The organism is Streptomyces amritsarensis (assembly GCF_001953875.1).
Taxonomy (GTDB): domain Bacteria; phylum Actinomycetota; class Actinomycetes; order Streptomycetales; family Streptomycetaceae; genus Streptomyces; species Streptomyces amritsarensis.
Window position 1 is genome coordinate 1 of sequence record NZ_MQUR01000048.1, and the last position, 55648, is coordinate 55648.

Here is a 55648-nt window from a genome sequence, read left to right on the forward strand (position 1 = left end):
TCGCAAGGCGGAGGGGCGTCCTCATACTGGGCGTATTCGGGCGTTCCGACAACGCAGCGAGGTGCCGTGGCTGTCGTCGTGCGCCCGCCGGGGATTACGGGACAGCCCTTAGGCCGAGGGCGTGCCTTCCGGGCCGGGTCCGAGCGGCTCGGCGGAGCGGTTGAACCAGTCGCCCCCGGGTATCTCCCTCCCCCTCTTCCGCAGGTCGCGGGCGATCAGCGGGGACGCCAGGTAGACCCAGGCGCGCACCGTGGTGCCGTCGGGGCGCAGGGCCTCGCGGGCGAAGCGGTCGTAGACGTTTCCGGGCCGACCCGGGCCTTCGTACTCCTCCAGGCGGTCCAGCTCGGCCAGCAGCTGCCGGTATGCGGCGGGCTCCGCGGTGATCAGCTCCCCCACGACGGTGGCACCCGGCCGGTGGACCGCGAACGGATAGCCCGGGCCGTCGTAGAGGACCGCGTCGGGCAGGGTGGCGGGCTCCTCGGATGCCGTGCGGCCGCGCAGGAACAGGTCGTGGTTGACCTCGCCGGGGCGCAGGGTCCCGTACACGAAGAACGGCAGTGCGGCGGTGGTCGTTCCCTGCGGCCGTCCGACCGATGTCACGGAGCCCTCCCTCGGGTACGGCGCAGCGCTCCGGGGCCGGGCCGGGAGTCCCGGCTTCGCTGCGTCCCACCACCGTACGCACCGCTGTGACCGACGCGGTGCCCGGCCCGTCAGCGGCGCCGGCGGCCGTCCGGGGCATCCGGTCACCCGGACGGCGCGGGCAGCCCGGATGGCTCCACACTGACCGTGACCTGCGGGAACGGACTGCCGCGGGGTGCGGCGAGGCATTCCTGACGGGACATCAGCAGGCGCGCGGCGGGCGGGCCGGGTTTCCTCGGATACACGACCCCGTGTCTTCAGGGAGAGTCCCATGCGCCGACGTACCGCACACGTGCTGACCGCGACCGCGTTGACCGCCGTCGCGTTCACCGGCCCGGTCGCGGGCGCGGTCGCCGCCGCGGACCTCGGCATGGTGGGCTTCGCGCCCGGGGACTTCGCCGCGCTGGAGGTGTGGCCGAAGTCGGCCGCCCCCGGTGCGACCGTCACCGTGAACACCACCGCCTGCGGCCCGGGCAGCCACGCCGACGGCGATGCCACCACGGTCGGCGGCGGCCGGTTCAAGCTGGTCCCGGGCACCCACAAGGAGGTGGTCGTGGGGCAGTTCCAGGTGGCCCGCGGCACCCGTCCCGGCACCTACGGCATCGGCGCGACGTGCGCGAACGGCAAGTTCGCGACGGGCGACCTGGTGGTCACCGAACGCGGCCCGCAGGGGCACGTCAACTCCGGGGTGGGCGGTGGCACGACCACCACGACCGACCCCGCCAAGATCGCGGCGGGAGCGGCCGTACTGGCCGCGACCGCCGTCGGCGGTACCTGGCTCCTGCGTCGCCGGGCGAGCGGCACGCGGAGCTGACGGACGCCCACCGCGGCTGCGGCCGCGGTCCGACCGGTACCGTCCCCCGTCGCCCGCCCCGCGAGGTCCCCCCGTTCGCGGGGCCGGGCGACGGCCAGTCACCTCGGACGAGAGGCGGAGGGGTACTCCATGGCCGGCGACTTCCGCCCGACCGCCCGCCACGGGGGACTCCTCGCGCTCGCCGCCTGCATCGGCATCTGGCTCGTGACCAGCGGTTCCCGGGAGCCGGTGGGGCCACCGCTGCCCTCCCCCGCCGAGGCCCTGACCGCCGCCGGGGTCCTCGGTCCCGGCATCGCCCCGCTTCCCGGCTCGCCGCCCGGCCGGATCCGGATCCCCGCCATCCGGGTGGATGCGCCGCTGGTCGGGCTCGGGCTGGACCGGGGCGGCCATCTCGAGGTGCCCCCGCCCGAGCGGCGGGACCTCGCCGGCTGGTACCGCGACGGCACCACCCCGGGCGCCACCGGCACCGCCGTGATCGCCGGGCACGTGGACGACGCCGCCGGGCCGGGAGTCTTCTACCACCTGGGCGCACTGCGCCGCGGGGCCGCGATCGAGGTCCCGCGGGCGGACGGGCGGACGGCCGTGTTCACGGTCCACGCGGTCGAGGTCCACGACGCCAGGGCCTTCCCCGACACCCGCGTGTACGGTCCTTCGCCGCGCGCCGAGCTACGGGTGATCACCTGCGGCGGCGGGTTCTCACCGCGTACGGGCTACCGCGGCAACGTGGTCGTCTTCGCCCATCTCACCGGGACGTACTGAGTCGCTCCGGCGGTCAGCCCCACTGCTCCAGGCCGAGCTTGACCACCAGTGCGCCGACCACGGTCAGCAGTACCCCGCGGACGAAGCCGCTGCCCTTCTTGAGTGCCATCCGGGCGCCGACCATGCCGCCGGCCAGGTTGAACACCGCCATCAGCGCGGCCAGTTGCCACAGCACCATGCCCTGGTAGGCGAACATCGCGAGCGCCCCCGCGTTGGTGCAGCAGTTGACGATCTTGGCGGTGGCGGAGGCGGTGACCAGGTCGAGGTGGAGCAGGGCCGTGAGGGCGAGCACCAGGAAGGTGCCGGTGCCCGGCCCGATGAGGCCGTCGTAGAAGCCGATGCCGAGACCGGCGAGCGCGATGGCGAGCAGGACCCGGGCGCGGCTGACGGGCGAGGCGGAGGGGGCGGTGCCGAAGCCGGGCCGGAAGAGCACGAACCCGGCGACGACCACGAGCACCACCATGATCAGCGGGCGGAGCGCGTCCTTGCTGATGCCGCCGGCGAGTGCGGCACCGCCCATCGATCCGGCGAGCGCCGCAAGGCCGATGCGGACGGCCAGCTTCACGTCGACCGGGGCCTTGCGGACGTATGTCACGGCCGCGCCGGCGGTACCGACGATGGCCACCGCCTTGTTCGTGCCGAGGACGGTGGCGGGGTGGGCGTTGGGCAGGCCCAGCAGGAGCGCGGGCAGGAGCAGCAGGCCGCCGCCGCCCACCACCGCGTCGATCCACCCCGCCGCCGCGGCCGCCACGCACAGCACGATGATCATGGTCGTTGATATGTCAGGCACGAACCGACCCTATGGAGCTGTCGGTGCATCGGCCATTCAATGCCCGGAAAGTTGAGCAAAGGTTGAGCCTTGCCGGGCCGGGACCCGGTCCGGAGCCACGGGAGCGGCCGGCTCCACGACCGCCGTGAGCGCGGTGGCGGCCAGCACACTGGCCGCCCCCAGCCCCGCCGCGAGCCGCCCCGCCGGGGGTACGAGGGCCAGCGCGGCCAGCACGGTCCGCACCGGCGAGGGTCTGCGGGGCTTGCGGTGCCGGGCGGCCGTGGTCGTGGCCGGGGCGGGGGCCGGGGCCGGCACCGCGGCGGGTACGGGCAGGGCGACGTGCAGAGGGTGGCGCATCGGGCGGGGACTCCTCGGGAACGCGGGCGGCGGAGTGCCGCGGGGGAAGCAGGGACTGCGGCGGGCGGTGGCGGATGCCGTCGGGACGGCGTCGGGAGGCGGTGCGCGGCGGGGGCGACGGTGCGCGGTGGGGGCGGCAGGATGCGGACCGGGCGCGTCCGGCCCGGCTCAGAAGCTGAAGCACTCCGAGTGGATCCGGCCGGCCGGCACCCCGGCCCGCAGCAGCGCGGCCCGGGTCGCCTCGGCCATCCCCGGCGGCCCGCACAGGTACACGTCGTGCTCGGCCAGGTCGGGCACCAGCCCGGCCAGCGCCTGCGGGGCCAGCGGGTCGTAGGCGGCGCCCGACGGTCCGAGCAGGTAGTGCAGCCCGGCCCGCCGCTCGGCGGCGATGGCCTCCAGCTCGGCGCGCAGCACCAGGTGCTCCTCGGCGCCGGCCCGGTAGAGCAGGGTGATGTCCCCGGGGCCGCCCGGCAGCGTCTCGAACAGGGCCCGCATCGGGGTGATCCCGACCCCGCCCGCGATGAGGAGCACTTTCGGCCGGGTCCGCCGGGCCGCGGTCAGCGCCCCGAAGGGGCCGGTGGCGAGGACCCGCGTCCCGGGACGCAGTCGGCGGATGCGGCGGGAGTGGCCGCCGAGCCCCTTCACGGTGATCCGCAGCGTGTCCCCGCGGACCGGCGCGGACAGCGAGAACGGCAGCGCCGTCGGCCACAGCCCCCGCTGCAGGAACCGCCAGCGCAGGAACTGGCCCGGCTCCGCGCGCAGTTCCGCCAGGTGCTCGCCCCGGACGACGACGGAGACGACCCCGGGGCCCTCGAAGCGGACCTCGGCGACCCGCAGCGCGTGCCGCAGGGCCTGGCGTACGGGCACCACGGCGCGGTACCAGACGAGCAGCACGGCGACCACGGTGTGGGCGAGCGCCCAGAACCAGGCCCCGGCGGCGAGGTCGGGCCCTGCGAGCTGGTGTCCGAATCCGAGGGCGGCCGCGAGGTATACGAGCAGGTGTACGCCGCGCCAGGTTTCGTAGGGCATCCGGCGGCGTACCGCCCGGGCGGAGGTCGCACCGACCGCGGCCAGCAGGACGGTCCCGGCCGCGGCGGCGGCTACGGCGGGGTAGCCGAGCAGCTCCCGGACGGCGCGGACCAGATCGGCCCCCGTGTGGACGGCGTATCCCAGCAGGGCGAAGAGTCCGTGCCCGAAGCAGAGGAGCAGGACGTGGCGGCCGCCGAACGCGTGCCAGCGGGCGAGCCGGTCGGCACCGACCCCGTGCTCGACCGCGGGCACCCGGGCCATCAGGAAGAGCAGCACCAGCACCCCGTAGCCGGCGAGCAGACCGGTCAGGTGCGCGGCGGTGGCGAAGAGCGCGTCGGGACGCGCCGAGGGCCGGACCTGCACCGCCCAGAGCAGGACCACCACCCCCGCCCCGCCCAGGATCCCGCTCCTGACCCGCCCCGCCGCATCTCGCATGCGGATCACGCTAAGGGCCCCGGCAGCGGCCCCGACGGCCTTTAAGGCGGCCTTGAGGAAGGCCTCACCGACCCTTAAACCCGGCGCTGAGGTCGGCGTTCCGTCCGGGTAACAACAGCGATGCGGCGGGGAAACAGCGGCCGCGCACCCTCATGGCATGACCTCGGAACAGCGTGTGGTGGTGATCGGCGGCGGCCTCGCGGGCCTGCGGCTCGCGGACCGGCTGGGCCCGGCCGCGACGGTGACCGTCCTCGGCGAGGAATCCCGCGTCCCGTACAACAGGGTCCTGCTCGCCGAGGTCCTCGCGGGCCGGTACGCGCCGGAGGTGACCGCGCTCCCGGCCCCCGGGCCGGCGCTGCGGCGCGGGGTCCGGGCGGTGCGCGTCGACCGGGCGCAACGGTCCGTGCACTGCGACGACGGCACGGTGGCCCCGTACGACACCCTGGTGCTCGCCACCGGTTCGAATGCGGTGCTCCCGCCGCTGCGCGGGCTGTTCGAGCCCGAAGGGCGGGATCTCCCCGACGGGGTCCACGCCTTCCGCACGATGGACGACTGCCTGGCCCTCTCGGCGGCCGTGCGCCCCGGGGTGCGGGCGGTCGTCATCGGCGGGGGCCTGCTCGGCGTCTCGGCCGCCCGGGCGCTCGCCGCGCGCGGAGCGGTGGTGGTCCTGGCCCAGCAGGGCGAGCGCCTGATGGAACGCCACCTGGACGCCGACGCCTCCGCCCTGCTCACGACCCACCTGACCGAGCTGGGCGTGGAGATCCACACCGAATGCCGGGTCCGCGGGCTCGTGACGACAGGATCGCCTGCGGCTGCGCTGCCGGGACTCCGCCCCGGACCCCCCGCCTCGGACACCGGCGGGGCCGGTCCCGCAGCCCGTCCGGCGTTCGAGGACCGGGTCCGGACGGCGCCCGGGACACGGCGCGGCGCCGACCCGGCGCGCAAGGTCACCGGCGTCGAGCTCGCCGACGGCTACCGGCTGGAGGCCGACATCGTCGTCCTCGCCTGCGGCGTACGCCCCCGCACCGGCCTCGCCAAGGCGGCCGGCCTGGACGTGCGCACCGGCATCGTGGTCGATGACCACCTGCGCACCAGCGACCCCCGCATCCACGCCATCGGCGACTGCGCCGAGCACGCCGGGCAGGTGTACGGCCTGGCCGGCGCCGCCCTGGAGCAGGCCGACGCGCTCGCCGCCGTCCTCACCGGGGCTCCCGCCCCGTACACCGGCACCCGGGCCCTGACCCGGCTCACCCTCGGCGGGGCCGGGAACGGCTCCCTGGACCTCGCCGCCTTCGGCGAGACCACCCCCCGACCCGGCGACGACGTGGTCCGCCTCGCCGACGCCACCCGGCGGACCTACCGCAAGGTCGTCCTGCGCGGCGACCTCCTCGTCGGCGGGGTGCTGCTCGGCGAGCTCTCCACGGTGGGCGCCCTCGCCCGCACCTGGGAGGGCGGGGAAGCGCCGCACGACCTGTTCCACCTGCTCACCGACGACGGAGGCCACTGACATGACCGAGCCCTCGCCCACGATCGTGCTCATCGGGCACGGCATGGTCGGCCAGCGCTACCTCGAAGCACTCGCCGAGCGCGGGATCACCGCCACGCACCGGATCACCGTGCTCTGCGAGGAGCCTCGGCCCGCCTACGACCGCGTGCACCTGACTTCGTACTTCTCCGGCAGCACCCCCGAGGACCTGTCCATGACGCCCGCCGGGTTCATGGAGCAGCACGGCATCGCCCTCCACCTCGACGACCCGGCCGAGCACATCGACCGGGCCGCCCGCACCGTCACCTCCCGCTCGGGGCGGGTGTTCCCGTACGACGTGCTGGTCCTCGCCACCGGCAGCTACCCCTTCGTGCCTCCCGTCCCCGGCAAGGACGCGCCCGGCTGCTTCGTCTACCGCACCATCGAGGACCTCCTCGCCATCGAGGAGTACGCGAAGGACAAGACCACCGGTGCGGTCGTCGGCGGCGGACTGCTCGGGCTGGAGGCCGCCGGCGCCCTCCAGGGTCTGGGTCTCGCCGCCCGCATCGTCGAGTTCGCCCCGCGGCTGATGCCCGTCCAGGTCGACGAGGGCGGCGGCGCCGCCCTGCTGCGCACCATCGAGTCCATGGGCCTCACCGTCCACACCGGTGTCGGCACCCAGGAGGTGGTGACCGGCGAGGACGGCCGCGTCAGCGGAATGCGGCTCTCCGACGGCTCGACCGTCGACACCGAGCTCGTCGTCTTCTCCGCGGGCGTCCGCCCCCGCGACCAGCTGGCCCGCGACGCCGGGCTGGACGTCGGCGAGCGCGGCGGTGTCGCGGTCGACGCCCGCTGCCTGACCTCCGACCCGCACGTCTACGCCATCGGCGAGTGCGCCCTGGCCGTCGACGGCCGCGTCTACGGCCTGGTCGCGCCCGGCTACGAGATGGCCGAGACCGCCGCCGACGACCTGCTGGGCCGTGCGAAGGAGTTCACCGGAGCCGACCTCTCCACGAAGCTGAAGCTGCTCGGCGTGGACGTTGCCTCCTTCGGCGACGCCCACGGCGCCACCCCCGACAGCCTCGACGTCGTCTGGTCCGACTCCCGTTCCGGGATCTACAAGAAGCTGGTGGTCTCCCCCGACGGCGTGCTCCTCGGCGGTGTCCTGGTCGGCGACGCCGACGCCTACGGCCTGCTGCGCCCGCTCACCGGCAGCGTCCCGCCCGTCGCACCCGAGCAGCTGGTCCTGCCCGCGGGCGTCGGCGCGCCCGTCGCGCTGGGCCCGTCCGCCCTCCCCGACACCGCGGTGATCTGCTCCTGCCACAACGTCACGAAGAAGGCCATCACCGCCTGCTCCACCCTCCCCGAGGTCAAGAAGTGCACCAAGGCGGGCACCGGCTGCGGAAGCTGCGTCAAGGTGATCGGGCAGCTGCTCCCGGCCGCCGCCGACAAGGGGCTGTGCGGCTGCTTCCCGTACACCCGCGCCGAGCTCTACGAGATCGTCCGCACCCGCCGGCTGACCTCGTACGAGGAGATCCTCGACGGCCACGGCCGTCCCGAGGCCCGCGGCGGCGACGGCTGCGAGGTCTGCAAGCCGGCCGTCGGCTCGATCATCGCCTCGCTCGCGGCGACCCTCGGCGCGAGCGGCTACGTCCTGGACGGGGGGCAGGCCGCTCTCCAGGACACCAACGACCACTTCCTCGCGAACATGCAGCGCAACGGCTCGTACTCGGTCGTGCCGCGGATCCCCGGCGGTGAGATCACCCCCGACAAGCTGATCGTGATCGGCGAGGTGGCCCGCGACTTCGGCCTCTACACGAAGATCACCGGCGGGCAGCGGATCGACCTGTTCGGCGCGCGCGTGGACCAGCTCCCGCGGATCTGGGCGCGGCTCGTCGACGCCGGATTCGAGTCCGGGCACGCCTACGGGAAGGCCCTGCGGACGGTGAAGTCCTGCGTGGGGCAGACCTGGTGCCGCTACGGCGTCCAGGACAGCGTGCGGATGGCCATCGACCTGGAGCTGCGCTACCGGGGATTGCGCGCCCCGCACAAGCTCAAGTCGGCGGTGTCCGGCTGCGCCCGCGAGTGCGCGGAGGCACAGAGCAAGGACTTCGGGGTCATCGCGACGGCGAGCGGCTGGAACCTGTACGTGGGCGGCAACGGCGGCGCCACCCCGCGCCACGCGGACCTCCTCGCCCAGGACCTGTCGGACGCGGAACTGATCCGGCTGATCGACCGGTTCCTGATGTTCTACATCCGCACCGCCGACCGGCTGGAGCGGACCTCCACCTGGCTGGAGCGGCTGGAGGGCGGCCTGGACCACCTGCGGGACGTGGTGGTCCACGACTCGCTGGGGCTGTGCGCGGAACTGGAGTCCCTGATGGCCGACCACGTGGCGCACTACCGGGACGAGTGGGCCGAGACGCTCCAGGACCCGGAGCGGCTGCGCAGGTTCGTGTCCTTCGTGAACGCGCCCGGCGCTCCCGACCCGACCGTGAAGTTCGTCCCCGAGCGCGACCAGGTCAAGCCCGACCTGGCCGTCCTGACCATAGGAGGTGCCGTCCGATGACCGTGGAACTGCAAGTGGCGCAGGGCTGGCTGACGGTGTGCGAGCTGTCGGCGCTCATTCCCGGGCGCGGCGTCGCGGCGCTGCTGCCCGACGGGAGCCAGGCCGCGGTGTTCGTCGACCGTGCGGGGCGGGCGTACGCCATCGGCAACCAGGACCCCTTCACCGGCGCGCAGGTGCTCTCGCGCGGCCTGGTGGGGGCGGCGGCGGGCCGGCCGTTCGTGGCCTCCCCGCTGCTCAAGCAGCGCTTCGACCTGGAGACGGGGCGCTGCCTGGACGACGAGGAGGTGGCGGTCCGCACCTATCCGGTGCGGACCGCCGCGACCTCCTGACCGCACGGGGTGGCCGGCCGGTCAGTCCTGCTTCTGGACCATGGCCGGGTCCATCCACATGATCTCCCAGGTGTGCCCGTCGAGGTCGTCGAAGGCACGGCCGTACATGACGCCGTGGTCCTGGGCCGGGCGGGGTTCGGTGGCGCCGGCCGCCAGGGCCCCGTCCACCAGCTCGTCGACGGCGGTGCGGCTCTCGGCGCTCAGGCACAGGAGGACCTCGGAGGTCTTCGTGGCGTCCGCGATCTCCTTGTGGGTGAAGTCCTTGTAGCGGGCCTCGGTCAGGAGCATCGCGACGATGGTGTCGCTGATGACCATGGAAGCGCAATTCTCGTCGGTGAACTGGGCGTTGAAGGAGTAGCCCAGCTTGCCCCAGAAGGCCTTGCTGGCGTCCAGGTCCTTGACGGGCAGGTTGACGAAGATCATGGTCGCGGACATCGAGGTCCCTCTCTCTTGCTGCTCGGTGCTCGGTCGGTGCTCGGCCGGTGCTTTCGAGAGGTAGACCGCGGGGCCGCGGGAAACTCATCGCTGCTCGCGCATTTTTCTGAGATTTTCTTCCGGACGGGCGAAACCGCAGGTCAGGCCGCCGAGCGGAGTTCGAGCGCCGCGAGGGGGACGAAGCCGGTGGTGCCTTCGCCGCGCAGGTCGGCGTCCGGTCCGGCGAGGCGCCGGTGGAGGGTCAGCGCGATCCGCTCGCCCTGGGCCTTGGCCCGTTCGGCGTTCGGGCCGCTGTGCAGTCCGTCGATCGTCGCGTGCCACAGCTGCACCCAGCGGCCGAAGTCGGCGGCGGTCAGTGCGCGCACCGAGTGCAGCGTGGCGTGCGGGGCGAAGGCGTTGCGCCGGTAGGGGGCGGTGCGGAAGAGGGCCCGCTCCCAGAAGTCGGCGATCCGGGGCAGGTGGTCGTCCAGGTCCGTGCCCGCGATGCGGGTGAAGAACGGACCGATCCGCGGATCGGCGAAGGCGGCCGTGTAGAAGCGGCGCAGCACGACGTCGAGGTCGGCCCGGCCCGAGAGGTCCGCGGCGGAGCGGTTCATCCCTCCACGGTCCTCCTCCGCCCGGCGCCTTCCCAGGGCCCAAAGTCCCGCCATGGGCCATTTCTCGCCACAGTGTGCGGACACCTCCTAAACCCCGGCGGCCGAGACAGGCCGGAACTGGTCGGTGGGATGCGCCGGGCGCTTCGCGGTGCGGGCGCCGGGCATCCGCGGTCTTCGCGGACGCGGCGCTGTGCGAACGCCGCCCGGCGCGGGCGGACCCGGCCCGCGGGATTCAGGCCGCGGCGCCGCCGGCGAGGTCCGCGAGGCCCTGGGGAAAGAATGCGCGGGCGTCCCGGAAATCCCCGCCGAAGGATTGAACGCCGCCGGTCGCTCGGGCGTAATGAGGATTTGGCGCCACGTCAACTGGCGTCTTCTAGGTTCCTCGACGCGTGCGACCCCGCGTCCGACCGGCCGCGGGGCCTTCCTCCCACAGGAGTGACCGTGGAACGTCGTACCTTCCTGCGCGGCGCAGTGATCGGTTCGTCGGCCGCCGCCTTCGGCGGCACGTTGATGCGCGGGGCGGCCTACGCGGCTCCCGCCCAGCCCGGCGCCGGCCCCTACGGGGCCCTCGGCGCCGCCGACGCCAACGGCATCATGCTCCCGAGCGGCTTCACCAGCCGGGTCATCGCCCGCTCGGGCCAGACCGTCGGCGGTACCTCCTACACCTGGCACAACGCCCCCGACGGCGGTGCCTGTTACGCCGACGGCTCGGGCTGGATCTACGTGTCCAACTCGGAGATCAACCCCTCCGGCGGCGCGAGCGCGGTGAAGTTCAACTCCTCCGGCACCGTCACCGGCGCCTACCGGATCCTGTCGAACACCCGGCAGAACTGCGCGGGCGGCAAGACCCCGTGGAACACCTGGCTGTCCTGCGAGGAGGTCAGCCTCGGCTACGTCTACGAGACCGACCCGTACGGCGTGAACGCGGCCGTCCGCCGGTCCGCGATGGGCCGCTTCAAGCACGAGGCAGCCGCCGCCGACCCGGTCCGGCAGGTGATCTACCTGACGGAGGACGAGTCGAGCGGCTGCTTCTACCGCTTCATCCCCACCACCTGGGGCAACCTCTCCTCCGGCACCCTCCAGGTCCTCAAGGCCGGAACGGCCACCTCCGGCTCCTTCACCTGGCAGAACGTCCCGGACCCGGACGGCTCCCCGACGGCGACCCGCAGCCAGGTCTCCGGCGCCAAGAAGTTCAACGGCGGCGAGGGCTGCCACTACGCCAACGACACCGTCTGGTTCACCACCAAGGGCGACAACCGGGTCTGGCAGCTCAACCTCGCGAACAACACCTACGAGCTGGCCTACGACGACTCGCTCGTCCCGGGCGGCGCGGCCCCGCTGACAGGCGTCGACAACGTCACCGGCTCCTCGTACGGGGACCTGTACGTCGCGGAGGACGGCGGCACCATGGAGATCTGCGTGATCACCCCGGACGACGTGGTGGCGCCCTTCCTGCGGATCACCGGACAGTCCTCCTCGGAGATCACCGGCCCCGCCTTCTCGCCCGCCGGGAACCGGCTCTACTTCTCCAGCCAGCGCGGCACGAGCGGCAGCTCCTCCGGCGGCATCACCTACGAGGTGACGGGGCCGTTCCGGACCTGACGGGCCTCCCGGCGGCCCCCGGCCCCCGGCCCTTGCCGGGCCGGGGGCCGTCGGCGTCTCAGGAGGCCACGGCCCCGCCCTTGAGCAGCGCGGCTCCCAGCGGGGTCACGGTGTGCAGGACGGCGTTGCCGCGGCGCAGGGTGGTGACCAGGCCCGCCTCGCGCATCACGCAGGCGTGCTGGCTCGCGGAGGCCAGCGAGACCCCGGCCCGGCGGGCCAGCTCGCTGGTGGTCGCACCGTCCCCTATGGCCCGCAGCACGACCGAGCGGGTGTGTCCGACGAGCTTGCCCAGGGTGCGCTGGCGCTGCTCCTCGATGGGCCGGGCGGCCTCGCCGCTGCCCGGCGCGGACGCCAGCTGCGCGGCGGCCGGGTAGACCAGCACCGGGGGCAGCTCCGGGTCGTGCAGGGTCACCGCGGTGCGCCGGCAGAAGAAGGACGGCTGGAGCAGCAGCCCGCGCCCCCGCAGCCGTACGTCGCGGTCCACGGGGTAGTCGCACTCCAGCACCGGGGCCCGCCAGCGCAGCATGGGCGGCAGCGAGGCCAGCAGCTCGTCGGCGCCGCCGTCGAGCAACGCGCGGCCGCGTGCCGCCCGTTCGGCTTCTATCTGGGCCTGTATGTGGGTCCAGTACGGCTCCACGGCCGCCCGGTGGTAGGCGCGCAGCTCACCCATCAGCCTCGGGAGCTGCTTGGTGCCGCCCTCCATGAAGTCCCGCAGCCTCGGTGGCACGGGCGCTCCGGCGCCCAGCAGCTGGAGCTCACGGCGCATGCGCTCGGGACGGATCCCGCGCAGCGCGTCGAGGCCCACGTCCCACCCGTACTGCCCCTCCACAGGGGTCAAAAAATCGGGGAAATAACCGCGACTCGGTATGAGCATACCGAGGGTGCGTGTTTCACTATTCAACCTGCTCCGGGTTTCCGTACGCCATTCACCGAACAACCGGGCATCGCGCCGGTCTCTTAAGCGGTGAAAGCTGAGAATCGTTTCCCACAACGCATCGGGACGCCCTGCCATCCGTACGCGTGCCAGGTCCACTCCAGTGAAATGGATACGCAGCACCGAACCCCCACCTGTGCAACCGCAATCCCCCCGCCCCATGAGTATGCACGCAGTCACACGTGGTCACCACGCCCTTTCGGCCACAGTTGAAACCCCTTTCGGCAGGGGCGTGACAACCGAAATCCTGTACTCCGCCGGGCACACTCCGGTGCGACCGAAACGCTCCGCGAAGGCCGTGGGGGGCTTTGCGGGGCCTGGCGGTCGGTCGCACCGGGAAGCGCCGACGTGCCCGGCAGAATGACAGCGGCGGTGGACGGGTGGGGATCCGTCCACCGCCTGCTGGCGTAAAGACTTGTTGAACAAAAAAATTGAGGCGCGCCCGCCCCCGGGCAGTCAGGGAACCCGGGGACAGGCGCGGTCTGTGGGACCCCTGTGCGGGGCGGTCCGGCGGGTCAGCGGCTGTCGCTGCCCGACGCCTCGGCGGCCGCACGGCCGGCCTCCAGGCGCGCCACCGGAATCCGGAAGGGCGAGCAGGAGACGTAGTCGAGGCCGACCTCGTGGAAGAAGTGGACGGACTCGGGGTCGCCGCCGTGCTCGCCGCAGACGCCGAGCTTGAGGTCGGGACGGGTGGCCCGGCCCAGCTTGGCCGCGTGCCGCACCAGCGAGCCGACGCCGTCCCTGTCGATGGTCTCGAAGGGCGAGACCCCGAAGATGCCCTTCTCCAGGTACGCGGTGAAGAAGCTGGCCTCGACGTCGTCGCGGGAGAAGCCCCACACCGTCTGGGTCAGGTCGTTCGTGCCGAAGGAGAAGAACTGCGCGGCCTCGGCGATCTGGTCGGCCGTCAGCGCGGCGCGCGGCAGCTCGATCATGGTGCCGATGGAGAGCTTGAGGGTGGTGCCGGTGGCGGCCTCGACCTCGGCGATGACCGCGTCGGCCTCCTCGCGGACGATCTCCAGCTCCTGGACGGTGCCCACCAGCGGGATCATGATCTCCACGCGCGGGTCGCCCTTGGCGTTCTTGCGCTCGGCCGCGGCCTCGGCGATCGCCCGGACCTGCATGGCGAACAGGCCGGGGATGACCAGGCCCAGGCGGACACCGCGCAGACCCAGCATCGGGTTCTGCTCGTGCAGCTTGTGGACGGCCTGGAGCAGGCGCAGATCGTTCTCGTTGGCGTCCTTGCGGGACTCGGCGAGGGCGACGCGCACCGAGAGCTCGGTGATGTCGGGCAGGAACTCGTGCAGCGGCGGGTCGAGCAGCCGGACGGTGACGGGCAGGCCGTCCATCGCCTCGAACAGCTCGGTGAAGTCCTTCTTCTGCAGCGGCAGCAGGGCACTGAGTGCCTCGTCGCGCTCGCCGTCGGTGTCGGCGAGGATCAGGCGCTCGACCATCTCGCGGCGCTCGCCGAGGAACATGTGCTCGGTGCGGCACAGGCCGATGCCCTGGGCTCCGAAGCGGCGGGCGCGCAGCGCGTCCTCGGCGTTGTCGGCGTTGGCGCGCACCCGCAGGCGGCGGACGCGGTCGGCGTAGGCCATGATCCGGTGCACGGCGGCGACGAGCTCGTCGGCGTCGTCGGCGCCGGCGTGCATGCGGCCCTCGAAGTACTCGACGACCGGGGAGGGTACGACGGGTACCTCGCCGAGGTAGACCTTGCCGGTGGAGCCGTCGATGGAGACGACGTCGCCCTCTTCGATGACCGTGTCGCCGACCGTCATGCGGCGGCGCTTGGTGTCGACGTCGAGCTCCTCGGCGCCGCAGACGCAGGTCTTGCCCATGCCGCGGGCGACGACGGCCGCGTGGGAGGTCTTGCCGCCGCGCGAGGTCAGGATGCCCTCGGAGGCGATCATGCCGTCCAGGTCGTCCGGGTTGGTCTCACGGCGGATCAGGATGACCTTCTCGCCGGAGCGGGACCACTTGACGGCCGTGTAGGAGTCGAAGACGGCCTTGCCGACCGCCGCGCCCGGGGAGGCGGCGATGCCGCGGCCCAGCAGGGTGGTCTTCGCACCCTCGTCGAAGCGCGGGAACATCAGCTGCGCGAGCTGGTGGCCGCTGACCCGCTGGAGGGCCTCGGCCTCGTCGATCAGGCCCTGGTCCACGAGCTGGGTGGCGATGCGGAAGGCGGCGCCGGCGGTGCGCTTGCCGACACGCGTCTGGAGCATCCACAGCTGACCGCGCTCGATGGTGAACTCGATGTCGCAGAGGTCCTTGTAGTGGGTCTCCAGCGTCGTCATGATCGTCATGAGCTGGTCGTACGAGGCCTTGTCGATGGCCTCCAGGTCCGCGAGCGGCACGGTGTTGCGGATGCCCGCGACGACGTCCTCGCCCTGGGCGTTCTGGAGGTAGTCGCCGTAGACGCCCGCGTGGCCGCTGGCGGGGTCGCGGGTGAAGGCGACACCGGTGCCGGAGTCGGGGCCGAGGTTGCCGAAGACCATGGAGCAGACGTTGACCGCGGTGCCCAGGTCGCTCGGGATGCGCTCCTGGCGGCGGTAGAGCTTGGCGCGGTCGGTGTTCCACGAGTTGAAGACGGCCTCGACGGCGAGGTCCATCTGCTCGCGGGCGTCCTGCGGGAACTCGCGGCCGGCCTCCTTCGCCACGATCTTCTTGAAGACCTTGACGAGCTTCTTCAGGTCGGCGGCGTCGAGGTCGGTGTCGACGGTGACCTTCTTGGCGGCCTTGGCCTCGTCGAGGGCGTCCTCGAAGAGCTCGCCCTCGACGCCGAGGACGGTCTTGCCGAACATCTGGATCAGGCGGCGGTAGGAGTCCCACGCGAAGCGCTCGTCACCGGCCTGGGAGGCGAGGCCGGTGACCGACTCGTCGGAGAGGCCGATGTTGAGGACGGTGTCCATCATGCCGGGCATCGAGAACTTGGCGCCGGAACGCACGGAGACCAGCAGCGGGTCGTCCGACTGGCCGAGCTTCTTGCCCATCTTCGACTCGAGGGCGGCAAGGTGGGCGCTGACCTCGTCGCGCAGCGCGGCCGGGGCCGAGCCGCTCTCGAGGTAGACCTTGCAGGCCTCGGTGGTGATGGTGAAGCCGGGAGGGACCGGCAGACCCAGGTTGGTCATCTCGGCGAGGTTGGCTCCCTTGCCGCCGAGAAGGTCCTTGAGGTCGCGGTTGCCCTCGGTGAAGTCGTAGACGAACTTCTGATCTTTGTTTTCCGACACGGGTCTCGACTCCTCGAGGCTCGGTGGCTGCCCTGACGGCCAGGAACATACCCAGATCGAAGGCTTCTGGGTACGTCCACTTGGCCGTCATACGGCTGTTACCACCCGTGCGCCAGCAGATCGAAAGTAACCCAGGGGTCATCAGAAAGGACCAAGAGCGTTCAGGTCCCGAAGGGCGAAGGGGCTCCTGAGGCTTGTTCATGCTCGGATGAGCGATCATCGATACATTTGCGTTCAAGTCTTGAACGCACAAAGGGTGGCACCCAGTGCCACCCTTTGAAAGTCTTACCCGTGACTTACGCGCTCATCTGAGCGAAACCTCTCCCATGCGTGGCGTATATCACGCACCACGGAGGGCGATTTGTCAGCCTCCGGAGGTGTCCAGTTCCGCGTCCTCGCTCACACCCGCGCAGTCGTACGGGTCCTTCAGCCAGCCGTCCGGCAGGACAACCCGGTTGTTTCCGGACGTCCGGCCGCGGGGGCCGTCGGCGCTCTCCGGCCATGCTTGATCCAGATCGAGCTCGCTCAGATGAGCGTTCAGCTCGGCCAGCGAAGAGGTCACCGCGAGCTTCTTGCGCATCTCGGATCCGACCGAGAAGCCCTTGAGGTACCAGGCGACGTGCTTACGGAAGTCGATCACGCCGCGCGTCTCGTCGCCGATCCACTCCCCCAGCAGCTGGGCGTGCCGGTGCATGGTCTGCGCGACCTCGCGCAGACCGGGCTTGTGGAAGTCCTCGGGCCGCCCCTCGAAGGCCGCCACCAGGTCGTTGAACAGCCACGGCCGACCCAGGCAGCCGCGTCCCACGACCACGCCGTCGCAGCCGGTCTCGCGGACCATCCGCAGCGCGTCCTCGGCGCACCAGATGTCGCCGTTGCCCAGCACCGGTATCTCCGGCACGTGCTCCTTGAGCCGCGCGATGGCGTCCCAGTCGGCGGTGCCGCCGTAGTGCTGCGCGGTGGTCCGCCCGTGCAGGGCGATCGCGGTGACCCCCTCCTCGACGGCGATGCGGCCGGCGTCGAGGTAGGTGAGGTGGTCGTCGTCGATGCCCTTGCGCATCTTCATGGTCACCGGCAGGTCGCCGGCCCCGGCGACGGCCTCGCGCAGGATCGCGCGCAGCAGGTTGCGCTTGTAGGGCAGGGCCGAGCCGCCACCCTTGCGGGTGACCTTGGGGACCGGGCAGCCGAAGTTGAGGTCGATGTGGTCGGCGCGGTCCTCCTCGACGATCATGCGGACGGCCTTGCCCACCGTCACCGGGTCGACCCCGTACAGCTGAATCGACCGGGGCTTCTCGGTCTCGTCGAAGTGGATCAGCTGCATGGTCTTCTCGTTGCGCTCGACCAGGGCGCGGGTCGTGATCATCTCGCTCACGAACAGCCCCTTGCCGCCCGAGAACTCCCGGCAGAGGGTACGGAACGGGGCATTGGTGATGCCGGCCATGGGCGCGAGCACCACGGGGGGCTGCACGGTGTGCGGGCCGATCGCGAGAGGCGGGGGGAGCGTGGTCATCCGCCCATTGTCCCGCATGCCGAGGGGGTCGTGCGGACGTAGCATCGGCGCATGATCGAGCCGAGTCACCGGCAGCGCATGATCGTCCTGTCGATCTGCTGCATGAGCCTGCTCATCGTCAGCCTCGACAACACCGTGCTCAACGTCGCGCTCCCGTCGATGCGCCGCGAGCTCGACGCCTCGGTCGCGGGGCTGCAGTGGACCATCGACGCCTACACGCTCGTCCTGGCCTCGCTGCTGATGCTCGCCGGCTCCACTGCGGACCGGATCGGCCGCCGCAAGGTGTTCGTCGCCGGCCTGCTGGCCTTCGGCCTCGGCTCGCTGCTGTGCTCGCTCGCGCCGAGCCTCGGTTGGCTCATCGTCTTCCGGATGGTGCAGGCGGTCGGCGGCGCGATGCTCAACCCCGTCGCGATGTCGATCATCACCAACACCTTCACGGATCCGGCCGAGCGGGCCCGGGCCATCGGCGTGTGGGGCGCGGTGGGGGGCATCTCCATGGCGGCGGGCCCCCTGATCGGCGGGGTCCTGGTGGACACCGTGGGCTGGCGTTCGATCTTCCTGATCAACCTGCCGATCGGCCTGGCGGCGCTCGTGCTGACCCTGCGCCACATCCCCGAGTCCCGGGCGGCCCGGCCGCGCCGCCCGGACCCGCTGGGTCAGGTGCTGGTCATCGCGCTGCTCGGCAGCCTGACGTACGGGATCATCGAGGCGCCCGCAGCCGGCTGGAACTCCCCGCTGATCATGGGCTGCGCGGTGGTGGCCGTCGCCTCCTTCGTCGGACTGCTGGTGCACGAGCCCAGGTGCGCGGAGCCGCTGATCGACCTCAGGTTCTTCCGGAGCGCGCCGTTCAGCGGCTCGACGATCATCGCGATCAGCGCCTTCGCCGGGCTGGCCGGCTTCCTCTTCCTCAACACCCTCTACCTCCAGGACGTCCGGGGGCTCAGCGCCCTGCACGCCGGGCTGTACATGCTGCCGATGGCCGGGCTGACCGTGCTGTTCGCGCCGCTGGCGGGGCGGCTGGTGGGCAGTCGGGGGCCGCGGATCTGCCTGCTGATCGCGGGGGTGGCGATGGCCGCGAGCGGGCTGCTGTTCGCCCTGTTCGAGGCGGAGACCTCCAACCCGCTGCTCTTCACGGGGTACGTGCTGTTCGGGCTCGGCTTCGGCATGGTGAACGCGCCGATCACCAACACGGCGGTATCGGGGATGCCGCGCTCCCAGGCGGGTGTCGCGGCGGCCATCGCCTCCACCAGCCGGCAGACGGGCGGCACCCTGGGCGTCGCGGTCATCGGCTCGGTGCTGGCGGCGGGGCTGGCCGGCGGCGCCGACTTCTCCGGCGCGGCCCAGCCGGCCTGGTGGATCATCACGCTGTGCGGGCTGCTCGTCCTGGTCGTGGGCGCGGCGACGAGTGGCAGCTGGGCCCGCGGTACGGCGGAACGCACGGCCCGCACCCTGGAGCAGTCCAGCGGGCCCGCCGCGGCCGTGGGTTCTCCGCGCGCCTAGAGCGGATCCGGGCGGCGGGCGGGGCGCCTCCGGGGCGGGCCCCTACTCGCCGCAGTCGAAGTCCTCGGCCGAGGTGTTGACCCGGTCGAGGAGAGCGCGCAGGTGGTCGCGCTCCTGAGCCGACAGGCTCGCGAACATGCCGTCCTCGACCTCGTCGAGGGCGGCGTTCGTCTTCTCCAGGGCGGCCTGCCCGGCGGGGGTGATGCCCACGTTGTGCCGGCGCCGGTCTGCGGGGTCGCGGCGGCGTTCGGCGAGGCCCTCGCCCTCGAGGTCGTTCAGGACCCCTACGAGGACGCTCGGGTCGACCTCCAGCCGGTCGGCGAGCGCCCGCTGGCTGATGGGGCCGCCCGCCAGGTGCATCAGCGTCATCGCGTGCCGCGGGGTCAGCCCGGCCGCGCCGAGGGCGTGCTTCATGCGGGTCTGGGTGACCGCTCCGTGCCAGGCCAGCAGCAGGCCCAGTCGCTGCGGAGGGTGCGATCCGTCCTGGTCTGCCGTCATGGTCCACATCGTAGCGCCCGAGAAATGATTGCGTCGGATAGATCGTTGATGCTATTCAATGATCTGACACCCCAAATCGTTGGAGCTCTTCATGTTCATCGCCTACGCCGTCGTCGGCTGTCTGCTCGCACTCGTCCTGACCGCCTCCGCCGCCTTCACCCTGCAGCGCAACGACCAGATCGTCGCGAGCATGCAGAAGGTCCGCGTCCCCGACTCCTGGCTGCCGCGGCTGGCCACCCTCAAGGCCGCCGGTGCGATCGGCCTGGTCGCCGGCCTGTGGATCGCACCGCTCGGCGTGGCAGCCGCGATCGGCGTGACCCTCTACTTCGTCGGCGCGGTCGCCAGCCACCTCCGGGTCAAGGACTACGAGCTCGCCCCGGCGGCCGTACTGGCGGCCGTCGCGGCGGCGGCCCTGGTTCTGCGCGTCCTCGCCTGACCCTGACGGGTGACAGATATTGAAATCTGTCACCCGTCATGCCATGGTCGTTGCATGACGAAGAACGAGAGCATCGACACGACCACTGCCGCTGCCACGACCGGCCGCCGCCTCGGCAGCACCGGCCCGTCCGTCTTCCCGCTCGGGCTGGGATGCATGGGGATGTCCGCCCTGTACGGGGAGGCCGACCGCTCAGAGTCCGTCGCGACCCTCCACGCCTATCTGGACGCCGTCCCCGAGGGCGCGCACGCGCTGCTCGACACCGGCGACTTCTACGGCATGGGCCACAACGAACTGCTGATCAACGAAGCACTGCGCACGGCTCCGGCCGCGGCCCGCGACCGGGCGCTGACCAGCGTCAAGTTCGGCGCACTGCGCACGGTCGAGGGCGGCTTCACCGGCTACGACGGCCGTCCCGAGGCCGTCAGGAACTTCCTCGCCTACTCCCTCCAGCGACTCGGCCGGGACCACATCGACATCTACCGGATCGCCCGGGTGGACCCGGACGTGCCGATCGAGGAAACCGTCGGGGCCATCGCGGAGGCGGTGCAGGCCGGGCACGTGCGCCACATCGGCCTCTCCGAGGTCGGCGCCGACACCTTGCGCCGGGCCGCCGCAGTGGCCCCGATCTCCGACCTGCAGATCGAGTACTCGCTGATCTCCCGCGGGATCGAGGAGAAGATCCTGCCGACCGCCCGTGAGCTCGGCATCGGCATCACGGCGTACGGGGTGCTGTCCCGCGGCCTGATCAGCGGCCACTTCTCACGCGACCGCGCGCTGGCCCCGGGCGACTTCCGCGGGATGAGCCCGCGCTTCCAGGGCGAGAACCTCGAACGGAACCTGGACCTCGTCGACGCCCTGCGCAAGGTCGCCGAAGACAAGGGCGTGAGCGTCGCCCAGGCCGCCATCGCGTGGGTGCTCTCGCGCGGTGTGGACATCGTGCCGCTGGTGGGCGCCCGGCGCCGGGACCGCCTCGCCGAGGCACTGGGTGCCATGGACATAGCCCTCAGTCCGGCGGACCTGGCCGCCATCGAGGAGGCCGTGCCGGCCGGTGCGGCGTCGGGCGAACGGTATCCGGCGGCGCAGATGGCCCACCTCGACAGCGAGCACTGAGCTGGCGGTACGGTCGTACCCATGCCACCCGCTGCCGCCGAGCCCCTCACCCCCGATCGCATCCTCGAGACCACCGAGGAAGTCCTGCGCCGCTTCGGCCCCACCAAGGCGACCGTGGTGGATGTGGCGCGCGCCCTGGGCGTCAGCCACGGCAGCGTCTACCGGCACTTCCCGTCGAAGGCCGCGCTGCGCGAGGCGGTCACCGACCGCTGGCTCGCCAAGAGCGTCGTGATGCTGGAGCAGATCACCTCGGCTCCCGCCGGGAGCGCGCCCTCCAAACTGGAGGCCTGGCTGGAGGCTCTGTTCGAGGCCAAGCGCCACAAGGCCGGCGACGATCCCGAGCTGTTCGCGACGTACACGGTGCTCCTCGCCGAGAACAGCGGGACGGTGGAGCAGCATCTGACCGAGCTGATCGACCAGTTGGCCCGGATCATCGCCCAGGGAGTGGCCGACGGTTCGCTCGCGGCGGCCGACGTACCGGCAGCGGCCCGTGCTGTCTTCGACGCCACCGGCCGTTTCCACGACCCGCAGTACGCGGCAGAGTGGTTCTCCCCCACCATCGTCGCGGAGTTCGAGGCGGTCACCGCCCTGGTGATCCGGGGCCTGCGCGCCTGACGCACCCGGATCGTCCCGAACGGGCCGACCGGCACGGCACGACCCGGGCCTCGGCACGCGAGGGCGGCGCGGCCGCCCTCGTGGACGGCCGGCGCTCGCAGGCCGAGGGGCCGAGGGCGAGAGGCCGGCCGCCGGCAGTCGGCAGAACGGCCGGTGGCCCGGCGCGCAGGTGCGCACCGGGCCGCCGGTCGTCGGTACGGGCTCGTCAGCAGCCGAGCAGGCGGCTGCCGAGGTAGGTCTGGATCTGGTCCAGGGAGACGCGCTCCTGCTTCATGGTGTCGCGCTCGCGCACGGTCACGGCGTTGTCGTCCAGGGTGTCGAAGTCGACGGTGACGCAGAACGGGGTGCCGATCTCGTCCTGGCGGCGGTAGCGGCGGCCGATGGCGCCCGCGTCGTCGAACTCGATGTTCCAGAACTTGCGCAGGTCGGCGGCGAGGCCCTTGGCCTTCGGCGACAGCTGCGCGTTGCGGGACAGCGGCAGGACGGCGACCTTGATCGGGGCCAGGCGCGGGTCGAGGCGCATGACGGTGCGCTTCTCCATGACGCCCTTGGCGTTGGGGGCCTCGTCCTCGTTGTACGCGTCGAGCATGAAGGCGAGCATGGCGCGGTTGACACCGGCCGCCGGCTCGATGACGTACGGGGTGTAGTGCTCCTTGGACTCCTGGTCGAAGTAGCGGAGGTCCTGGCCGGAGGCCGCGGAGTGCGCCTTGAGGTCGTAGTCGGTGCGGTTGGCGACGCCCTCCAGCTCGGAGAACTCGCTGCCGCCGAAGTTGAAGCGGTACTCGATGTCGGCGGTGCGCTTCGAGTAGTGGGACAGCTTCTCCTTCGGGTGCTCGTACCAGCGGATGTTCTCCTCGCGGATGCCGAGGTCGCGGTACCAGTTCCACCGCTCCTGCATCCAGTACTCCTGCCACTGCTCGTCCTCGCCCGGCTTGACGAAGAACTCCATCTCCATCTGCTCGAACTCGCGGGTGCGGAAGATGAAGTTGCCCGGCGTGATCTCGTTGCGGAAGGACTTGCCCATCTGCGCGATGCCGAAGGGCGGCTTCTTGCGCGAGGTGACCTGGACCTGGGCGAACTGCGTGAAGATGCCCTGGGCCGTCTCGGGGCGCAGGTACGCCTTGGAGCCGGTGTCCTGGGTGGGGCCGAGGTGGGTCTCCAGCATGCCGGAGAACTGCTTGGGCTCGGTGAACTGGCCCTTCACACCGCAGTTGGGACAGTTGATGTCGGCCAGGCCGTTCTCGGGGAGGCGGCCGTGCTTGGCCTCGTACGCCTCTTCGAGGTGGTCGGCGCGGTGGCGCTTGTGGCAGGAGGTGCACTCGGTCAGCGGGTCCGAGAAAGTGGCGACGTGGCCGGAGGCCACCCAGACCTCGGGGGCCAGGATCACGGACGAGTCGAGACCGACGACGTCCTCACGCCCGGTGACCATCGCCTTCCACCACTGGCGCTTGATGTTCTCCTTGAGCTCGACACCCAGCGGACCGTAATCCCAGGCAGCCCTGGAGCCGCCGTAGATCTCACTGCACGGGAAAACGAAGCCACGGCGCTTGCTCAGGCTGACGATGGTGTCGATCTTGTCGGCGGCCACGGTGCTCTCTTCATTACGAGGACGAACGGCGAAGTCTTTAGATTACCGGCGCCCGCACCCCCCCTTTCAAATCGGTTCCCCGTCCAGGCCTGGCCGGCCGCCCCTCCCACCTGGGTTTTTGACAATCGTTTCCATCTTTGATGAAAATGGATGTCATGAACGTACGACGCCTCATACCCAGCGCCGCTCTTGCCGGCGCCGTCGCCCTCGGCGCCACGGCCCTGACCGCCTGCTCCGGAGCGGGCGCCGCCGACAGCAAGGACGGCAAGCTCGGCGTAACGGCGTCGTTCTACCCGCTCCAGTTCGTCGCCGAGCAGATCGGCAAGGAGCACGTGAAGGTCGACGGCCTGACCAAGCCCGGCGTCGAGCCGCACGACCTGGAGATCACCCCCCAGCAGACCGCGCGGCTCGGCGAGGCCGACGTGGTGCTCTACCTCAAGAACCTGCAGCCCGCCGTCGACAAGGCCGTCGCCCAGTCCGGCGTGAAGAACATCGTCGACGCCGCCACCCTCACCGAGCTGGAGGCCCACGCCGCCGAGCCGGCCCACGGCGAGGAGGGCCACGCGCACCAGGAGGGCGACGAGCACTCCGACGAGCACTCCGAAAAGCCCGCGGGTGGGCACGAGGGCCACGATGAGGGCGCAAGCGGCACCGACCCGCACGTCTGGCTCGACCCGGTCAAGTACGCGGAGATCGCCAAGGGCGTCGGCGCCGCACTGGAGAAGGCCGACCCCGGCCACGCGGCGGACTACAAGAAGAACACCGACGAACTGGTCGGCAAGCTGGGCGCGTTGGACACCGAGTTCAAGGACGGCCTGAAGAACACCGCCTCCCGGACCTTCATCACCACCCACTCCGCCTTCGGCTACCTCGCCGAGCGCTACGGCCTCGACCAGGAGGGCATCGCCGGCGTCGACCCCGAGTCCGAGCCGAGCCCGGCCCGGATGAAGGAGCTGCAGGCGGTCGCGAAGAAGGACAATGTCACCACCGTGTTCTTCGAGACGCTGGCCAGCGACAAGACGGCCAAGACCCTCGCGACGGACACGGGCCTGAAGACCGACGTCCTCGACCCCATCGAGGGCATCACCGACAAGTCCCAGGGCGCCGACTACTTCGAGGTCATGCGGTCCAACCTCAAGAACCTCCAGAAGGCGCTCGGAGCCAAGTGATGACAGCAGCAACGGAGGCGCGAGCCATGCAGTCCCCGCCCCGGCCGGCCGACGACCGGCCCGTCATATCCCTGCGCGGGGCCAAGGCCTCGCTCGGCTCGCGCCCCGTGCTGCGCGGAATCGACCTCACCGTCCACCGCGGTGAGGTCGTCGCCCTGCTCGGAGCCAACGGCTCCGGCAAGTCCACGGCCGTCCGCGCCGTGGTCGGCCAGGTACCGCTGACCGACGGCTCCCTCAGCCTCTTCGGCACCGACTTCAAGCGCTTCCGCGACTGGGCGCGCGTCGGGTACGTCCCGCAGCGCACCACGGCCGCCGGCGGCGTCCCGGCCACCGTCCGCGAGGTCGTCTCCTCCGGCCGGCTCGCCCGCACCCGCTTCGGGCTGCTGCGCAGGGCCGACAAGGCCGCGATAGAGCAGGCCCTGGCCCTGGTCGGCATGGAGGCGCACGCCGACGTCTCGGTGGACGCCCTCTCCGGCGGACAGCACCAGCGCGTCCTCATAGCCCGGGCGCTCGCCGTCGAACCCGAACTGCTGATCATGGACGAGCCGATGGCGGGCGTGGACCTCGCCAACCAGGAGGTCCTGGCGAACGCCCTGCGCGCGCAGGTCGCGGCCGGCTCCGCCGTCCTGCTCGTCCTGCACGAGCTGGGTCCGCTGGAGCCCCTGATCGACCGTGCCGTCGTCCTGCGCGACGGCTGCGTCGTCCACGACGGCCCGCCCCCGGAGGCCGTCGGCCAGCACGCCCTGCCCGGCCACGACCACGTACACCCCCACGCGGCGCACGACGCCGAGCCCCTGCGGACGGGACTGCTGAGCTGATGGACATCCTCGACTACGCCTTCATGCAGCGAGCGCTGATCGCAGCCGCCCTGGTCGGCATCACGGCCCCCGCCATCGGCACGTACCTCGTCCAGCGCCGCCAGGCGCTCATGGGCGACGGCCTCGGCCACGTCGCCATGACCGGTGTCGCCCTCGGCTTCGTGCTCCAGACCAGCCCGGTGTGGATGGCCACCCTCGTCGCCGTCGTCGGCGCCGTCGGCATGGAGCTGATCCGCGCCCGCGGCAGGACCAGCGGGGACGTCGCCCTCGCCATGCTGTTCTACGGCGGCCTCGCCGGCGGCGTCATGATCATCAATCTGGGCGGCGGGCAGACGGCCAGCCTCCTGGGCTCCATGTTCGGCTCGATCACCACGGTCGCCGCCGAGGACGTGACCGCGATGGCGATCCTCGCCGCCTTCGTCCTCGCCGTCGCCGTCGGCCTGCGCAGGCAGCTCTTCGCCGTCTGCCAGGACGAGGAGTTCGCCCGGGTCACCGGACTGCCCGTGCGCGCGCTGAATCTCCTGATGGCGGTCACCGCCGCGGTCACCGTCACCGTCGCCATGCGCATCGTCGGCCTGCTGCTGGTCAGCGCGATGCTGGTGATCCCGGTCGCCGCCGCCCAGCGGATCACCCGCAGCTTCGCCACCACGCTGGGCCTGGCCATGGCCATCAGCGTGACCGTCTCCCTGACCGGCACGGCGGCCACCTACTACATCAACGTGCCCTCGGGCGCGACGATCGTGCTGCTCGCGATCGGCGTCTTCATGGTGCTGACCGCGCTCTCCGCTCCTCTGGCCCGCCGCCGGGCCAGGGCCGCACGGGCGACCGAAGAGGTCTGCACGCGCGACGATGTGAAGGTCTAGCGGACTGGCACAATGGCCGCAGGCCTATACGAGGAGGAACCGGTGGCGACTGCGCCTGGCGAGATGAGTACCGCGCCAGTACGAGGACGATCCACCCGCCAGCGGGCCGCAGTGGCGGCGGCACTGGACGAGGTGGACGAGTTCCGCAGCGCCCAGGAACTCCACGACATGCTCAAGCACCGTGGCGACTCCGTCGGCCTGACCACCGTCTACCGCACCCTGCAGTCCCTGGCGGACGCGGGCGAGGTGGACGTCCTGCGCACCAGCGACGGCGAGTCCGTCTACCGCCGCTGCTCCACCGGCGATCACCACCACCACCTGGTCTGCCGCAAGTGCGGCAAGGCCGTCGAGGTGGAGGGCCCGGCCGTGGAGAAGTGGGCGGAGTCCATCGCCGCCGAGCACGGCTACGTGAACGTCGCCCACACGGTGGAGATCTTCGGCACCTGCGCCGACTGCGCCTCCGCGGGCTGACCGGCCCGGCCGGAGCCGGGCCCAGGGGTGCCTAGAGCCGCCTCAGGTGCGCGTCCAGGATCGCCCGCAGTCGGTCGACGTCGGCGGGCTCCTCGGCTCCCCGCTTCGGCACCGCCGCGAGGCAGCTCGCACGCGGGCCCCCGACCAGGACGAAGAGGTCCGGCGTCTCGGCGTAGTGCGTGAAGAGCTTCCAGTCGGCCGTGTACGACATGGTCTCGCCCGTCGTCGCGGCGCCCCGGTCGTCGACCACCGTTCGGCACTGCCCGTACGCAGCCCACACCGCGTGAAGCCGACGCGCCATGCCGCGCCGGCTCCGTACGACTCCGAGGACTCCGGCACCGAGCCCCAGCACCGCGCCGGTCACGACGGCGACCGGCAGCAGCCCGCGGAACAGCGAGAACACCACCACGGGAGCAATGGTCGCCAGGGGAAGCAGGAGCGTCTCCACACGCCCGGCTCCCGTCCGCCGGGCACGCACCCGGACGACGCCCTGAAGGTCGGCGAGCGTCAGCTCGTAGACGAAGGCGGCCTGCGCGGTCCGCTGTGCATGATCCCCATCCGTGTTCATGACAGCGGACCCTACCGGCAGGGTGGAATCCGGCGGTCACGCGCCCCCGTCAGGCGGTGGCGTCCGGCTGGTTGGGGACCGCGCCGCCGAAGCGGCGGTCGCGCTGGGCGTACTCCAGGCACGCCGCCCAGAGGTTGCGGCGGTCGAAGTCCGGCCACAGCACGTCCTGGAAGACCATCTCGGCGTACGCGCTCTGCCAGAGCAGGTAGTTGGAGGTGCGCTGCTCGCCGCTCGGGCGCAGGAACAGGTCCACGTCCGGCATGTCGGGGTAGTAGATGTACTTGGCGAAGGTCTTCTCGTTGACCTTCGAGGGGTCGAGCTTGCCCGCGGCCACGTCGCGCGCGATGGCCTGCGCCGCGTCGGCGATCTCCGCACGGCCGCCGTAGTTCACGCAGAAGTACAGGGTCATGGCGTCGTTGTCGACGGTCTGCTCCTGCGCGACCTGGAGCTCCTGGACGACCGACTTCCACATCTTCGGCATGCGGCCGACCCAGCGGATGCGGATGCCCAGCTCGTTCATCTCGTCGCGGCGGCGGCGGATGACGTCGCGGTTGAAGTTCATCAGGAAGCGGACCTCGTCGGGCGAGCGCTTCCAGTTCTCCGTCGAGAAGGCGTACAGGGAGAGGTTCTTGACGCCCATCTCCAGGCAGCCCTTGAGCACGTCGAGCACGACGCCCTCGCCGACCTTGTGCCCCTCGGTGCGCGGCAGACCGCGCTCCTTGGCCCAGCGGCCGTTGCCGTCCATGACGACCGCGACGTGGTTCGGGACCAGCTCGCCGGGGATCTTCGGCGGGACCGCGCCGGAGGGGTGCGGCTCGGGAACCTTGTACTCCCGGCGAGAGCGTCCCAGAATCCCGCGTCGTGCCATGTGCCCAGCTCCTATTTCTCGACGTATCGCAGGGAGCGTAGCCCGCGCTCCAGATGCCAGTGCAAATAGGCGGAGACCAGCCCGCTGCCCTCCCGCACGTGACGCGCCTCACACGCGTCGGCATGCCCCCAGTCGCCCGTCAGCAGGGCGCTGAGCAGGGCGATGGCCTCCGACGAGGGTACGACGCTGCCGGGCACCCGGCAGTCCCCGCATATGACCCCGCCCGCGGCGACGGAGAAGTGCCGGTTGGGGCCGTGGATCCCGCACTTCGCGCAGTCCTCGAAGCTGGGCGCGTAGCCGTTGACGGCGAGCGAGCGCAGCAGGAAGGCGTCCAGGATGAGGTTCGGTTCGTGTTCGCCGCGCGAGAGCGTGCGCAGGGCTCCCACCAGCAGCAGGTACTGCTGCACGGAGGGCTCGCCCTCGTTCTCGGTGAACCGCTCGGCGGTCTCCAGCATCGCGGTGCCGGCGGTGTAGCGGGCGTAGTCGGTGACGATGCCGCTGCCGTACGGGGCGATGATCTCGGACTGGGTGCAGAGCGGGAGGCTGCGGCCGATCAGTTCGCTGCCCCGGGCGAAGAACTGGACGTCGGCATGGGAGAAGGGTTCCAGCCCGGCGCCGAACTTGGACTTCGTGCGCCGCACCCCGCGGGCGACGGCCCGCACCCTGCCGTGGCCGCGGGTCAGCAGCGTGATGATGCGGTCCGCCTCACCCAGCTTCTGGGTGCGCAGCACGATGCCGTCGTCGCGGAACAGACTCATGCGCCCATTGTCCCGCACGGGCGCGCGACAACCGGCGCCGGTGGGCGGACGGCACAAGGATCTCAAGAAGCCGGCGGCGCCGTGGCGGTTTGGCGGACGGGAACGGCCGCGGGACAGCGATGACCCCTCGCCAGGACCGAGGTCCGGGCGAGGGGTCGGTGCCCCTTGGGAGGATCAGGGAGCGGACGGGGACGGCGTGGGGTCGGCGTCGTCCGCCTTCTCGGCTGCGGAGGCGGGGGCGGCCGGGGCGGCGGCCTGGGCCGGCACCGCCGCGGGCGTCTCGGCGGCCGGGGCGCCGACGCCGGGAGCCGTGTCGACCTCGGCCTCGGCGAGGGCCTGGGCGCCTGCCGCCGGGGCGTCGTGGGCGTTGTCCTTCGCCAGGCCGTTGAAGATGAGGTTGAGCACGATCGCAGCCGTGGCACCGAGGGTGACACCGCTGTTGAGCAGCGAGGACAGGTCCGCGTCCATGTGCTTGGTGAAGAAGACCGGGACGGTCGCCGGGAGCAGGGCGAAGGCGAGGGAGACGCCGACGATCAGGGCGTTCTTCTCCTCCTTGAGGTCCACCTTGCCCAGGGTCTGGATGCCGGCCAGCGCGACCATGGCGAACATCACGGTGGCGGCGCCGCCGAGGACTCCGTGCGGGACGGCGGCGACGATCGCGGCGGCCTTGGGCAGCAGACCGAGGATGATCATGAAGACGCCCGCGGCGACGACCACGAACCGGCTCTTCACCTTCGTCATCCGCACGAGGCCGACGTTCTCGGCGAAGGCGACGTACGGGAAGGAGTTGAGGACGCCGCCGAGGGCGGTGGCGGCGCCGTCGGCGCGCAGGGCGCGGGCCACGGTCTCGCTGTCGACCTCCTTGCCGACGATGTCGCCGACGGCGTAGGTGTCACCGGTCGTCTCGACCATGGTGATCAGCATGACGATGAGCATCAGGACGATCGGGAACCACTCGAACTTCGGGACGCCGAAGTAGAAGGGGGTGGTGACGCCGATCCAGTCGGACTTGCCCACGTCGGCGAACTGCGCGTCGCCGAGGAGGAAGGCGACGCCGGTGCCGACGACCAGGCCGAGGAGGATCGCGATGCTGGACAGGAAGGGCCTGCCGAGCTTCATCAGGATCAGGATGAAGAGCATCGTGCCGCCTGCGTAGGCGAAGTTCTTCGGCTCGCCGAAGTCGGGGCTGCCGAGGCCGCCGGCCGCGTCGTTGAGGCCGACCGGGATCAGGACGATGCCCAGGACGGTGATCACCGTGCCGGTGACGACGGGCGGGAAGAGCCGCATCACCGCCCGGAACGCCTTGGCGGGCAGCCAGGCGAAGGCGAAGGTGGCGATACCGGCGGTGATGACCGCGCCGTAGATGACCAGCAGGGCGGCCGTTCCGCCGCCCGCGCCGAGGCCGATGGCGATCATCGGGGACACGGCGGTGAAGGTCACGCCCTGGATCAGCGGCAGTCGCGCGCCGATCCGGCCGATGCCCCAGGCCTGGATGATCGACGCGATACCGCAGGTGAAGAGGTCCGCGTTGATCAGGTAGACCAGCTGTTCAGGGCTCAGCTTGAGCGCGCTGCCCACGATGATCGGGACGATCACCGCGCCGGCGTAGAAGGCTAGTACGTGCTGGAAGCCGTACAGCGCGAGCTTGGGGACGGGGAGCACCTCGTCGACCGGGTGCGTGCTCTGCTTTCCTTCGCCGGAAAGCCGGGCGGCGACACGTGCCATCTCAGCCTTGCCCTTCAAGGTAGGTAAGTGAGAGGAGATCTGGTTATCCCTGGGCGAAGTGGGTCGTTAACCCGTTGGTTCGCCAGGGTTTTCAGTACGTTCACGTGGGTCGAAGTCCCGCTGTGCGGGGCGGCGGCTTCTCGGCGTGTGACCGGAATTGAACGCCTGTGGGAGGCCTCACAGGTATCGTCGACTTCTACAAACTGTTGACCGCCCGGAGCCTCAGATCTGTAGATTTCTCCAGTGGTGAAGGATCCGCCGCAGAGGTATGAGCCGGGCCTTCCGGTGGGTGGCGTTCCGCCCACGCGAGTGCGAAGCACACCAGCCGTGAGCTGCCACGACGCGCTTTGCTCCCCTTCGGTGACGCAAAGAAGAAGGGCCCGTTCCGCCACCCTCCCGGGCGGCCCGAACGGGCCCGGAGTCACGGACTCCGCTGTTCACAAAGTGTTCACCAGGCGAGATTTCAGCCTTCGCGAGGCCGGATCGTTACGTCGGACCGAGGTCTTCCGGACGGTTGCGGGGCCGCGCGGGCTCTCCTCAGGGCGCGCGCACCGCCGACAGCAGCCGCGCCACCTCGTCCGCGCCGATCCGCAGCGCCGCTCCGACGGTCGCGAGCACCTCGCGCTCGGCCGGGATGTACGGGCCGTCCGCGAGGGCGATCCTGGCGCCCTGGAGCAGGATCGATGCGCGGCCCGGTCCGGCCAGGTGCGGGGCCAGCGGCTCCAGGGCCTCGTGGAGCTCTATCGACAGCGCCGCCCCGCAGCACTCGGGGATGTCGTACAGCCCGAGCCGGCCCTCGTCCGAGGACAGCGCCTCCACGAGGGACTCCAGCTGCTCCTCGGTGCAGTCCTGGAAGCCGGCGGCCCGTACGGCGCACACGGCGGCCTCCAGCGCGCTGCGCGAGGCCGTCCCGCCCGCCGTGAGCACCGCCAGCGCCACGGTGTGCACGGCGTCCCGCAGGAGCGCGGTGAACCGGGTGGTGGTGAGGTGGTCGAGGACGTCGGTGCCGAACCGCTCGCGGCAGCCCTGGCACTCGACGACGGGTCCCGCCTGGCCGCGCGGCAGCAGCGGCACCCCGAGGACGGTGAACCGGCGGCGGCCCGTGCGCCTGCGGTAGTTGCGGTCCCCACCGCAGTCGGGGCAGAAGAACTCCCCGTCCCCCACGGTGCTCCAGGTGGTACGGATGCCCCAGACCGTCAGCTTCCGGCCGTCCCCACCCCGAACTGGCAGCACGTCGCACCTCCGTGGTCGTCCGGCAGCATCGCCGGGTGGGCGTGATGTTAGCCACATCGGTGAGGATGCGTCAGTCGTGCGACAAGACAACATGTCCCGCGCGCGGGACTTGGCCGATCTGCGTCCCCGGTTCCGCTCAGGGTCTGCCGCATGAAGGAGAAGTCGTGTCTGGTGCCGGGGCCGCCAACGGGATCGGCCGGGCCACCGCCGTGGTGCTCGCCCGCTCCGGAGCCCGGGTGGCCGCGGCCGATATCAACGGCCCCGGGGTCGAGGCGCTGCGTACGGATCTGGCCGCCGACGGCCGCTCGGTCACCGTGGTGGGCGGTGACGTCTGCGATCCGGACGGCAACCGGGCGATGGTCGCCGCCGCGGTGGAGGCCTACGGGCGCCTCGACGTCGCCGTGGCCGGCGCCGGGGTGCTCCCTCTTTCGGATGTACGCGAGTACGCCATCGAGGCGTTGACCGCGCAGCGTGTTCTCGATCTCGGGTGTGGCCGGGCAGGCCCGCCAGGCGGCGTACGGGCGGCCAGCCGGCGGGAGTACCTGGCGGAGGTCACGGGGGCGGACGCGATGAGCCGGCTCGGCGAGCCGGAGGAGGTGGCCCGGGTCGTCGCCTTCCTCGCCTCGGGCGCGGCGTCGTCCGTGACGGGGGGATGGTCCTTGCGGTGGACGGCGGCTGCCTGGCCCGCTGACGCCCCCGCGGCCGGAGCGGGGTGCCCCGGGCCCCAAGCCCGGTGCCCGGGGCGCGGCGGCCGGGTACGACGGAACCCCGCCCCTGCCGGAAGGAGGAGCGGGGTTCACGTGCGAGGGGTCAGCGGCCCGCTCGGTTGACGGCGGAGATGACCGCCTTCAGGGAGGCGCGGGTGGTGTTGGCGTCGATGCCGATGCCCCACAGGACCCGGCCGTCGATCGCGCACTCGATGTAGGAGGCGGCCACGGCGGACGCGCCCTCGCTCATGGTGTGCTCGGTGTAGTCCAGCAGGCGGGCGTCGACGCCGATGCCGGCCAGCGCGTCGAAGAACGCCGAGATCGGGCCGTTGCCGGTGCCGTTCAGGACCGTCTCCACGCCGTCCACGACCGCCTCGACGGTCAGCGTGTCCGTGCCGTCCTTGTCGGTGGCCGTCGAACCGGAGCGCAGCTGGATGCGTCCCCACGGGTTCTCCGGGTTCGGCAGGTACTCGTCGGAGAAGACGTCCCAGATCGCCTTGGGCGTGACCTCGCCGCCCTCGGCGTCGGTCTTGGCCTGGATGATCCGCGAGAACTCGATCTGCATGCGGCGCGGCAGGTCCAGCTTGTGGTCGTTCTTCAGGACGTACGCGATGCCGCCCTTGCCGGACTGCGAGTTGACCCGGATGACCGCCTCGTAGGAGCGGCCGACGTCCTTGGGGTCGATGGGCAGGTACGGGACCGCCCACTCGATGTCGTCGACGGTCTTGCCCCGGGCGGCCGCGTCGGCCTCCATGGCGTCGAAGCCCTTCTTGATGGCGTCCTGGTGGGAGCCGGAGAAGGCGGTGTAGACCAGGTCGCCCGCGTAGGGGTGGCGCGGGTGGACCTCCATCTGGTTGCAGTACTCACTGGTGCGGCGGATCTCGTCGATCTGCGAGAAGTCGATCTGCGGGTCGATGCCCTGGGAGAACAGGTTCATGCCCAGCGTGATCAGGTCGACGTTGCCGGTGCGCTCGCCCTGCCCGAACAGGCAGCCCTCGATGCGGTCGGCGCCGGCCATCAGGGCCAGCTCGGCGGCGGCGACGGCGGTGCCGCGGTCGTTGTGCGGGTGCACGGAGATGCAGATGTGCTCGCGGCGGGTCAGGTTGCGGGCCATCCACTCGAAGCGGTCCGCGTGGGTGGACGGCGTCGAACGCTCCACGGTGGCGGGCAGGTTCAGGATGATCTCGCGGCCCTCGGACGGCTGCCAGACGTCGCAGACGGCCTCGCAGACCTCCAGGGCGAAGTCCAGCTCGGTGTCGGTGAAGATCTCCGGGCTGTACTGGTAGCCGAAGGTGGTCTCCGGGCCCAGCAGCTTCTCGGCGTACTCCATGACCAGGCGGGTGCCGTCGACGGCGATCTGCTTGATCTGCTCCTTGGAGCCGCGGAAGACGACCCGGCGGAAGGTCGGCGCGGTGGCGTTGTACAGGTGCACGGTGGCGCGCTTGGCGCCGACCAGGGACTCGACGGTCCGCTCGATCAGGTCCTCGCGGGCCTGGGTCAGTACGGAGATGGTGACGTCGTCCGGGATCGCGCCCTCTTCGATGATGGAGCGCACGAAGGCGAAGTCGGTCTCGCCGGAGGACGGGAACCCGACCTCGATCTCCTTGTAGCCCATGCGCACCAGCAGGTCGAACATCTCGCGCTTGCGGGCGGGGGTCATGGGGTCGATCAGCGACTGGTTGCCGTCGCGCAGGTCGGTGGACAGCCAGCGGGGGGCCTTGGTGACGCGGGCATCGGGCCAGGTGCGGTCCGGGATGTCCACCTGCTCGTACCGGCCGTACTTGTGGATCGGCATCCCGGAGGGCTTCTGGGTGTGGGTCGCGTTCGTGATGGGCGTGGGGCGACCGACAAAAGGCTGCTGGCTCATGGCGTTGGGCTCCTCGCGTGTCCGCGGTAGTTCGCTGGGACGGCCGACGGCGGTAGTGAAAACCGCAACACCAAACTCCGCGGGGAGGGGGCCGGCCTACGACTACAGACCCTCGCCGCGGCAGCTAAGGAGAAGCAGCCCGAAACGCATGATGGGCCGAGCCTAGCCGAGCCGCGCCGTAACGCGAGGACCTGTTTCAGTATGCAAGACCCGCGCGTCCGATTTGCACCAAATGTGAGCTACACCTCGTTTCCGCCGTCCGGGTCGGGGCGATCCCCCGAAGGCCCCGCGATCCCGCCGTGCGATGACACCAGGGACGTTTCTGCGCAGAGGGAAGGTGACACAACCGAATGAATCATGGTTGCAGCTAGTGACACCGAAGTGACTCGGTGCCACATTGCCGGGCATGGATGCCTCCCACACCCACCGCCACCCCGTCTTCTGCACGGTCGTGCCGCCGCACCTCCTCGACAAGGCCGCCCTGTCCGGGGACGCCCGCCGCGCCGACCTCGCCCAGCGCACCCTCGAACGCGACTCCCTGCTGCGCACCCGGCGCCGGGTCACCGCCGTGCGCGGGATCGTGCCCGCGCTCGCCGCACCGGCGGGCGACGACCCGCAGCGGACGATCTTCGATGCCCAGCACCGTACGCAGCTGCCGGGGACGAAGGTCCGCGAAGAGGGCGACCCGCCGAGCGGGGACGCCAGCGTCAACCGCGCCTACGCGGGCCTCGGGGCGACTTACGAACTGTTCCTGAAGGGCTTCGGGCGCCGCTCGATCGACGATTCCGGGCTCCCGCTGGATGCCACCGTCCACTACGGCGAGGACTACAACAACGCCTTCTGGGACGGCCGGCAGATGGTGTTCGGCGACGGCGACGGCGACCTCTTCCTCGACTTCACCGTGTCGGTGGACGTCATCGGGCACGAGCTGACCCACGGCGTCACCCAGTACACGGCGAACCTGCGCTACCGCGGCCAGTCGGGCGCACTGAACGAGTCGATGTCGGACGTCTTCGGCTCGCTGATCAAGCAGCACTCCCTGGAGCAGACCGCCGACCAGGCCGACTGGCTGATCGGGGCCGGACTCCTCGGCCCCAACGTGACCGGGGTCGCCCTGCGCTCGATGAAGGCGCCCGGCACCGCGTACGACGACGACGAGCTCGGCAAGGACCCGCAGCCGGCCACCATGGACGACTACGTGAACACCCACAGCGACAACGGCGGTGTCCACATCAACTCCGGCATCCCCAACCACGCCTTCTACATCGCGGCGACCGAGCTCGGCGGCAAGGCCTGGGAGCGGGCCGGACAGATCTGGTACGACACCCTGACCGGCGGGGACCTCACCCCGAAGGCCGACTTCGCGGACTTCGCCCGGCTCTCCACCGCGGCCGCCGCCACCCGCTACGGGGACGGCGGGGCGGAGCACCAGGCGCTGCAGAAGGCGTGGTCGGCCGTAGGCGTCCCGTTCACGGGGTAGAGCACTCGCATGCGGATTCTGGTGGTGCGGACGGGCGGCTTCGCGGGCATCGAGCGACGGGCCGAGGTGGACACCTCGGGCCTGCCGGACGAGGACGAGTGGCGGGCCCTGGCCCAGCTCGCGCTGCGGCCCGGTTCGCCGGGCGACCCGGCGGACCGGGTACGGGACGGCTTCTCGTACCGGATCACGGTCGACGGGCGGACGGTCTCCTGCGCCGAGCCGCGCCTGTCGGAGGCCCAGCGGGCGCTGATCTCCCGCGTCCTGAAAGAAGGTGCCTGAGCACCCGGCCCTTTGCTTGGATGGCCGGATGACCAATCCCATGATCGATTCGACGCTGTCCGAACTGGAGCGGTACTACGACACGGTGCCGCGCGTGGGTGGCGCCAGGGCCGAGGACTTCGGCCCGCTGACCCTGTTCGTCCAGGAGGGCGCGGGCTGGCCGTACTACGCGCGGCCCGCGCTCGGCGGCGCCGACGCGAGCGCCGCGGACGTGGCGCGGGTGCTCGCCCGCCAGCGCGAGCTCGGCGTGCCCGAGGCCTTCGAGTGGGTCGCCGAGACCAGCCCCGCGCTGCGCGGCGCCGCGGAGGCGGCCGGGCTGCACGTCCACGCGCACCCGCTGATGGTGCTGGAGGCCGCCGAGGAACTGCCCCCGCATCCGGAGGTACGGCCGCTCGACGCCGAGGACCCCCTGCTGGCGGCCGCTCTGACGGTGCCGGCGCTGGCCTTCGCGGACCCGGGGACGGCGGTGGGCGAGGCCGGGCCGAAGGAGCTGGCGGCCGCGCTGGCCGACCCGTCGGTGGAGACCCGCCGGGCGAGCGTCTCGGCGAAGCTCGCGGCGGGCACCTCGGGGATGGCCGCGGCCGTCCGCGACGGCGTGGTGCTGTGCTCGGGGATGTTCAACCCGGTCGGTGACGTCGCCGAGGTCGTGGGCGTCGGCACCCTCCCGTCCGCCCGCCGCCAGGGCCTGGCCCTCGGGGTCACCGCGGCCCTCGTCGCGCAGGCCCGCGCGCGCGGCGCCCGCACGGTCTTCCTCTCGGCGGGCGACGAGGACGTGGCCCGGATCTACGGCCGCGCCGGCTTCCGCCGGGTGGGCACCGCCCTGATCGCGGAGCCGCCGGAGCCCGGCGCGTGACCGGCCGGCTCCGGCTGCCGTGGCGCCGCCGCACCGGCCGGCGGGCGGGTTCGGCCACACCCCCCGGGTCGGCGCCCCCGCTGTCCGAGGCCGAAGTGGCCGAGGCCGAGCGTGAGCTGGGGGTCCGCTTCCCGCCCGGCTACCGCACGTACCTGCGGGAGGAGAGCGCCGGAGGCGGCCAAGTGCGCCGGCTCCGGCGCGGGCCGGAGGGCTTTGGTGGGACGCGAACCACGAGACCCGGCGCGACCTGCTGCCCGTGCCGTTCCCCCATCCCGACTCCTACGCGGCCGAGGACGTCGAGCAGTGGGCCCGGCAGCCGCAGTCGGCGGACTTCGCCGACGACCTGGCCTATGCCGAGGCCTGGGCGCGCTGGGACGACGAGGGCGAGGAGCGGGAGGACCGCAAGACGGCGGGCGCCGTCGTGCTGCGGGAGAACGGCTGCGGCTTCCGCACCCTGCTGGTGATCACCGGGCCGCTGGCCGACACGGTGTGGTGGGACGGCCGCGCCACCTGCGACCGGATCGTGCCGCTGTCCTTCGACCACCCGGGCGGCGCGCCCCCGCTGACCTTCCGGGAATGGCGCTAGAGGGGCCTGACGGACCCCTCGCACCTGCTGGGACCGGACTGGGGCCGGTCGGCGCCCCGGTGACCCGGCCGCACCGCCCTTTGCCAGGTCGGCAACGTTGTTTGCCGAGGGGGCCGGGTCGGGCACAGCATCGGGGCCACGAAGACCCCGAGCGGAAGAGGCTCCCATGCCGAAGCACGAGCACACGCACACGCACGACCCCGCGCACGAGAACGCCCACGCGGACGAGGCCGGCCCCGTAGCCGGCGGCGCGGAGTTCTGGGACGGGCGCTACAGCGAGAGCACGCGCATCTGGAGCGGCAGGCCGAACGCCCTCCTGGTCCGCGAGGCCGAGGACCTCGCCCCCGGCCGGGCCCTCGACCTCGGCTGCGGGGAGGGCGCCGACACCGTCTGGCTGGCCCGCCGCGGCTGGCGGGTCACCGCCGCCGACATCTCGAAGGTGGCCCTCGGCCGGGCGGCCGAGCACGCCGCCGAGGCCGGGGTCGGCGAGCTCGTCGAGTGGCAGCAGCACGACTTCTCGCGGTCGTTCCCCGAGGGGGAGTTCGAGCTCGTCTCGGCGTGCTTCCTGCACAGCTACGGCGACTTCCCGCGCGAGCGGATCCTGCGCCGGGCCGCCGCCGCGGTGGCACCGGGCGGGACCCTCCTCGTGGTGGGCCACGCGGGAGGGCCGTCGTGGAACCCGGAGGCCTTGGCGGACATCCACTTCCCCACCCCGGAGGAGGTCCTCGCGCAGCTGGAGTTGCCGGAGGGCGGCTGGGAGGTCCTGACCGCGGCGGAGCACCTCCAGCCCATGACCGACCCCGAGGGACGGCCCGGGACCCGCCCCGACAATGCCCTCAAGGTCCGCCGCCTCGCCTGAGTCGCCGCCCGGGGGCATGCCCGGGCGGCCGGTCAGAAGCCGAGCTTGCGCAGCTGCTTGGGGTCCCGCTGCCAGTCCTTGGCGACCTTCACGTGGAGGTCGAGGAAGACGGGGGTCCCGAGCAGCGCCTCGATGTGCTTGCGCGACTTCATCCCGACCTCCTTCAGGCGGGAGCCCTTCGGGCCGATGATGATGCCCTTCTGGCTCGGCCGCTCGATGTAGACGTTGGCGTGGATGTCGAGCAGCGGGCGGTCCGCCGGACGGTTCTCGCGCGGGATCATCTCCTCGACGACCACGGCGATGGAGTGCGGGAGCTCGTCCCGCACGCCTTCCAGCGCCGCCTCCCGGATCAGCTCCGCGACCATGACCATCTCGGGCTCGTCGGTGAGGTCGCCCTCCGGGTACAGCGGCGGGGACTCCGGCAGCAGCGGCGCGATCAGGTCGGCCAGCAGCTGGACCTGGCTGTCGCCGACCGCCGAGACGGGGACGATCTCGGCCCACTCGAAGCCCAGCTCCTCGGCGAGCCGGTGGACGGCGATGAGCTGCTCGCCCACCGCCTTGGACTCGACGAGGTCGGTCTTGGTGATGATGGCGATCTTGGGGGTCTTCTTGATCCCCGCGAGCTCCTTGGCGATGAACTTGTCGCCGGGGCCGAGCTTCTGGTCGGCCGGCAGGCAGAAGCCGATCACGTCGACCTCGGCCCAGGTGGTGCGCACGACGTCGTTGAGGCGCTCGCCGAGGAGGGTGCGCGGCTTGTGCAGACCGGGCGTGTCGACGAGGACGAGCTGCGCGTCGGGGCGGTGCACGATGCCGCGGACGGTGTGGCGGGTGGTCTGCGGCCGGTTGGAGGTGATCGCGACCTTGGTGCCCACGAGTGCGTTGGTGAGGGTCGACTTCCCGGCGTTGGGACGGCCGACGAAGCAGGCGAAGCCCGCACGGTGCGGGGCGGTGGACTCGGGGGAACGATCGCTCATACGGGCCATTCTCCCCGATGCGGCTCCCAGCGCCGACCAGACCAGGGCGGTGACGGCGAGCACAGCCGCGAGCGGCGGGTGCGCGGCATAGGCGGCACGGCCCTGAGCTGTGGTTCCGTCCGACCTCGCGGCCACCGTCACCCGGGCCCATTCCGCGGCGGGCGGGCCGTCCCAGCGGGCCCGCAGGCGCACTTCCTGACCCGGCAGCAGTTCGGCGGGCAGCCCGGTGAGCCCGCGGTCGAGCAGCCGGCGGCCGAGCGCGCCGGCGGCGGTGAGGGAGGCCCGGGGCCGGAGGGTGACGTTGCCGGTGTTGTGGAGCGTGTACGAGATCTCCGCGGCGGCGCCGCGCCGGTGCACGGTGACGTCCCGGACGGCGAGGGCGGGCGCGGTGGGGCCGGTCACCCGCAGGTACAGCCGGGCGGCGACGGCCTGGCGCGCCGCCACCCCCCTGGCCTCGGCGGGCGCGGCAGGCGCGGCAGGCGCTGCGGGCCGGTCTTCGAGGGCTACGACGGCGCCGGGGTGGTCGCCCGGTTCCGCGCGGTCGGGGACGGTGAGGGTGAAGCCGACGCGGACCGTGCCCCCGGCCGGGACGGTGACCCGCTCCCGGTCGAGCGCCGTCCACGCGGCGGCGGCCCGGCGCGGCTCGTCGGGCCCGCGCAGGGCGAAGCCGCCGTCGCGGGCGGTGTTGTAGGCGTCGGCCGCGTAGAGGCGGAAGGTGCGGGGGCGGTCGCTCCGGTTGGTGACGGCGACGGCGTCGGCGACGCTCTGCCCGGGCGCGGCGGCCAGGTAGAAGTACGGGCGCCGGCCCACGGCGTTCGCGGCGGGCAGGACGGACCACTGGCCGTCGTCCGCGGACGCCGTCCCGGCGGGCAGCAGTACGAGGCCCCACGCGGCGGCGGCCGTTGCCGGCAGGGCGGCGAGCCGGACCCCGCGCCGGCGGGGCCGGCGGGCCTGGATCGCGGTCACGACAGGGTCAGCGTGAGGACCGCCGTGTAGGCGCCCGGCGGGGTGTACGGCGGCACGTGCAGGGTGACGGCGGCGTCGATCGTGAAGGTGCCGCCGACCAGCGGGGCGTCCGGGGCGGAGGCCAGCAGGGCCCCCTCCGGGCCGACGACGCCCGCGCTGCCCGGCGTACAGGGGCTCAGGCTGCCGGGGGCCGCCGCGCACGACGGGGTCCAGGTCAGGGAGGCGCCCGGGATGCGGATCCCGCCGGGTCCGGTGAAGTCGGAGACCTTGCCGGTCAGGGACCAGCCGGCCGGTCCGCCGCGGGCGTCGGTGACGGTCACCGTGCCGATCCGGCCGGGGGCGGCGGCGCCGTCCCCGTACGCGACCGCGCCCAGGGTGATGTCCTCGCCCGCCTGTGTCACGCCGAGCCCGCCCGGCTCGACGGTCGCGGTGACCTTCCGGGTACCGGGAGGCGGCGGGGCGGCGTCGACGACCGTGTACGCGGCCGGCGCGGAGCCCTGCCGCGCGGACCAGGCCGCGCCCTCGTAGGCGACCACCGCGGTCGTCGCCCGGTCCGTGACCGGCAGCTCCACCACGGCCGCGCCCAGGCCGTCGGCGGTGGCGCGCACCCGGTCGGCGGTCTCGGCGGCGCCCGCCCGGCCGGCGACGGTCACGGCGGCGCCCGGGGGGAAGCCGGCGGCGGTGACCCGGACCGGGGCTCCGGGCCTGCCGTGGGCGGAGGCGAGGAAGACGCTGCGCAGGTTGGCCGTGGGCAGGTCGGCGGCGGCGAGGCGGGCGGAGACGGGGGCGGCGGCCGCAGCGGCGGTGCAGGCGGTGTCGAGGTCGAGCAGGTGGCGGGTGTGCAGGGTGTAGGGGCCGGGGGTCAGGGTGGTCTCGCCGGGCGCGGTGACGGTGAAGGTGCCGGTCATCGTGACGGCGGGCAGCGGCGCGCCGGCCGGGACGGGGTCGTTGCGCTTCGCGCCGACGACGGTGACCTCGCCGCTCTGGGCGCCCGCGAGCAGGATCCGGCCGGTCGGGGTGAGGGTGTCGGCCGGGAGTTCGCCGCCGACCGGGTTGCGGGCGGGGGTCCTGAGCACCTGGTAGGTCACGGTGACGGTGTCGCCGACCCGGGGGGCCGGGTCGTCCACGGTGATCCGGGCGGTGCTCTGCCCGTCGGCGGGCGGGAGTCCGGCCTCCTGGGGCGCCAGGCACTGCGTGGGGAAGTCCACCTGCCCCGGGGGCACCTCGCCCTCGGCCGCGGCGGGTGCGCCCAGGGCGCCGCCGGCCGTGGCCGCGAGTGCGGCCACGCCGACGGCTGCCGACCATCTCCGGTTCCGCGTCCGTGTTCGCACTGCCCGCCCCCTGGGTTCCCTCGCTCCGAGCCCCGCGCAGGGGGCCATTCACGAGCGGGAGGCGGGAGAAGTCAATGCCCGGACCCGGCAGGAACTGATGGCCCATCAGGAGATGGGAGGGTGCCGCCCGCCCCGCCGGCGGTATCCGGCTCGGCCGGCCGGGGCGCGGCCTGGGGTGCGGTTACGGGCCGGCCGGGGTGGTGGACTTAAGGGTGCCGTCCGGGGCGGCCAGGAGGACCGGGGTGTCCGGGCCGCCGAGGTCGCGGACGGCCGCTCGGTCGGACGCGGCCGGGGCCTCGGCCGCGCTCACGACGGCGGCGGCCTCCAGGGACCGCGCGCCGCTGGCCACGGCCATCGCGACCGCCGTCTGCAGCGCGCTCAGCTTCAGGGAGTCGAGCTCCACCGTGCCCGCGACGTACGTCCGTCCCGTCTCGTCCCGCACCGCCGCCCCCTCGGGCACCCCGTTGCGGGCCCGGGCGCTGCGCGCCAGCGTGATGATCTTGCTGTCCTCGGGGTCGATCCCGGTGCTCTCCGTCATGGTCGAAAGCATAGGGAGCGCCGCTGCCCGGCCGTGCAACGACCCCGCCGCGGCCCGGCCGCGGCCCCGCTCACGGCCGGTCCAGCCTCAGGCGCTCCGCCCGCGGCAGCCCCGCCACCACCAGGTCGTAGGAGTCCTCGACGAGCTCGCGCAGCATCGCGTCGGGGATCCCGCCCACGGTCACCGTGTTCCAGTGCCGCTTGTTCATGTGATAGCCCGGCGCGATCGCCTCGTGCTCGTCGCGCAGCCGTACCGCCAGCTCCGGCTCGCACTTGAGGTTGACCTTCAGCGGCTCGGCGTCCAGCGCGCTGAGCGCGAACATCTTGCCCTTCACCTTGAACACCGAGGTCTCCGGGGTGAAGGGGAACTCCTCCACCGCCGCGTTGAAGCTTAGGCAGAACTCCCGCAGCTGCGCCGGGGTCATTCCCCCTCCTCCCCCGCGGCCTCCGCCGCGGCCACCGGTTCGACCAGCACCGTCACGATCTTGTTCCGCCGGCCCGCCGGCGACTCGGCCGTCAGCCGCAGCGGACGTCCGTCGGGCAGTTCCACCACCGCGGAGGCACCCGCGATCGGCACCCGGCCCAGCGCCTTCGCCAGCAGTCCGCCGACCGTCTCGACGTCCTCGTCGTCGAAGGCCTCGACCTTGAACAGCTCGCCGAGGTCGGTGATGTCCAGGCGGGCCGTGACCCGGTAGCGGTCCTCGCCGAGGTCCTCGACCGGCGGGAGCTCCCGGTCGTACTCGTCCGTGATCTCGCCGACGATCTCCTCGAGGATGTCCTCGATGGTGACGATGCCGGCCGTGCCGCCGTACTCGTCGATCACGACGGCCACGTGGTTGCGCACCTGCTGCATCTCGCGCAGCAGATCGCCCGCGTTCTTGGTGTCCGGCACGAAGACGGCCGGCCGCATCGCCGTCGACACCAGGTCCGACTCGGCTTCCCGGTTGATGTGCGTCTTGCGGACCAGGTCCTTCAGGTAGACGATCCCGACGATGTCGTCCTCGTTCTCCCCGGTGACGGGGATGCGGGAGAAACCGGAGCGCAGGGCGAGCGTGGTCGCCTGACGCACCGTCTTGTAGCGCTCGATGCACACCAGGTCGGTGCGCGGCACCATGACCTCGCGCACGAGGGTGTCACCGAGTTCGAAGACCTGGTGCACCATCCGGCGCTCGTCGTCCTCGATGAGCGATTCCTTCTCGGCGAGGTCGACCATCGCCCGCAGCTCCGCCTCGGACGCGAAGGGTCCCTTGCGGAAGCCCTTGCCGGGGGTGAGGGCGTTGCCGATGAGGATCAGCAGCTGCGGGATCGGCCCCATGATCCTGGCGAGCGGTACGAGGACGTACGCGGCCGCCGTCGCCGTGTTCAGCGGGTGCTGGCGGCCGATCGTGCGCGGGGAGACGCCCACGGCGACGTAGGAGACCAGCACCATCACGGCGATGGCCACGAGCAGCGCGGTCCAGTTCTCGCCGAACTCGTCGAGGCAGACGTAGGTGACGAGGACTCCGGCGGCCATCTCGCAGGTGACCCGGACCAGCAGCGCCACGTTGAGGTAGCGGGTGGGGTCGCCGGCGACCTGCGCGAGCTTCTCGCTGCCGCGCCTGCCCTCCCGTACGGCCTGCTCGGCGCGGAAGATCGAGATACGGGCGATGCCGGACTCCGCGCACGCCGCGAACCAGGCCACGACCACCAGCAGCACCGCGCCGGTGATCAGCTGCGGGGCGCTCACGAGACGGTGGGAGCCGGGGACGGGCCGGTCAGCCCGCGCTCACCGCGCCATCCGTCCACGATGGCCGCCTGGAGGCCGAACATCTCGGCCTTCTCGTCCGGCTCCTCGTGGTCGTATCCGAGCAGGTGCAGCACCCCGTGGACGGTCAGGAGCTGGAGCTCCTCGTCCATGGAGTGCTGCGTCGGGGCTTCCTCGCCCTGCTTCTTCGCGACCTCGGGGCAGAGCACGATGTCGCCGAGGAGCCCCTGCGGGGGCTCGTCGTCGTCCTTCGACGGCGGACGGAGCTCGTCCATCGGGAAGGACATGACGTCGGTCGGGCCCGGCAGGTCCATCCACTGGATGTGGAGCTGCTCCATCGCGTCCTCGTCGATGACGATGACGGAGAGCTCCGAGAGCGGGTGGATCCGCATCCGGGTGAGCGCGTAGCGGGCGATGTCGAGGATCGCCTGCTCGTCGACCTCGGTTCCGGACTCGTTGTTGACGTCGATCGACATGGTGCGCTGGGTTCTACTTCCGCTGGTATCCGGTGGCGGCCTGCCGGCCGTCGTCGTACTTCTCGTACGCGTCGACGATACGGCCGACCAGCTTGTGCCGGACGACATCATCGGACGTGAGCCGGGAGAAGTGGATGTCGGGTACCCCGTCGAGGATCTCCTGAACCTGGCGCAGACCGCTCTTGGCCCCGCCCGGAAGGTCGATCTGGGTGATGTCACCGGTGATCACGATCTTCGAGTCGAAGCCGAGCCGGGTCAGGAACATCTTCATCTGCTCGGTGGTCGTGTTCTGGGCCTCGTCGAGGACCACGAACGCGTCATTGAGGGTCCTGCCCCTCATATATGCCAGGGGGGCCACCTCGATCGTGCCCGCCGCCATCAGCCGCGGGATCGAGTCGGGGTCGAGCATGTCGTGCAGCGCGTCGTAGAGCGGGCGCAGGTAGGGGTCGATCTTGTCGAAGAGGGTGCCCGGCAGGAAGCCGAGCCGCTCCCCCGCCTCGACGGCGGGCCGGGTCAGGATGATCCGGCTGACCTGCTTGGACTGGAGGGCCTGGACCGCCTTGGCCATGGCGAGGTAGGTCTTTCCGGTACCGGCGGGGCCGATGCCGAAGACGATCGTGTTCTTGTCGATCGCGTCGACGTACCGCTTCTGGTTGAGGGTCTTGGGGCGGATGGTGCGGCCGCGGCTGGAGAGGATGTTCTGGGTGAGCACCTCGGCGGGCGTCTCGGGCCCGTCCCCGTTGCCGTTCGCGCTCGCCTTGAGCATGGCGATCGAGCGTTCCACTGCGTCCTCCGTCATCGGCTGCCCGGTGCGGAGCACCAGCATCATCTCGTCGAACAGTCGCTGGATCAGGGCGACTTCCGCCGCCTCGCCGATCGCGCTGACCTGATTGCCCCGAACATGGATGTCGGCCTTCGGGAAGGCCTTCTCGATCACGCGCAACAGGGCGTCGCCCGAGCCGAGCACCATCACCATCGGGTGCGTCGCCGGTACGGTGAAGTGCGCTCGCGCCTGCCCCGGCGCGGGGATGTGGACTGTCGATGTCTGAGTCATGGGCCGGCACTGTGGCCTGCGCATACCTCCTGCTGAGGGGCCGCGCCGATCGACGACCTCCGGAGTACCAAGCGTACGTCGCCGCCGCTTCTTCCCCGAGGGGTTTTCAACCGCCCGCCCCGGCCTGCGACGGGCTCCGCAGTCCCCCGGCTACGCGGAGTGGCGAAAGCCGATGGTCGGCACGGCCCGGCGCCGGGCGGCCGGGGTCGCGGCCTGCGGGATCAGGTCGTCCAGGAAGCCGTAGCGGCCGCGCAGCGCGTGCGGGGCCGCCCGCCACCAGTGGGCCACCTCCGGCCAGCCGGGAGCCGACAGGGAGCCGCCGAACTCCTGGACCGACAGGGCCGCGGTCAGCCCTGCGAAGGCCAGCCGGTCCGCCAGCGGCCAGCCCGCCAGGGTGCCGGTGACGAAGCCCGCCACGTAGACGTCGCCCGCCCCCGTCGGGTCCAGCGCCTCCACGGCGATTCCCGGGACGTGCGCGGTCTCACCGGTGTGCCCGTCGACCGCGTACGAGCCCTCCGCGCCCATGGTCACCACCGCGATGGGGACCTTCTCGGCCAGTGCGCGGGCGGCCGCCCGCGGACAGTCGGTGTGCGTGTACCGCATCGCCTCGCCCGCGTTCGGCAGGAAGGCCTCGCAGTGCTCCAGGTCGGCCAGGGCTCCCAGGTCCCACCGCCCGCTCTCGTCCCAGCCCGTGTCCGCGAAGACCCGGGCGCCGCGCCGGGCCGCGTCGCCGATCCACTCCTCGCCGCGGCCGGGGCCCAGGGAGGCCACGGCTGCGCGGGCTCGGGGCGGGCACTGCGGCAGGGGCCCGGGGTCCGCCGGCGGCGGGGCCTCGTGGCCGTGCGAGACCATCGTGCGCTCGCCCTCGTAGGCCATCGACACCGTGACGGGGCTGTGCCAGCCGGGGACGATCCGCGACATGGACAGGTCGATGCCCTCGCCCTGCTCCAGGGCGTCCCAGCAGTACTCGCCGTAGTGGTCGTCGCCGAAGGCGGCGGCGAGCGAGGTACGCAGGCCGAGCCGGGCCAGGGCGGTGGCCATGTTGGCGACGCCGCCGGGGCTGGAGCCCATGCCGCGCGCCCAGGACTCCGTACCGCGCACCGGCGCCGAGTCGAGGCCGGTGAAGATGATGTCGAGGAAGACCGTCCCGGTCAGGAAGACGTCGCAGCCCGGTTCCTCCGGGTCGCGCAGCGGACCGAGCGGGTCCACGGCTGCGGTGCGGCTGTCGAGGTCCCGACTGGTCACGGTGGTCTCCCCGGTTGGTCTCGAAGGGCCGATTCTCGGTGAAAGCTGCCAGGTCTCCCCACCAGGTGCGGGATCAAAACCCAGTGTGACGCAGGTCACCCGGAACATGCCCGGCGACCCGATCACCGCAACCCGCGGGGCCCGGGCCCGGGACGACGTGCGCCCCGGGCCGCCCGCCTCTGCCCGCGTCAGCCCGGCGTCGGCGCGCGTCAGCCCGGCGTCGGCCCGCGTCAGCCCGGCGTCGGCCCGTGTCAGCCCCGCTTCGGCAGTGGCACCCTGGTCAGGTCCGCGGCCACGGTGAGCTCCCCCTCGAAGCCCGCGGCCCGCGCCTGGCGTTCGAACTCCGTCGGGTCGGTGTACCGCTGCGAGAAGTGCGTCAGCACGAGGTGCCGTACGCCCGCGTCCCGCGCCACCCGCGCCGCCTGGCCGGCGGTGAGGTGCCCGTGGTCGGTGGCGAGCCGTTCGTCCTCGTCGAGGAAGGTCGACTCGATCACCAGCATGTCGCAGCCCTCGGCGAGCTCGTCCACGCCGGTGCAGAGCCGGGTGTCCATGACGAAGGCGAAGCGCTGCCCGGGCCTGGGCTCGCTGACCTCCTCCAGCGTGACCCCGCCGAGGCTCCCCTCCCGCTGGATCCGCCCCACGTCGGGCCCCTTGATCCCGTGGCGGGCGAGCAGTTCGGGCACCATCCGGCGCCCGTCGGGTTCGGTGATCCGGTAGCCGAAGGACTCCACGGGGTGCGAGAGCCGCCGGGTCTCCAGCACGTACGAGGCCCCCTGCGCCACCGGCCCGTCCCCGGACACCGGTTCCTCCAGGAGTGGCACGGTCTCCCGGTAGGCCGTGGCGTACCGGAGCCGGTCGAAGAACTTCTGCCCCGACGCCGGGTAGTGCGCGGTGACGGGGTGCGGGACCTGGTCGAGGTTGATCCGCTGGATCACCCCGGCGAGGCCGAGGCTGTGGTCGCCGTGGAAATGGGTGATGCAGATGCGGTTGATGTCGTGCGCGGCGACCCCGGCGCGCAGCATCTGCCGCTGCGTGCCCTCGCCCGGGTCGAAGAGGATGCCCTCCCCGTCCCAGCGCAGCAGGTAGCCGTTGTGGTTGCGGTGGCGGGTGGGCACCTGGCTGGCGGTGCCCAGCACCACGAACTCTCTGACGGACACGTGCTATCCCGGCGGCCACTGGAGGCCGCGGCCGCCCAGGACGTGCGCGTGGGCGTGCCAGACGGTCTGTCCCGCCCCGGAGCCGGTGTTGAAGACGATCCGGTAGCCGTGGTCGTCGATCTTCTCGTCGGCGGCGACCTGTGCGGCCTCACGCAGTATGTCGGCGGCCACGCCCGGCTCGGCGGCCGCGAGCGACGCGGCGTCGGGGTAGTGCACCTTGGGGATGACGAGCACGTGCGTGGGCGCCTGCGGGTTGATGTCCCGGAAGGCGACGGTGGTCTCGCTCTCCCGGACCACCGTCGCCGGGACGGCCCCTTCGACGATCTTGCAGAACAGGCAGTCGGCCTGCGGTTCCCCGGCCATTGCGCACCCTCCCGTGACGTTGATCGGTCCGGGCATCGTATCCAGCCGGGGCCCGTCGCGGGCATGCGTTTCGGCCGGTCAGGCCCAGCGTCCGGTACGGGCCAGCAGGACCGCCGCGGCCGCGGTCCCGGCGGTGGAGGTCCGCAGCACCGAACGGCCCAGGCGGTGGGGGTGCGCCCCTGCCGCGGCGAAGACCTCGAGCTCCTCCGGGGAGACGCCGCCCTCCGGGCCGACCACCAGGACGATGGAGCCGCCGGCGGGCAGCTCGGCCGTGGCCAGGGCCTGCGAGGGGGTGTCGCGGTCCTCGTGCAGGACCATCGCCAGGTCGGCCCCGGCCAGCAGCGAGGCGACCTGCTTGGTGGACATGGCCTCGGCGACCTCCGGGAAGCGGACCCGGCGGGACTGCTTGCCCGCCTCGCGGGCCGTGGCCCGCCACTTGGCCAGGGACTTGGCCCCGCGGTCGCCGCGCCACTGCGTGATGCAGCGCGAGGCCTGCCAGGGCACGATCGCGTCCACGCCGGTCTCGGTCATGGTCTCGACGGCCAGTTCGCCCCGGTCCCCCTTGGGCAGGGCCTGGACCACGGTGATGCGGACCGCGGGCTCCTCCTCACGGCCGGCGGCGGCGACCGCCACGACGAGCCGGTCCTTGCCCTCGGCCGCCTTGACGACCCCCTCCGCCCAGCCGCCGCGGCCGTCCGTCAGGACCACCTGCTCGCCCGGGTTCAGCCGCTTCACGGACACCGCGTGCCGGCCCTCCGGGCCGTCCAGGACGAACTCCGCCCCTGTGGGGACCTCTTCGACCACGAACACCGGGGCCGTCATGACGCACTCCTCATCTGCATTTCCTTCAACATCTGCTGCGCCTGGGCCAGTTCGGCCGCCAGCACCTCCACCAGCTGCGCCGCCGGCAGCGCCCGCGCGAGCCGGTGCCCCTGGCCCGCCCACAGGGCCATTCCCTGCGCGTCGCCGGCCGCGGCGGCCGCCTTGCGCAGCCCCGACGTCAGGTGGTGGACCTGGGGGTAGGCGGCCGGGGCGTAGGGGCCGTGTTCCCGCACGAAGCGGTTGACCAGCCCCCGGGCCGGCCGCCCGGAGAAGGCCCGGGTCAGCTCCGTCCGGACGAAGAGCGGATCGGTCAGCGCCTTCTTGTGCACGGGGTCCGCACCCGATTCGGGACACACCAGGAAGGCCGTCCCGAGCTGCGCCGCCGCCGCGCCGGCCGCCAGCAGCGCGGCGATCTGCGCGCCCCGCATGACCCCGCCCGCGGCGATGATCGGCAGGGCCACGGCCTCGCGCACCTGCGCCACCAGCGTGAGCAGGCCGTGCGCCGCCGTGCCGTCGACCTGCGGGTCGTCCCGGTGGGTGCCCTGGTGGCCGCCCGCCTCGACGCCCTGGACGCAGACGGCGTCGGCACCCGCCTGCTGGGCGCTGCGGGCCTCCTCGACGGACGTCGCGGTGACGACGGTGTACGTGCCGGCCTTGCGCAGGGCGGCCAGGGCCGCGGGGGCGGGACAGCCGAAGGTGAACGACACCACCGGGACCGGGTCCTCCAGGAGGATGGCGAGCTTGGCGTCGTAGCCGTCGTCGCTGGTGCCGATGATGTCCTCCTCGGCGAGCGAGATCTCGTACCAGCTGGCCTCGCCGGCCAGCTGCCCGCGGTACGCCTCCACCGCGGCCGGGTCGACGTACCCGGTCTGCGGCATGAAGAGGTTGACGCCGAAGCGGTGCCGGGTGAGCGCCCGCACCTGTTTGATCTCCTGGTACATCCCGTCGGCGGTCTTGTAGCCGCCGGCCAGGAAGCCCAGGGCGCCGGCCTCGCACACGGCGGCGACGAGCGGCGGGCAGGAGGCGCCGCCCGCCATGGGAGCCTGCACGATCGGGTGGGGGGAGAGACCGTTCGCGGCGGTGGACATGGCTGCATCGTGCCACGTCCGGCCCAGGCCGCCGAATCACCGCATCCGCCTGGCATAGTCCCCTTCCCGGCGGGCGGACGGACTGCCTCCGGGGGAACGCGAAGAGCCCGGCCGGGGTCTGCCCGGGCCGGGCTCGATGCGGTTGTCCGCCGTGCGGTCAGCGACCGTTGAAGGCGTCCTTCAGGCGGCTGAAGAGGCCCTGCTGGCCCGGCGCGAACTGGCCCATGGGCCGCTCCTCGCCGCGCAGCTTCGCCAGCTGGCGCAGCAGTTCCTCCTGCTGGGCGTCCAGCTTCGTCGGGGTGGTGACCTCGACGTGGACGATCAGGTCGCCGCGTCCGCCGCCGCGCAGGTGCGTGACGCCGCGCCCGTGCAGCGGGATCGCCTGGCCGGACCCGGTTCCGGGCCGGATGTCGATCTCCTCCAGGCCGTCCAGCGTCTCCAGCGGGCACTTGGTGCCGAGCGCGGCCGCCGTCATCGGGATGGTGACCGTGCAGTGCAGGTCGTCCCCGCGCCGCTGGAAGGTCGGGTGCGCCAGCTCGTGGATCTCCACGTACAGGTCGCCGGCGGGGCCGCCGCCGGGGCCGACCTCGCCCTCGCCCGCGAGCTGGATCCTGGTGCCGTTCTCGACGCCGGCCGGGATCTTGACCGTGAGGCTGCGGCGGGAGCGGACCCGCCCGTCGCCCGCGCACTCGTGGCACGGGGTCGGGACGACGGTGCCGAAGCCCTGGCACTGCGGGCAGGGGCGCGAGGTCATGACCTGGCCCAGGAAGGACCGGGTGACCTGCGAGACCTCACCGCGGCCGCGGCACATGTCACATGTCTGCGCCGAGGTGCCGGGGGCGGCGCCCTCGCCGGAGCAGGTGGTGCAGACGACGGCCGTGTCGACCTGGATGTCCTTGGTCGTCCCGAAGGCCGCCTCGTCCAGCTCCAGGTCGAGACGGATCATGGCGTCCTGGCCGCGCCGGGTCCGCGAGCGCGGGCCGCGCTGCGAGGCCTGGCCGAAGAAGGCGTCCATGATGTCGGAGAAGTTGCCGAAGCCGCCCGCGCCGAAGCCGCCGGCTCCGCCGCCACCGCCGGAGGCGGACAGCGGGTCGCCGCCGAGGTCGTAGACCTGCTTCTTCTGCGGGTCCGAGAGCACCTCGTAGGCCGCGTTGATCTCCTTGAAGCGCTCCTGCGTCTTCGGATCCGGATTCACGTCCGGGTGGAGTTCACGCGCGAGGCGCCGGAAGGCCTTCTTGATCTCGTCCTGCGATGCGTCGCGGCGCACGCCGAGAACGGCGTAGTAGTCCGTGGCCACTTACGACTCCGCCAGGATCTGTCCGACGTAACGTGCCACTGCGCGTACCGCTCCCATCGTTCCGGGGTAGTCCATGCGGGTCGGTCCGACCACGCCGAGTTTGGCGACCGTTTCGCCGCCCGAACCGTAACCGACCGAGACGACCGACGTGGAGTTGAGCCCCTCGTAGGCGTTCTCGTGCCCGATCCTTACGGCCATTCCCGACTCGTTGGCCTCGCCGAGCAGCTTGAGGAGCACGACCTGCTCCTCCAGCGCCTCCAGCACCGGCCTGATCGTCAGGGGGAAATCGTGTCCGAAGCGGGTGAGATTGGCGGTACCGCCGATCATCAGCCGCTCCTCCGCCTCCTCGACCAGGGTTTCGAGGAGCGTCGAGAGGACGGTGGAGACGGTGCCCCGGTCGTCGGCCTCGAAGGACTCCGGGAGGTCCTGGACGAGCGGCGGCACGTCGGTGAAGCGCCTGCCGACGACCCGGCTGTTGAGCCGGGCCCGCAGGTCGGCGAGCGCTGCCTCGCCGAAGGGGCTCGGGCAGTCGACGAGCCGCTGCTCGACGCGCCCGGTGTCCGTGATCAGTACGAGCATCAGGCGGGCGGGAGCGAGCGAGAGCAGCTCCACGTGCCGGACGGTCGACCGGGTCAGGCTCGGGTACTGGACGACCGCGACCTGACGGGTGAGCTGCGCGAGCAGCCGCACCGTACGGCCGACGACGTCGTCGAGGTCGACGGCCCCGTCGAGGAAGTTCTGGATGGCCCGGCGCTCGGGCGTCGACAGCGGCTTGACCCCCGCGAGCTTGTCGACGAAGAGGCGGTAGCCCTTGTCGGTGGGGATCCGGCCGGCGCTGGTGTGGGGCTGGGCGATGTAGCCCTCTTCCTCCAGCACCGCCATGTCGTTGCGCACGGTGGCGGGCGAGACGCCGAGCCGGTGCCGCTCGGTGAGCGCCTTGGAGCCGACCGGCTCCTCCGTCCCGACGTAGTCCTGGACGATGGCGCGCAGCACTTCGAGTCTGCGTTCGCTGAGCATCGCGCACACCTCCAGCGTGATCCGTTGCCGTGTCTGACGTGTTCTGCCGTGTTCCGGCGTTCGTTGGCACTCTGTGCGTTCGAGTGCCAGAGAGCCCCCGCTCAGTGTACGGCCGGGTGGTAAGACCCTGGCAAGGGAGGCCCGCCAGGGTAGCGTCGCGGCATGGACGTACGTTGGGAAGAGGCGGGCTGGGAACGGCTCACCGGAAGGGCCGGCCGGCGGCGCCTGCCGGTGTGGGACTGCACGGTGGGGCTGGTGGTGGGGGACGAGTCGGTCCTCCTGATCGACCCCGGCTCGTGCCTGCGCGAGGGCGCCGCGGTGCGGGCCGAGGCGGAGCGGCTGACGGGCCGGAGCGTGACCCATATCGCATTCACGCACGGCCATTTCGATCATGTCCTGGGGGCGGCCGCCTTTCCCGGCGCCGAGGTCTTCGGGGCGGTCGGGCTGGCCGCGCTGCTCGCGTCGGGCCGCGAGGAGCTGCGCGGGGACGCGGTGCGGCACGGGCTCGCGCCGGAGGAGGCGGCCGAGGCGGTGGAGCGGCTGGTGCTGCCCGGCCACCAGGTGTCGGGCGAGTGGACCCTGGAACTGGGCGGGGTGCAGGTGCTGCTGGCCAACGTCGGTCCCGGGCACACCGGTCACGACCTGGCGGTCTTCGTCCCGGGCGAACGCGAGACGGTGTTCTGCGGTGACCTGGTGGAGGAGTCGGGCGAGCCGTCGGCGGGCCCGGACGCGGTGCCCCGCCAGTGGCCCGCCGCCCTGGACCGGCTGCTGGCGCTGGGCGGCGAGGACGCGCTGTACGTGCCGGGTCACGGAGCGGTGGTCACCGCGGGGTTCGTGCGTGCGCAACGCGCCACACTGGCGGCCCGTTCCGGCGTGTCGTAGCGGGGAGGGGCGCGGCTCTCCTAGTGTCGGCCGGATGCGCGAGTACTCCCCCGACCTGACCCCGCAGTGGAAGCGACCCAAGGCCGTGCCGGAGGTCGCCGCGGAACCGGACCTGGTGGTCGAGGTGGCGGGTACGGACTTCTGCGGCGCGGTGGTGGCCTGCGAGGCGGGCACGGTGACCCTGGAGGACCGCTTCGGCAAGCGCCGGGTGTTCCCGATGGAGCCGCGGGCCTTCCTGCTGGACGGCGCGGTCGTCACCCTGGTCCGCCCGCCCCGGGGCCCGTCGGCGCCGGCCCGGACGGCGTCGGGGTCGATCGCCGTACCCGGCGCCCGGGCGCGGGTGGCCCGGGCGGGCCGGATCTACGTCGAGGGCCGGCACGACGCCGAGCTGGTGGAGCGGGTGTGGGGCGACGACCTGCGCATCGAGGGCGTGGTGGTGGAGTACCTGGAGGGCGTCGACGACCTCCCCGCGGTGGTGGCGGAGTTCGGTCCGGCCCCGGACGCCCGGCTGGGGGTGCTGGTGGACCACCTGGTGCCGGGCTCGAAGGAGTCCCGTATCGCCGCCTCGGTCGCCGCGACCTCGCCGGACGTGCTGGTGGTGGGCCACCCGTACGTGGACGTCTGGCAGGCGGTGAAGCCGTCGGCGCTGGGCATCGCGGCGTGGCCGGTGGTCCCGCGCGGCCAGGACTGGAAGACGGGCGTGTGCCGGGCCCTGGGCTGGCCGGAGAACACCGGGGCCGCCTGGCAGCACATCCTGTCCCGGGTGACGTCCTACAAGGACCTGGAGCCGACCCTGCTGGGCCGCGTGGAGGAGCTCATCGACTTCGTCACGGCCCCGGACTGATCTGCGGCAGGCCGGCGAACTCCGCGGTGTCGAGCGTCACGCCGAGGCCGTCGAGTGGGACCGGTTCTGCGAACGTGCCGGTCCGCGCCGTGCGGTAGTCGCCCTGGTCCCCTCCGCCGAACGGTTCGGTGAGCAGGGTGCACTTCGCTTCGAGGCCCGGATCAGCGCGGGTTCACCCGGGAGGGTGATCAGTCGACCAGGTCCCGGACCACCGCGTCGGCCAGCAGCCGTCCGCGCAGGGTCAGCACGGCCCGCCCGGCCTCGTACGGCGCGGGCTCCAGGAGCCCGTCCGCGAGGGCCTTGCGGGACGCCGCGAGGCCGGCCGGGGCGAGCAGGGACAGCGGGACGCCGTCCACGAGGCGCAGCTCCAGCAGGATCCGCTCCACGCGGCGGTCCTCCTCCGAGAGGAGTTCGCGCCCGGCGCCCGGGGAGCGGCCTTCGGCGAGGGCGGCGGCGTAGGCGCCGGGGTGCTTGACGTTCCACCAGCGGACCCCGCCCACGTGGGAGTGGGCGCCGGGACCTGCGCCCCACCAGTCGGCGCCGCGCCAGTACAGCTCGTTGTGCAGGCAGCGCCCGGCCTGCGAGGTGGCCCAGTTCGACACCTCGTACCAGGAGTACCCGGCCTGGGCCATCACCTCGTCGGCGATCAGGTAGCGGTCGGCGTGGACGTCGTCGTCGGTCATGGGGACCTCGCCGCGGCGGATCCGGCGGGCCAGCTGCGTGCCCTCCTCGACGATCAGCGCGTAGGCGCTGACGTGGTCCGGGCCGGCCCCGAGGGCGGCGGCGAGGGAGTCCCGCCAGTCCTGGTCGCTCTCGCCGGGCGTGCCGTAGATCAGGTCGAGGTTGACGTGATCGAAGCCGGCCGCGCGCGCCTCGGCGACGCAGGCCTCGGGGCGTCCGGGGGTGTGGGTGCGGTCCAGGACCTTCAGGACGTGCTGCTTGGCGCTCTGCATGCCGAAGGAGATCCGGTTGAAGCCGCCGGCGCGCAGCTCGGCCAGGTACGCCGGGTCGACGGACTCCGGGTTGGCCTCGGTCGTGATCTCGGCGTCGTCGGCCAGGCCGAACTCGTCCCGGATCGCGGCGAGCATCCGTACGAGGTCGGCGGCGGGCAGCAGCGTCGGCGTGCCGCCGCCGACGAAGACGGTGCGGACGGCCCTCGGGTCGTCGCCGAGCACCTTCCGCGCGAGCCGGACCTCGTCGATCAGGGTGTCGGCGTAGTTCTCGCGGGAGGCGAGTACGCCTCCGGTGCCCCGCAGCTCGGTGGCCGTGTAGGTGTTGAAGTCGCAGTACCCGCAGCGCGTGGCGCAGTACGGGACGTGCAGGTAGAAGCCGAGCGGCCGCTCCCCCGCGCCCGTCAGGGCGTGCGACGGCAGCGAGCCGTCTTCGGGCATGGGTTCACCGTCGGGGAGTGCGGAAGGCATACCCCCATCATCCCGCACCCGCCGGCGGGCTCCGCGCCGCTCTTCGGGGCGCGGGGTCCGCGGCGGGGTCCGGGAGGGCCGTGCGGGGCGGACCACCGCCCGCCCCGCACGGC

Annotated in this window: 54 protein-coding genes; 22 read left to right on the forward strand and 32 right to left on the reverse strand. The window is 72.3% G+C overall.

Annotation, left to right across the window (positions count from 1 at the left end; genetic code table 11):
- Nucleotides 1-108: 108 nt before the first annotated feature.
- Complete coding sequence (locus AVW11_RS38040) at nucleotides 109-600, reverse strand: gamma-glutamylcyclotransferase family protein (protein ID WP_234362207.1); 492 nt, start codon at nucleotides 598-600, stop codon at nucleotides 109-111.
- Between the two features lie 310 nt (nucleotides 601-910).
- Here AVW11_RS38040 and AVW11_RS20230 point away from each other — a divergent pair, with 310 nt between their 5' ends.
- Together AVW11_RS20230 and AVW11_RS20235 are read left to right on the forward strand one after the other, a co-directional pair.
- On the forward strand, nucleotides 911-1453 hold the full coding sequence (locus AVW11_RS20230; RefSeq protein ID WP_063834909.1) for a hypothetical protein: 543 nt from the start codon (nucleotides 911-913) through the stop codon (nucleotides 1451-1453).
- Between the two features lie 129 nt (nucleotides 1454-1582).
- Nucleotides 1583-2212, forward strand: a complete 630-nt coding sequence (locus AVW11_RS20235; RefSeq protein ID WP_076045133.1) for a class F sortase — start codon at nucleotides 1583-1585, stop codon at nucleotides 2210-2212.
- Nucleotides 2213-2225: 13 nt separating this feature from the next.
- On the opposite strand, the gene AVW11_RS20240 is transcribed toward AVW11_RS20235, so the two are convergent.
- From AVW11_RS20240 to AVW11_RS20250, 3 genes are all read right to left on the reverse strand, one after another.
- On the reverse strand, nucleotides 2226-3002 hold the full coding sequence (locus AVW11_RS20240) for a sulfite exporter TauE/SafE family protein (RefSeq protein ID WP_060178081.1): 777 nt from the start codon (nucleotides 3000-3002) through the stop codon (nucleotides 2226-2228).
- Between the two features lie 36 nt (nucleotides 3003-3038).
- On the reverse strand, nucleotides 3039-3338 hold the full coding sequence (locus AVW11_RS20245; RefSeq protein WP_076045135.1) for a hypothetical protein: 300 nt from the start codon (nucleotides 3336-3338) through the stop codon (nucleotides 3039-3041).
- 168 nt (nucleotides 3339-3506) lie between these two features.
- A complete protein-coding gene (locus AVW11_RS20250) occupies nucleotides 3507-4802 on the reverse strand; it encodes a ferredoxin reductase family protein (protein WP_060178080.1) in 1296 nt (431 codons plus the stop codon).
- A 157-nt stretch (nucleotides 4803-4959) separates the two neighbouring features.
- Between AVW11_RS20250 and AVW11_RS20255 the strand changes: the two genes are divergently transcribed.
- Genes AVW11_RS20255 through nirD form a run of 3 tightly spaced genes read left to right on the forward strand, consistent with a single transcriptional unit; the run spans nucleotide 4960 to nucleotide 9165 of the window.
- Nucleotides 4960-6309: an NAD(P)/FAD-dependent oxidoreductase gene (locus AVW11_RS20255; RefSeq protein ID WP_076045137.1), complete on the forward strand. Its 1350-nt coding sequence runs from the start codon at nucleotides 4960-4962 to the stop codon at nucleotides 6307-6309.
- 1 nt (nucleotide 6310) lies between these two features.
- On the forward strand, nucleotides 6311-8836 hold the full coding sequence (nirB, locus tag AVW11_RS20260) for a nitrite reductase large subunit NirB (RefSeq protein ID WP_076045139.1): 2526 nt from the start codon (nucleotides 6311-6313) through the stop codon (nucleotides 8834-8836).
- Complete coding sequence (nirD, locus tag AVW11_RS20265; RefSeq protein WP_060178077.1) at nucleotides 8833-9165, forward strand: nitrite reductase small subunit NirD; 333 nt, start codon at nucleotides 8833-8835, stop codon at nucleotides 9163-9165. Before nirB ends, nirD begins: the two co-directional genes overlap by 4 nt.
- A 21-nt stretch (nucleotides 9166-9186) precedes the next feature.
- Here nirD and AVW11_RS20270 read toward each other — a convergent pair whose 3' ends face one another.
- Nucleotides 9187-9600: a VOC family protein gene (locus AVW11_RS20270; RefSeq protein ID WP_030841008.1), complete on the reverse strand. Its 414-nt coding sequence runs from the start codon at nucleotides 9598-9600 to the stop codon at nucleotides 9187-9189.
- A gap of 140 nt (nucleotides 9601-9740) precedes the next feature.
- Entirely contained in the window at nucleotides 9741-10196 is a 456-nt protein-coding gene (locus tag AVW11_RS20275) for a group III truncated hemoglobin (RefSeq protein ID WP_076045141.1), read from the reverse strand.
- Between the two features lie 441 nt (nucleotides 10197-10637).
- On the opposite strand from AVW11_RS20275, the gene AVW11_RS20280 reads away from it, so the two are divergent.
- Nucleotides 10638-11798: an alkaline phosphatase PhoX gene (locus AVW11_RS20280; protein WP_076045143.1), complete on the forward strand. Its 1161-nt coding sequence runs from the start codon at nucleotides 10638-10640 to the stop codon at nucleotides 11796-11798.
- Between the two features lie 58 nt (nucleotides 11799-11856).
- Here the strand turns inward: AVW11_RS20280 and AVW11_RS20285 are convergent, their stop codons facing one another.
- The 3 genes from AVW11_RS20285 to dusB form a co-directional block, all read right to left on the reverse strand.
- Nucleotides 11857-12855 (reverse strand): ArsR/SmtB family transcription factor, encoded by a 999-nt coding sequence (locus tag AVW11_RS20285; RefSeq protein ID WP_076045145.1) that lies wholly within the window; start codon nucleotides 12853-12855, stop codon nucleotides 11857-11859.
- Nucleotides 12856-13247: 392 nt separating this feature from the next.
- On the reverse strand, nucleotides 13248-15956 hold the full coding sequence (gene ppdK, locus AVW11_RS20290) for a pyruvate, phosphate dikinase (RefSeq protein WP_030841001.1): 2709 nt from the start codon (nucleotides 15954-15956) through the stop codon (nucleotides 13248-13250).
- A 364-nt stretch (nucleotides 15957-16320) separates the two neighbouring features.
- Nucleotides 16321-17463 carry a tRNA dihydrouridine synthase DusB gene (dusB, locus tag AVW11_RS20295; RefSeq protein ID WP_030840998.1) on the reverse strand — a complete coding sequence of 381 codons (1143 nt, stop codon included), beginning with the start codon at nucleotides 17461-17463 and terminating at the stop codon, nucleotides 16321-16323.
- A gap of 51 nt (nucleotides 17464-17514) precedes the next feature.
- Here dusB and AVW11_RS20300 point away from each other — a divergent pair, with 51 nt between their 5' ends.
- Entirely contained in the window at nucleotides 17515-18963 is a 1449-nt protein-coding gene (locus AVW11_RS20300; RefSeq protein ID WP_030840995.1) for an MFS transporter, read from the forward strand.
- 42 nt (nucleotides 18964-19005) lie between these two features.
- Here AVW11_RS20300 and AVW11_RS20305 read toward each other — a convergent pair whose 3' ends face one another.
- Nucleotides 19006-19461, reverse strand: a complete 456-nt coding sequence (locus tag AVW11_RS20305) for a MarR family winged helix-turn-helix transcriptional regulator (RefSeq protein WP_030840991.1) — start codon at nucleotides 19459-19461, stop codon at nucleotides 19006-19008.
- A 91-nt stretch (nucleotides 19462-19552) separates the two neighbouring features.
- Between AVW11_RS20305 and AVW11_RS20310 the strand changes: the two genes are divergently transcribed.
- The 3 genes from AVW11_RS20310 to AVW11_RS20320 are packed head-to-tail and all read left to right on the forward strand — an operon-like array spanning nucleotide 19553 to nucleotide 21625.
- Nucleotides 19553-19897: a DoxX family protein gene (locus AVW11_RS20310; RefSeq protein ID WP_060178134.1), complete on the forward strand. Its 345-nt coding sequence runs from the start codon at nucleotides 19553-19555 to the stop codon at nucleotides 19895-19897.
- A 54-nt stretch (nucleotides 19898-19951) separates the two neighbouring features.
- Entirely contained in the window at nucleotides 19952-21010 is a 1059-nt protein-coding gene (locus AVW11_RS20315) for an aldo/keto reductase (RefSeq protein WP_076045147.1), read from the forward strand.
- Between the two features lie 21 nt (nucleotides 21011-21031).
- The gene (locus AVW11_RS20320) at nucleotides 21032-21625 is read left to right on the forward strand and encodes a TetR/AcrR family transcriptional regulator (RefSeq protein ID WP_030840984.1); all 594 of its coding nucleotides are present in this window, start codon (nucleotides 21032-21034) and stop codon (nucleotides 21623-21625) included.
- A 205-nt stretch (nucleotides 21626-21830) separates the two neighbouring features.
- On the opposite strand, the gene AVW11_RS20325 is transcribed toward AVW11_RS20320, so the two are convergent.
- Nucleotides 21831-23213, reverse strand: a complete 1383-nt coding sequence (locus AVW11_RS20325) for a glycine--tRNA ligase (RefSeq protein WP_030840981.1) — start codon at nucleotides 23211-23213, stop codon at nucleotides 21831-21833.
- A gap of 155 nt (nucleotides 23214-23368) precedes the next feature.
- Between AVW11_RS20325 and AVW11_RS20330 the strand changes: the two genes are divergently transcribed.
- The 4 genes from AVW11_RS20330 to AVW11_RS20345 all read left to right on the forward strand — a co-directional run bounded on the left by AVW11_RS20330 (nucleotide 23369) and on the right by AVW11_RS20345 (nucleotide 26534).
- On the forward strand, nucleotides 23369-24382 hold the full coding sequence (locus AVW11_RS20330) for a metal ABC transporter substrate-binding protein (RefSeq protein WP_076045149.1): 1014 nt from the start codon (nucleotides 23369-23371) through the stop codon (nucleotides 24380-24382).
- Nucleotides 24382-25200 carry a metal ABC transporter ATP-binding protein gene (locus AVW11_RS20335; protein ID WP_076045151.1) on the forward strand — a complete coding sequence of 273 codons (819 nt, stop codon included), beginning with the start codon at nucleotides 24382-24384 and terminating at the stop codon, nucleotides 25198-25200. The genes AVW11_RS20330 and AVW11_RS20335 overlap by 1 nt, the downstream gene beginning before the upstream one ends.
- Nucleotides 25200-26063 (forward strand): metal ABC transporter permease, encoded by an 864-nt coding sequence (locus AVW11_RS20340; RefSeq protein ID WP_060178071.1) that lies wholly within the window; start codon nucleotides 25200-25202, stop codon nucleotides 26061-26063. Before AVW11_RS20335 ends, AVW11_RS20340 begins: the two co-directional genes overlap by 1 nt.
- 63 nt (nucleotides 26064-26126) lie before the next feature.
- Nucleotides 26127-26534 (forward strand): Fur family transcriptional regulator, encoded by a 408-nt coding sequence (locus tag AVW11_RS20345; RefSeq protein ID WP_030840969.1) that lies wholly within the window; start codon nucleotides 26127-26129, stop codon nucleotides 26532-26534.
- 31 nt (nucleotides 26535-26565) lie between these two features.
- On the opposite strand, the gene AVW11_RS20350 is transcribed toward AVW11_RS20345, so the two are convergent.
- The 5 genes from AVW11_RS20350 to AVW11_RS20370 all read right to left on the reverse strand — a co-directional run bounded on the left by AVW11_RS20350 (nucleotide 26566) and on the right by AVW11_RS20370 (nucleotide 31686).
- Nucleotides 26566-27102, reverse strand: coding sequence for a YcxB family protein (locus AVW11_RS20350; protein WP_076045155.1), 537 nt, complete (start codon nucleotides 27100-27102; stop codon nucleotides 26566-26568).
- 49 nt (nucleotides 27103-27151) lie between these two features.
- Nucleotides 27152-27970 (reverse strand): isoprenyl transferase, encoded by an 819-nt coding sequence (locus tag AVW11_RS20355; RefSeq protein WP_030840962.1) that lies wholly within the window; start codon nucleotides 27968-27970, stop codon nucleotides 27152-27154.
- Between the two features lie 11 nt (nucleotides 27971-27981).
- Nucleotides 27982-28728 (reverse strand): DNA repair protein RecO, encoded by a 747-nt coding sequence (gene recO / locus AVW11_RS20360; protein ID WP_060178069.1) that lies wholly within the window; start codon nucleotides 28726-28728, stop codon nucleotides 27982-27984.
- A 174-nt stretch (nucleotides 28729-28902) separates the two neighbouring features.
- Nucleotides 28903-30453 (reverse strand): nucleobase:cation symporter-2 family protein, encoded by a 1551-nt coding sequence (locus tag AVW11_RS20365; protein WP_076045157.1) that lies wholly within the window; start codon nucleotides 30451-30453, stop codon nucleotides 28903-28905.
- A 537-nt stretch (nucleotides 30454-30990) separates the two neighbouring features.
- Nucleotides 30991-31686: a TerB family tellurite resistance protein gene (locus tag AVW11_RS20370; RefSeq protein WP_030840955.1), complete on the reverse strand. Its 696-nt coding sequence runs from the start codon at nucleotides 31684-31686 to the stop codon at nucleotides 30991-30993.
- A 164-nt stretch (nucleotides 31687-31850) separates the two neighbouring features.
- On the opposite strand from AVW11_RS20370, the gene AVW11_RS20375 reads away from it, so the two are divergent.
- Nucleotides 31851-32516, forward strand: coding sequence for an SDR family NAD(P)-dependent oxidoreductase (locus tag AVW11_RS20375; RefSeq protein ID WP_076045159.1), 666 nt, complete (start codon nucleotides 31851-31853; stop codon nucleotides 32514-32516).
- On the opposite strand, the gene leuA is transcribed toward AVW11_RS20375, so the two are convergent.
- On the reverse strand, nucleotides 32497-34260 hold the full coding sequence (leuA, locus tag AVW11_RS20380) for a 2-isopropylmalate synthase (protein ID WP_060178066.1): 1764 nt from the start codon (nucleotides 34258-34260) through the stop codon (nucleotides 32497-32499). The two genes, AVW11_RS20375 and leuA, sit on opposite strands and share 20 nt — an antisense overlap.
- Before the next feature lie 406 nt (nucleotides 34261-34666).
- On the opposite strand from leuA, the gene AVW11_RS20385 reads away from it, so the two are divergent.
- From AVW11_RS20385 to AVW11_RS20405, 5 genes are all read left to right on the forward strand, one after another.
- Nucleotides 34667-35740, forward strand: coding sequence for a M4 family metallopeptidase (locus AVW11_RS20385; protein ID WP_060178065.1), 1074 nt, complete (start codon nucleotides 34667-34669; stop codon nucleotides 35738-35740).
- A gap of 9 nt (nucleotides 35741-35749) precedes the next feature.
- Nucleotides 35750-36019, forward strand: a complete 270-nt coding sequence (locus AVW11_RS20390; protein ID WP_076045161.1) for a protealysin inhibitor emfourin — start codon at nucleotides 35750-35752, stop codon at nucleotides 36017-36019.
- A gap of 28 nt (nucleotides 36020-36047) precedes the next feature.
- On the forward strand, nucleotides 36048-36872 hold the full coding sequence (locus AVW11_RS20395) for a GNAT family N-acetyltransferase (protein WP_076045163.1): 825 nt from the start codon (nucleotides 36048-36050) through the stop codon (nucleotides 36870-36872).
- A 256-nt stretch (nucleotides 36873-37128) separates the two neighbouring features.
- Complete coding sequence (locus AVW11_RS20400; RefSeq protein ID WP_076045165.1) at nucleotides 37129-37458, forward strand: hypothetical protein; 330 nt, start codon at nucleotides 37129-37131, stop codon at nucleotides 37456-37458.
- A gap of 166 nt (nucleotides 37459-37624) precedes the next feature.
- Nucleotides 37625-38317 carry a class I SAM-dependent methyltransferase gene (locus AVW11_RS20405; RefSeq protein ID WP_076045167.1) on the forward strand — a complete coding sequence of 231 codons (693 nt, stop codon included), beginning with the start codon at nucleotides 37625-37627 and terminating at the stop codon, nucleotides 38315-38317.
- Between the two features lie 32 nt (nucleotides 38318-38349).
- Here the strand turns inward: AVW11_RS20405 and era are convergent, their stop codons facing one another.
- The 14 genes from era to hrcA form a co-directional block, all read right to left on the reverse strand.
- On the reverse strand, nucleotides 38350-39300 hold the full coding sequence (gene era, locus AVW11_RS38510; RefSeq protein ID WP_030840933.1) for a GTPase Era: 951 nt from the start codon (nucleotides 39298-39300) through the stop codon (nucleotides 38350-38352).
- 953 nt (nucleotides 39301-40253) lie between these two features.
- Nucleotides 40254-41543 (reverse strand): WxL domain-containing protein, encoded by a 1290-nt coding sequence (locus AVW11_RS20420; RefSeq protein ID WP_240528219.1) that lies wholly within the window; start codon nucleotides 41541-41543, stop codon nucleotides 40254-40256.
- A gap of 226 nt (nucleotides 41544-41769) precedes the next feature.
- On the reverse strand, nucleotides 41770-42126 hold the full coding sequence (locus AVW11_RS20425; protein WP_030840926.1) for a cytidine deaminase: 357 nt from the start codon (nucleotides 42124-42126) through the stop codon (nucleotides 41770-41772).
- 70 nt (nucleotides 42127-42196) lie between these two features.
- Complete coding sequence (locus AVW11_RS20430) at nucleotides 42197-42550, reverse strand: MmcQ/YjbR family DNA-binding protein (protein ID WP_076045171.1); 354 nt, start codon at nucleotides 42548-42550, stop codon at nucleotides 42197-42199.
- The gene (locus AVW11_RS20435; RefSeq protein WP_030840918.1) at nucleotides 42547-43851 is read right to left on the reverse strand and encodes a hemolysin family protein; all 1305 of its coding nucleotides are present in this window, start codon (nucleotides 43849-43851) and stop codon (nucleotides 42547-42549) included. Before AVW11_RS20435 ends, AVW11_RS20430 begins: the two co-directional genes overlap by 4 nt.
- A complete protein-coding gene (ybeY, locus tag AVW11_RS20440) occupies nucleotides 43848-44345 on the reverse strand; it encodes an rRNA maturation RNase YbeY (protein ID WP_030840915.1) in 498 nt (165 codons plus the stop codon). The genes AVW11_RS20435 and ybeY overlap by 4 nt, the downstream gene beginning before the upstream one ends.
- A gap of 13 nt (nucleotides 44346-44358) precedes the next feature.
- Nucleotides 44359-45399, reverse strand: a complete 1041-nt coding sequence (locus AVW11_RS20445) for a PhoH family protein (RefSeq protein ID WP_076045173.1) — start codon at nucleotides 45397-45399, stop codon at nucleotides 44359-44361.
- Nucleotides 45400-45549: 150 nt separating this feature from the next.
- Nucleotides 45550-46644, reverse strand: coding sequence for a carbohydrate kinase family protein (locus tag AVW11_RS20450; RefSeq protein ID WP_030840909.1), 1095 nt, complete (start codon nucleotides 46642-46644; stop codon nucleotides 45550-45552).
- Nucleotides 46645-46895: 251 nt separating this feature from the next.
- On the reverse strand, nucleotides 46896-47801 hold the full coding sequence (locus AVW11_RS20455; protein ID WP_030840906.1) for a ribonuclease Z: 906 nt from the start codon (nucleotides 47799-47801) through the stop codon (nucleotides 46896-46898).
- Nucleotides 47802-47804: 3 nt separating this feature from the next.
- A complete protein-coding gene (locus AVW11_RS20460; RefSeq protein WP_030840903.1) occupies nucleotides 47805-48164 on the reverse strand; it encodes a histidine triad nucleotide-binding protein in 360 nt (119 codons plus the stop codon).
- A gap of 78 nt (nucleotides 48165-48242) precedes the next feature.
- On the reverse strand, nucleotides 48243-48986 hold the full coding sequence (locus AVW11_RS20465) for a 16S rRNA (uracil(1498)-N(3))-methyltransferase (protein WP_060178060.1): 744 nt from the start codon (nucleotides 48984-48986) through the stop codon (nucleotides 48243-48245).
- On the reverse strand, nucleotides 48983-50074 hold the full coding sequence (locus AVW11_RS20470; protein WP_037832505.1) for a nitronate monooxygenase: 1092 nt from the start codon (nucleotides 50072-50074) through the stop codon (nucleotides 48983-48985). The genes AVW11_RS20465 and AVW11_RS20470 overlap by 4 nt, the downstream gene beginning before the upstream one ends.
- Before the next feature lie 157 nt (nucleotides 50075-50231).
- Nucleotides 50232-51371 (reverse strand): molecular chaperone DnaJ, encoded by a 1140-nt coding sequence (gene dnaJ, locus AVW11_RS20475; RefSeq protein ID WP_030840893.1) that lies wholly within the window; start codon nucleotides 51369-51371, stop codon nucleotides 50232-50234.
- Entirely contained in the window at nucleotides 51372-52388 is a 1017-nt protein-coding gene (gene hrcA / locus AVW11_RS20480; protein ID WP_030840891.1) for a heat-inducible transcriptional repressor HrcA, read from the reverse strand. It lies immediately after the preceding gene.
- A gap of 162 nt (nucleotides 52389-52550) precedes the next feature.
- Between hrcA and AVW11_RS20485 the strand changes: the two genes are divergently transcribed.
- Together AVW11_RS20485 and AVW11_RS20490 are read left to right on the forward strand one after the other, a co-directional pair.
- The gene (locus AVW11_RS20485; RefSeq protein ID WP_076045175.1) at nucleotides 52551-53270 is read left to right on the forward strand and encodes an MBL fold metallo-hydrolase; all 720 of its coding nucleotides are present in this window, start codon (nucleotides 52551-52553) and stop codon (nucleotides 53268-53270) included.
- Nucleotides 53271-53304: 34 nt separating this feature from the next.
- Nucleotides 53305-54114: a DUF3097 domain-containing protein gene (locus tag AVW11_RS20490; protein WP_060178058.1), complete on the forward strand. Its 810-nt coding sequence runs from the start codon at nucleotides 53305-53307 to the stop codon at nucleotides 54112-54114.
- Nucleotides 54115-54302: 188 nt separating this feature from the next.
- On the opposite strand, the gene hemW is transcribed toward AVW11_RS20490, so the two are convergent.
- A complete protein-coding gene (gene hemW / locus AVW11_RS20495; RefSeq protein ID WP_076045177.1) occupies nucleotides 54303-55535 on the reverse strand; it encodes a radical SAM family heme chaperone HemW in 1233 nt (410 codons plus the stop codon).
- Between the last annotated feature and the right edge of the window lie 113 nt (nucleotides 55536-55648).

Coding starts and splice junctions, on each gene's coding strand:
- dusB (WP_030840998.1), bottom strand. CDS start 17,463: ATGACCACGCTCCCCCCGCCTCTCGCGATCGGCCCGCACACCGTGCAG.
- AVW11_RS20445 (WP_076045173.1), bottom strand. CDS start 45,399: ATGACTCAGACATCGACAGTCCACATCCCCGCGCCGGGGCAGGCGCGA.
- AVW11_RS20425 (WP_030840926.1), bottom strand. CDS start 42,126: ATGACGGAGAGCACCGGGATCGACCCCGAGGACAGCAAGATCATCACG.
- AVW11_RS20300 (WP_030840995.1), top strand. CDS start 17,515: ATGATCGAGCCGAGTCACCGGCAGCGCATGATCGTCCTGTCGATCTGC.
- AVW11_RS20430 (WP_076045171.1), bottom strand. CDS start 42,550: ATGACCCCGGCGCAGCTGCGGGAGTTCTGCCTAAGCTTCAACGCGGCG.
- AVW11_RS20390 (WP_076045161.1), top strand. CDS start 35,750: ATGCGGATTCTGGTGGTGCGGACGGGCGGCTTCGCGGGCATCGAGCGA.
- AVW11_RS20245 (WP_076045135.1), bottom strand. CDS start 3,338: ATGCGCCACCCTCTGCACGTCGCCCTGCCCGTACCCGCCGCGGTGCCG.
- leuA (WP_060178066.1), bottom strand. CDS start 34,260: ATGAGCCAGCAGCCTTTTGTCGGTCGCCCCACGCCCATCACGAACGCG.
- AVW11_RS20395 (WP_076045163.1), top strand. CDS start 36,048: ATGACCAATCCCATGATCGATTCGACGCTGTCCGAACTGGAGCGGTAC.
- AVW11_RS20335 (WP_076045151.1), top strand. CDS start 24,382: ATGACAGCAGCAACGGAGGCGCGAGCCATGCAGTCCCCGCCCCGGCCG.
- AVW11_RS20350 (WP_076045155.1), bottom strand. CDS start 27,102: ATGAACACGGATGGGGATCATGCACAGCGGACCGCGCAGGCCGCCTTC.
- AVW11_RS20465 (WP_060178060.1), bottom strand. CDS start 48,986: ATGACGGCCCCGGTGTTCGTGGTCGAAGAGGTCCCCACAGGGGCGGAG.
- nirD (WP_060178077.1), top strand. CDS start 8,833: ATGACCGTGGAACTGCAAGTGGCGCAGGGCTGGCTGACGGTGTGCGAG.
- hemW (WP_076045177.1), bottom strand. CDS start 55,535: ATGCCTTCCGCACTCCCCGACGGTGAACCCATGCCCGAAGACGGCTCG.
- AVW11_RS20490 (WP_060178058.1), top strand. CDS start 53,305: ATGCGCGAGTACTCCCCCGACCTGACCCCGCAGTGGAAGCGACCCAAG.
- AVW11_RS20460 (WP_030840903.1), bottom strand. CDS start 48,164: ATGGCCGGGGAACCGCAGGCCGACTGCCTGTTCTGCAAGATCGTCGAA.
- AVW11_RS20485 (WP_076045175.1), top strand. CDS start 52,551: ATGGACGTACGTTGGGAAGAGGCGGGCTGGGAACGGCTCACCGGAAGG.
- nirB (WP_076045139.1), top strand. CDS start 6,311: ATGACCGAGCCCTCGCCCACGATCGTGCTCATCGGGCACGGCATGGTC.
- recO (WP_060178069.1), bottom strand. CDS start 28,728: ATGAGTCTGTTCCGCGACGACGGCATCGTGCTGCGCACCCAGAAGCTG.
- AVW11_RS20470 (WP_037832505.1), bottom strand. CDS start 50,074: ATGTCCACCGCCGCGAACGGTCTCTCCCCCCACCCGATCGTGCAGGCT.
- AVW11_RS20310 (WP_060178134.1), top strand. CDS start 19,553: ATGTTCATCGCCTACGCCGTCGTCGGCTGTCTGCTCGCACTCGTCCTG.
- AVW11_RS20255 (WP_076045137.1), top strand. CDS start 4,960: ATGACCTCGGAACAGCGTGTGGTGGTGATCGGCGGCGGCCTCGCGGGC.
- AVW11_RS20345 (WP_030840969.1), top strand. CDS start 26,127: ATGAGTACCGCGCCAGTACGAGGACGATCCACCCGCCAGCGGGCCGCA.
- AVW11_RS20385 (WP_060178065.1), top strand. CDS start 34,667: ATGGATGCCTCCCACACCCACCGCCACCCCGTCTTCTGCACGGTCGTG.
- AVW11_RS20235 (WP_076045133.1), top strand. CDS start 1,583: ATGGCCGGCGACTTCCGCCCGACCGCCCGCCACGGGGGACTCCTCGCG.
- AVW11_RS20340 (WP_060178071.1), top strand. CDS start 25,200: ATGGACATCCTCGACTACGCCTTCATGCAGCGAGCGCTGATCGCAGCC.
- AVW11_RS20365 (WP_076045157.1), bottom strand. CDS start 30,453: ATGGCACGTGTCGCCGCCCGGCTTTCCGGCGAAGGAAAGCAGAGCACG.
- AVW11_RS20320 (WP_030840984.1), top strand. CDS start 21,032: ATGCCACCCGCTGCCGCCGAGCCCCTCACCCCCGATCGCATCCTCGAG.
- ybeY (WP_030840915.1), bottom strand. CDS start 44,345: ATGTCGATCGACGTCAACAACGAGTCCGGAACCGAGGTCGACGAGCAG.
- AVW11_RS20230 (WP_063834909.1), top strand. CDS start 911: ATGCGCCGACGTACCGCACACGTGCTGACCGCGACCGCGTTGACCGCC.
- AVW11_RS20305 (WP_030840991.1), bottom strand. CDS start 19,461: ATGACGGCAGACCAGGACGGATCGCACCCTCCGCAGCGACTGGGCCTG.
- AVW11_RS20315 (WP_076045147.1), top strand. CDS start 19,952: ATGACGAAGAACGAGAGCATCGACACGACCACTGCCGCTGCCACGACC.
- hrcA (WP_030840891.1), bottom strand. CDS start 52,388: ATGCTCAGCGAACGCAGACTCGAAGTGCTGCGCGCCATCGTCCAGGAC.
- AVW11_RS20270 (WP_030841008.1), bottom strand. CDS start 9,600: ATGTCCGCGACCATGATCTTCGTCAACCTGCCCGTCAAGGACCTGGAC.
- AVW11_RS20250 (WP_060178080.1), bottom strand. CDS start 4,802: ATGCGAGATGCGGCGGGGCGGGTCAGGAGCGGGATCCTGGGCGGGGCG.
- AVW11_RS20405 (WP_076045167.1), top strand. CDS start 37,625: ATGCCGAAGCACGAGCACACGCACACGCACGACCCCGCGCACGAGAAC.
- AVW11_RS20330 (WP_076045149.1), top strand. CDS start 23,369: ATGAACGTACGACGCCTCATACCCAGCGCCGCTCTTGCCGGCGCCGTC.
- AVW11_RS20275 (WP_076045141.1), bottom strand. CDS start 10,196: ATGAACCGCTCCGCCGCGGACCTCTCGGGCCGGGCCGACCTCGACGTC.
- AVW11_RS20355 (WP_030840962.1), bottom strand. CDS start 27,970: ATGGCACGACGCGGGATTCTGGGACGCTCTCGCCGGGAGTACAAGGTT.
- era (WP_030840933.1), bottom strand. CDS start 39,300: ATGGCCCGTATGAGCGATCGTTCCCCCGAGTCCACCGCCCCGCACCGT.